The organism is aff. Roholtiella sp. LEGE 12411 (assembly GCF_015206995.1).
In the GTDB taxonomy this organism is placed as follows: domain Bacteria; phylum Cyanobacteriota; class Cyanobacteriia; order Cyanobacteriales; family Nostocaceae; genus Komarekiella.
This window is the reverse complement of record NZ_JADEXR010000013.1, coordinates 1-56,154: the sequence shown is the minus strand read 5'-3', so window position 1 is coordinate 56,154 and position 56,154 is coordinate 1. Positions and strand designations below refer to the sequence as shown.

At 42.6% G+C, this 56,154-nt stretch carries 61 protein-coding genes, 1 tRNA gene, 1 rRNA gene and 2 pseudogenes (1 of these 65 only partly in view); 37 read left to right on the top strand and 28 right to left on the bottom strand.

Annotated elements, in window-relative coordinates; all coding sequences use genetic code 11:
• From rplO to rpsK, 7 genes are all read left to right on the top strand, one after another.
• Window positions 1-365: the 3' portion of a 50S ribosomal protein L15 gene (rplO, locus tag IQ246_RS04935; RefSeq protein ID WP_194000671.1), read on the top strand. The gene continues 79 nt to the left of window position 1, outside the view; only the last 365 of its 444 coding nucleotides appear in the window; its start codon lies off the left edge, out of view; its stop codon occupies window positions 363-365.
• Between the two features lie 74 nt (window positions 366-439).
• Window positions 440-1,753: a preprotein translocase subunit SecY gene (gene secY, locus IQ246_RS04930; protein WP_194000669.1), complete on the top strand. Its 1,314-nt coding sequence runs from the start codon at window positions 440-442 to the stop codon at window positions 1,751-1,753.
• Window positions 1,753-2,307, top strand: a complete 555-nt coding sequence (locus IQ246_RS04925; RefSeq protein WP_194000667.1) for an adenylate kinase — start codon at window positions 1,753-1,755, stop codon at window positions 2,305-2,307. Before secY ends, IQ246_RS04925 begins: the two co-directional genes overlap by 1 nt.
• 317 nt (window positions 2,308-2,624) lie before the next feature.
• Window positions 2,625-2,849, top strand: a complete 225-nt coding sequence (gene infA / locus IQ246_RS04920) for a translation initiation factor IF-1 (protein ID WP_006276978.1) — start codon at window positions 2,625-2,627, stop codon at window positions 2,847-2,849.
• A 115-nt stretch (window positions 2,850-2,964) separates the two neighbouring features.
• Window positions 2,965-3,078 carry a 50S ribosomal protein L36 gene (gene rpmJ, locus IQ246_RS04915; RefSeq protein ID WP_015129703.1) on the top strand — a complete coding sequence of 38 codons (114 nt, stop codon included), beginning with the start codon at window positions 2,965-2,967 and terminating at the stop codon, window positions 3,076-3,078.
• Window positions 3,079-3,193: 115 nt separating this feature from the next.
• Window positions 3,194-3,574: a 30S ribosomal protein S13 gene (rpsM, locus tag IQ246_RS04910; protein WP_194000665.1), complete on the top strand. Its 381-nt coding sequence runs from the start codon at window positions 3,194-3,196 to the stop codon at window positions 3,572-3,574.
• Window positions 3,575-3,628: 54 nt separating this feature from the next.
• The gene (gene rpsK, locus IQ246_RS04905) at window positions 3,629-4,024 is read left to right on the top strand and encodes a 30S ribosomal protein S11 (RefSeq protein WP_010998331.1); all 396 of its coding nucleotides are present in this window, start codon (window positions 3,629-3,631) and stop codon (window positions 4,022-4,024) included.
• Between the two features lie 10 nt (window positions 4,025-4,034).
• Here the strand turns inward: rpsK and IQ246_RS04900 are convergent, their stop codons facing one another.
• On the bottom strand, window positions 4,035-4,247 hold the full coding sequence (locus tag IQ246_RS04900; RefSeq protein ID WP_194000663.1) for a hypothetical protein: 213 nt from the start codon (window positions 4,245-4,247) through the stop codon (window positions 4,035-4,037).
• Window positions 4,248-4,365: 118 nt separating this feature from the next.
• On the opposite strand from IQ246_RS04900, the gene IQ246_RS04895 reads away from it, so the two are divergent.
• The 7 genes from IQ246_RS04895 (at window position 4,366) to prfA (ending at window position 9,185) form a co-directional block, all read left to right on the top strand.
• Window positions 4,366-5,313, top strand: coding sequence for a DNA-directed RNA polymerase subunit alpha (locus IQ246_RS04895; protein ID WP_193198910.1), 948 nt, complete (start codon window positions 4,366-4,368; stop codon window positions 5,311-5,313).
• Between the two features lie 33 nt (window positions 5,314-5,346).
• Window positions 5,347-5,697, top strand: coding sequence for a 50S ribosomal protein L17 (gene rplQ / locus IQ246_RS04890; RefSeq protein WP_194000661.1), 351 nt, complete (start codon window positions 5,347-5,349; stop codon window positions 5,695-5,697).
• A gap of 92 nt (window positions 5,698-5,789) precedes the next feature.
• The gene (gene truA, locus IQ246_RS04885) at window positions 5,790-6,617 is read left to right on the top strand and encodes a tRNA pseudouridine(38-40) synthase TruA (protein WP_194000703.1); all 828 of its coding nucleotides are present in this window, start codon (window positions 5,790-5,792) and stop codon (window positions 6,615-6,617) included.
• Window positions 6,618-6,717: 100 nt separating this feature from the next.
• The gene (rplM, locus tag IQ246_RS04880) at window positions 6,718-7,173 is read left to right on the top strand and encodes a 50S ribosomal protein L13 (protein ID WP_194000659.1); all 456 of its coding nucleotides are present in this window, start codon (window positions 6,718-6,720) and stop codon (window positions 7,171-7,173) included.
• Window positions 7,173-7,589 carry a 30S ribosomal protein S9 gene (gene rpsI, locus IQ246_RS04875; RefSeq protein ID WP_194000657.1) on the top strand — a complete coding sequence of 139 codons (417 nt, stop codon included), beginning with the start codon at window positions 7,173-7,175 and terminating at the stop codon, window positions 7,587-7,589. The genes rplM and rpsI overlap by 1 nt, the downstream gene beginning before the upstream one ends.
• A gap of 152 nt (window positions 7,590-7,741) precedes the next feature.
• Window positions 7,742-7,984, top strand: coding sequence for a 50S ribosomal protein L31 (gene rpmE, locus IQ246_RS04870; RefSeq protein WP_194000655.1), 243 nt, complete (start codon window positions 7,742-7,744; stop codon window positions 7,982-7,984).
• 100 nt (window positions 7,985-8,084) lie between these two features.
• Window positions 8,085-9,185 (top strand): peptide chain release factor 1, encoded by a 1,101-nt coding sequence (gene prfA, locus IQ246_RS04865; RefSeq protein ID WP_194000653.1) that lies wholly within the window; start codon window positions 8,085-8,087, stop codon window positions 9,183-9,185.
• A 9-nt stretch (window positions 9,186-9,194) separates the two neighbouring features.
• On the opposite strand, the gene IQ246_RS04860 is transcribed toward prfA, so the two are convergent.
• A complete protein-coding gene (locus IQ246_RS04860; protein ID WP_194000651.1) occupies window positions 9,195-9,641 on the bottom strand; it encodes a hypothetical protein in 447 nt (148 codons plus the stop codon).
• 234 nt (window positions 9,642-9,875) lie between these two features.
• Here IQ246_RS04860 and IQ246_RS04855 point away from each other — a divergent pair, with 234 nt between their 5' ends.
• The 7 genes and pseudogenes from IQ246_RS04855 to IQ246_RS04825 all read left to right on the top strand — a co-directional run bounded on the left by IQ246_RS04855 (window position 9,876) and on the right by IQ246_RS04825 (window position 16,453).
• Entirely contained in the window at window positions 9,876-10,238 is a 363-nt protein-coding gene (locus tag IQ246_RS04855) for a helix-turn-helix transcriptional regulator (protein ID WP_194000649.1), read from the top strand.
• 97 nt (window positions 10,239-10,335) lie between these two features.
• Window positions 10,336-10,500: pseudogene (locus tag IQ246_RS04850) on the top strand (DUF29 domain-containing protein); the annotation flags it as partial.
• Window positions 10,501-10,608: 108 nt separating this feature from the next.
• Window positions 10,609-11,319 carry a DUF4336 domain-containing protein gene (locus tag IQ246_RS04845; RefSeq protein WP_194000646.1) on the top strand — a complete coding sequence of 237 codons (711 nt, stop codon included), beginning with the start codon at window positions 10,609-10,611 and terminating at the stop codon, window positions 11,317-11,319.
• Window positions 11,320-11,568: 249 nt separating this feature from the next.
• On the top strand, window positions 11,569-13,263 hold the full coding sequence (locus IQ246_RS04840) for an ABC-F family ATP-binding cassette domain-containing protein (protein WP_194000644.1): 1,695 nt from the start codon (window positions 11,569-11,571) through the stop codon (window positions 13,261-13,263).
• A 222-nt stretch (window positions 13,264-13,485) separates the two neighbouring features.
• A complete protein-coding gene (gpmI, locus tag IQ246_RS04835) occupies window positions 13,486-15,084 on the top strand; it encodes a 2,3-bisphosphoglycerate-independent phosphoglycerate mutase (RefSeq protein WP_194000642.1) in 1,599 nt (532 codons plus the stop codon).
• Window positions 15,085-15,376: 292 nt separating this feature from the next.
• Entirely contained in the window at window positions 15,377-15,610 is a 234-nt protein-coding gene (gene secG / locus IQ246_RS04830) for a preprotein translocase subunit SecG (RefSeq protein ID WP_073641976.1), read from the top strand.
• Window positions 15,611-15,628: 18 nt separating this feature from the next.
• The gene (locus IQ246_RS04825; protein WP_194000640.1) at window positions 15,629-16,453 is read left to right on the top strand and encodes a peptidase; all 825 of its coding nucleotides are present in this window, start codon (window positions 15,629-15,631) and stop codon (window positions 16,451-16,453) included.
• Between the two features lie 48 nt (window positions 16,454-16,501).
• Here IQ246_RS04825 and IQ246_RS04820 read toward each other — a convergent pair whose 3' ends face one another.
• The 12 genes from IQ246_RS04820 to IQ246_RS04765 form a co-directional block, all read right to left on the bottom strand.
• Window positions 16,502-17,650 carry a glycosyltransferase family 4 protein gene (locus IQ246_RS04820; protein ID WP_194000638.1) on the bottom strand — a complete coding sequence of 383 codons (1,149 nt, stop codon included), beginning with the start codon at window positions 17,648-17,650 and terminating at the stop codon, window positions 16,502-16,504.
• Window positions 17,651-17,974: 324 nt separating this feature from the next.
• Entirely contained in the window at window positions 17,975-19,612 is a 1,638-nt protein-coding gene (locus IQ246_RS04815) for an MFS transporter (RefSeq protein ID WP_194000699.1), read from the bottom strand.
• Window positions 19,599-20,525: a DNA repair protein RecO gene (gene recO / locus IQ246_RS04810; protein WP_194000636.1), complete on the bottom strand. Its 927-nt coding sequence runs from the start codon at window positions 20,523-20,525 to the stop codon at window positions 19,599-19,601. The genes IQ246_RS04815 and recO overlap by 14 nt, the downstream gene beginning before the upstream one ends.
• 171 nt (window positions 20,526-20,696) lie before the next feature.
• Window positions 20,697-21,377, bottom strand: a complete 681-nt coding sequence (gene deoC / locus IQ246_RS04805; protein ID WP_194000634.1) for a deoxyribose-phosphate aldolase — start codon at window positions 21,375-21,377, stop codon at window positions 20,697-20,699.
• Window positions 21,378-21,548: 171 nt separating this feature from the next.
• Complete coding sequence (locus IQ246_RS04800; RefSeq protein WP_194000632.1) at window positions 21,549-22,727, bottom strand: DNA cytosine methyltransferase; 1,179 nt, start codon at window positions 22,725-22,727, stop codon at window positions 21,549-21,551.
• Window positions 22,728-22,863: 136 nt separating this feature from the next.
• Window positions 22,864-24,306, bottom strand: coding sequence for a YcjF family protein (locus IQ246_RS04795; RefSeq protein WP_194000630.1), 1,443 nt, complete (start codon window positions 24,304-24,306; stop codon window positions 22,864-22,866).
• Window positions 24,307-24,409: 103 nt separating this feature from the next.
• Window positions 24,410-24,486, bottom strand: a tRNA-Met gene (locus IQ246_RS04790).
• 47 nt (window positions 24,487-24,533) lie between these two features.
• On the bottom strand, window positions 24,534-25,487 hold the full coding sequence (locus tag IQ246_RS04785; RefSeq protein WP_194000628.1) for an asparaginase: 954 nt from the start codon (window positions 25,485-25,487) through the stop codon (window positions 24,534-24,536).
• 122 nt (window positions 25,488-25,609) lie between these two features.
• Complete coding sequence (locus IQ246_RS04780) at window positions 25,610-26,110, bottom strand: CGLD27 family protein (RefSeq protein ID WP_194000626.1); 501 nt, start codon at window positions 26,108-26,110, stop codon at window positions 25,610-25,612.
• Complete coding sequence (gene rsfS, locus IQ246_RS04775) at window positions 26,107-26,565, bottom strand: ribosome silencing factor (RefSeq protein ID WP_194000624.1); 459 nt, start codon at window positions 26,563-26,565, stop codon at window positions 26,107-26,109. Before rsfS ends, IQ246_RS04780 begins: the two co-directional genes overlap by 4 nt.
• A 695-nt stretch (window positions 26,566-27,260) precedes the next feature.
• Window positions 27,261-28,532: a glycosyltransferase family 4 protein gene (locus IQ246_RS04770; RefSeq protein ID WP_194000622.1), complete on the bottom strand. Its 1,272-nt coding sequence runs from the start codon at window positions 28,530-28,532 to the stop codon at window positions 27,261-27,263.
• An 825-nt stretch (window positions 28,533-29,357) separates the two neighbouring features.
• Complete coding sequence (locus IQ246_RS04765; protein ID WP_194000620.1) at window positions 29,358-30,407, bottom strand: sugar transferase; 1,050 nt, start codon at window positions 30,405-30,407, stop codon at window positions 29,358-29,360.
• Between the two features lie 233 nt (window positions 30,408-30,640).
• On the opposite strand from IQ246_RS04765, the gene IQ246_RS04760 reads away from it, so the two are divergent.
• Window positions 30,641-31,438 (top strand): 7-carboxy-7-deazaguanine synthase QueE, encoded by a 798-nt coding sequence (locus IQ246_RS04760; protein ID WP_194000618.1) that lies wholly within the window; start codon window positions 30,641-30,643, stop codon window positions 31,436-31,438.
• Window positions 31,439-31,686: 248 nt separating this feature from the next.
• Here the strand turns inward: IQ246_RS04760 and IQ246_RS04755 are convergent, their stop codons facing one another.
• Complete coding sequence (locus IQ246_RS04755; RefSeq protein WP_194000616.1) at window positions 31,687-32,331, bottom strand: DUF3318 domain-containing protein; 645 nt, start codon at window positions 32,329-32,331, stop codon at window positions 31,687-31,689.
• Window positions 32,332-32,408: 77 nt separating this feature from the next.
• Window positions 32,409-32,966 carry a hypothetical protein gene (locus IQ246_RS04750; RefSeq protein ID WP_194000614.1) on the bottom strand — a complete coding sequence of 186 codons (558 nt, stop codon included), beginning with the start codon at window positions 32,964-32,966 and terminating at the stop codon, window positions 32,409-32,411.
• A 557-nt stretch (window positions 32,967-33,523) separates the two neighbouring features.
• Between IQ246_RS04750 and IQ246_RS04745 the strand changes: the two genes are divergently transcribed.
• The 5 genes and pseudogenes from IQ246_RS04745 to IQ246_RS04725 form a co-directional block, all read left to right on the top strand.
• Complete coding sequence (locus IQ246_RS04745) at window positions 33,524-34,591, top strand: amino acid ABC transporter substrate-binding protein (protein WP_194000612.1); 1,068 nt, start codon at window positions 33,524-33,526, stop codon at window positions 34,589-34,591.
• A gap of 68 nt (window positions 34,592-34,659) precedes the next feature.
• Window positions 34,660-35,586 (top strand): amino acid ABC transporter permease, encoded by a 927-nt coding sequence (locus tag IQ246_RS04740; protein WP_194000610.1) that lies wholly within the window; start codon window positions 34,660-34,662, stop codon window positions 35,584-35,586.
• 31 nt (window positions 35,587-35,617) lie between these two features.
• Entirely contained in the window at window positions 35,618-36,763 is a 1,146-nt protein-coding gene (locus IQ246_RS04735; RefSeq protein WP_194000608.1) for an amino acid ABC transporter permease, read from the top strand.
• Between the two features lie 94 nt (window positions 36,764-36,857).
• Complete coding sequence (locus IQ246_RS04730) at window positions 36,858-37,598, top strand: amino acid ABC transporter ATP-binding protein (RefSeq protein ID WP_194000606.1); 741 nt, start codon at window positions 36,858-36,860, stop codon at window positions 37,596-37,598.
• A 101-nt stretch (window positions 37,599-37,699) separates the two neighbouring features.
• A pseudogene (locus IQ246_RS04725) lies at window positions 37,700-37,921 on the top strand (LysR family substrate-binding domain-containing protein); the annotation flags it as partial.
• A 172-nt stretch (window positions 37,922-38,093) separates the two neighbouring features.
• On the opposite strand, the gene IQ246_RS04720 reads toward IQ246_RS04725, so the two are convergent.
• The 8 genes from IQ246_RS04720 to IQ246_RS04685 form a co-directional block, all read right to left on the bottom strand.
• Window positions 38,094-38,489, bottom strand: a complete 396-nt coding sequence (locus IQ246_RS04720) for a type II toxin-antitoxin system VapC family toxin (RefSeq protein WP_194000604.1) — start codon at window positions 38,487-38,489, stop codon at window positions 38,094-38,096.
• The gene (locus tag IQ246_RS04715; RefSeq protein ID WP_194000601.1) at window positions 38,476-38,739 is read right to left on the bottom strand and encodes an AbrB/MazE/SpoVT family DNA-binding domain-containing protein; all 264 of its coding nucleotides are present in this window, start codon (window positions 38,737-38,739) and stop codon (window positions 38,476-38,478) included. The genes IQ246_RS04720 and IQ246_RS04715 overlap by 14 nt, the downstream gene beginning before the upstream one ends.
• Window positions 38,740-38,906: 167 nt before the next feature.
• Window positions 38,907-40,310 (bottom strand): ferredoxin:protochlorophyllide reductase (ATP-dependent) subunit N, encoded by a 1,404-nt coding sequence (locus IQ246_RS04710; protein ID WP_194000599.1) that lies wholly within the window; start codon window positions 40,308-40,310, stop codon window positions 38,907-38,909.
• 122 nt (window positions 40,311-40,432) lie between these two features.
• Window positions 40,433-41,221: a DUF5331 domain-containing protein gene (locus IQ246_RS04705; protein ID WP_194000596.1), complete on the bottom strand. Its 789-nt coding sequence runs from the start codon at window positions 41,219-41,221 to the stop codon at window positions 40,433-40,435.
• 32 nt (window positions 41,222-41,253) lie between these two features.
• Window positions 41,254-42,120, bottom strand: a complete 867-nt coding sequence (bchL, locus tag IQ246_RS04700) for a ferredoxin:protochlorophyllide reductase (ATP-dependent) iron-sulfur ATP-binding protein (protein ID WP_339379151.1) — start codon at window positions 42,118-42,120, stop codon at window positions 41,254-41,256.
• A 549-nt stretch (window positions 42,121-42,669) separates the two neighbouring features.
• On the bottom strand, window positions 42,670-42,924 hold the full coding sequence (locus tag IQ246_RS04695; protein ID WP_194000591.1) for a TIGR02450 family Trp-rich protein: 255 nt from the start codon (window positions 42,922-42,924) through the stop codon (window positions 42,670-42,672).
• Between the two features lie 242 nt (window positions 42,925-43,166).
• Complete coding sequence (locus tag IQ246_RS04690; protein ID WP_208492007.1) at window positions 43,167-43,823, bottom strand: GDYXXLXY domain-containing protein; 657 nt, start codon at window positions 43,821-43,823, stop codon at window positions 43,167-43,169.
• A 55-nt stretch (window positions 43,824-43,878) separates the two neighbouring features.
• Window positions 43,879-45,327 carry a DUF2157 domain-containing protein gene (locus IQ246_RS04685; RefSeq protein ID WP_194000589.1) on the bottom strand — a complete coding sequence of 483 codons (1,449 nt, stop codon included), beginning with the start codon at window positions 45,325-45,327 and terminating at the stop codon, window positions 43,879-43,881.
• A gap of 524 nt (window positions 45,328-45,851) precedes the next feature.
• Here IQ246_RS04685 and clpB point away from each other — a divergent pair.
• The 3 genes from clpB to IQ246_RS04670 all read left to right on the top strand — a co-directional run bounded on the left by clpB (window position 45,852) and on the right by IQ246_RS04670 (window position 49,461).
• The gene (gene clpB / locus IQ246_RS04680) at window positions 45,852-48,491 is read left to right on the top strand and encodes an ATP-dependent chaperone ClpB (RefSeq protein WP_194000587.1); all 2,640 of its coding nucleotides are present in this window, start codon (window positions 45,852-45,854) and stop codon (window positions 48,489-48,491) included.
• A 227-nt stretch (window positions 48,492-48,718) separates the two neighbouring features.
• Complete coding sequence (locus IQ246_RS04675; RefSeq protein WP_208492006.1) at window positions 48,719-49,117, top strand: hypothetical protein; 399 nt, start codon at window positions 48,719-48,721, stop codon at window positions 49,115-49,117.
• Window positions 49,118-49,125: 8 nt separating this feature from the next.
• Window positions 49,126-49,461, top strand: a complete 336-nt coding sequence (locus IQ246_RS04670; protein WP_194000585.1) for a hypothetical protein — start codon at window positions 49,126-49,128, stop codon at window positions 49,459-49,461.
• A 230-nt stretch (window positions 49,462-49,691) separates the two neighbouring features.
• On the opposite strand, the gene IQ246_RS04665 is transcribed toward IQ246_RS04670, so the two are convergent.
• Window positions 49,692-50,267: a DUF924 family protein gene (locus IQ246_RS04665; RefSeq protein WP_194000583.1), complete on the bottom strand. Its 576-nt coding sequence runs from the start codon at window positions 50,265-50,267 to the stop codon at window positions 49,692-49,694.
• A 5-nt stretch (window positions 50,268-50,272) separates the two neighbouring features.
• Window positions 50,273-50,830: an SRPBCC family protein gene (locus tag IQ246_RS04660; RefSeq protein ID WP_194000581.1), complete on the bottom strand. Its 558-nt coding sequence runs from the start codon at window positions 50,828-50,830 to the stop codon at window positions 50,273-50,275.
• A 657-nt stretch (window positions 50,831-51,487) separates the two neighbouring features.
• On the opposite strand from IQ246_RS04660, the gene IQ246_RS04655 reads away from it, so the two are divergent.
• From IQ246_RS04655 to IQ246_RS04625, 7 genes are read left to right on the top strand one after another with little or no spacing between them, the layout of a single operon-like run.
• Entirely contained in the window at window positions 51,488-51,823 is a 336-nt protein-coding gene (locus tag IQ246_RS04655; RefSeq protein WP_194000693.1) for a cation:proton antiporter subunit C, read from the top strand.
• On the top strand, window positions 51,820-53,259 hold the full coding sequence (locus IQ246_RS04650) for a cation:proton antiporter (protein WP_194000579.1): 1,440 nt from the start codon (window positions 51,820-51,822) through the stop codon (window positions 53,257-53,259). Before IQ246_RS04655 ends, IQ246_RS04650 begins: the two co-directional genes overlap by 4 nt.
• The gene (locus IQ246_RS04645; protein ID WP_194000577.1) at window positions 53,244-53,633 is read left to right on the top strand and encodes a Na+/H+ antiporter subunit E; all 390 of its coding nucleotides are present in this window, start codon (window positions 53,244-53,246) and stop codon (window positions 53,631-53,633) included. Before IQ246_RS04650 ends, IQ246_RS04645 begins: the two co-directional genes overlap by 16 nt.
• Window positions 53,630-53,887, top strand: coding sequence for a hypothetical protein (locus tag IQ246_RS04640; RefSeq protein WP_194000575.1), 258 nt, complete (start codon window positions 53,630-53,632; stop codon window positions 53,885-53,887). The genes IQ246_RS04645 and IQ246_RS04640 overlap by 4 nt, the downstream gene beginning before the upstream one ends.
• The gene (locus tag IQ246_RS04635) at window positions 53,884-54,162 is read left to right on the top strand and encodes a monovalent cation/H(+) antiporter subunit G (RefSeq protein WP_194000573.1); all 279 of its coding nucleotides are present in this window, start codon (window positions 53,884-53,886) and stop codon (window positions 54,160-54,162) included. Before IQ246_RS04640 ends, IQ246_RS04635 begins: the two co-directional genes overlap by 4 nt.
• The gene (locus tag IQ246_RS04630) at window positions 54,155-54,727 is read left to right on the top strand and encodes a DUF4040 domain-containing protein (RefSeq protein WP_194000571.1); all 573 of its coding nucleotides are present in this window, start codon (window positions 54,155-54,157) and stop codon (window positions 54,725-54,727) included. Before IQ246_RS04635 ends, IQ246_RS04630 begins: the two co-directional genes overlap by 8 nt.
• Window positions 54,728-55,390: a Na(+)/H(+) antiporter subunit B gene (locus tag IQ246_RS04625; RefSeq protein ID WP_194000569.1), complete on the top strand. Its 663-nt coding sequence runs from the start codon at window positions 54,728-54,730 to the stop codon at window positions 55,388-55,390. It begins immediately after the preceding gene.
• A gap of 157 nt (window positions 55,391-55,547) precedes the next feature.
• On the opposite strand, the gene IQ246_RS04620 is transcribed toward IQ246_RS04625, so the two are convergent.
• Entirely contained in the window at window positions 55,548-55,742 is a 195-nt protein-coding gene (locus IQ246_RS04620) for a hypothetical protein (RefSeq protein WP_194000567.1), read from the bottom strand.
• A gap of 130 nt (window positions 55,743-55,872) precedes the next feature.
• Window positions 55,873-55,990: ribosomal RNA gene (gene rrf / locus IQ246_RS04615) — 5S ribosomal RNA — on the bottom strand.
• Window positions 55,991-56,154 lie beyond the last annotated feature (164 nt).

Here is a 56,154-nt window from a genome sequence, read left to right as displayed (position 1 = left end):
AAGGTGCCAGTGCTGGTTTAGGTATGCGAGGTCAAAAGTCTCGCTCTGGTAGCGGTACTCGACCAGGTTTTGAAGGTGGTCAACAGCCACTATATCGTCGTCTGCCTAAGTTGAAAGGCTTTCCAATTGTTAATCGGAAAAATTACACTACGATTAATGTAGAGAAGCTAGCTTCCCTTCCTGCCAATACAGAAGTAACTTTGACTTCCTTAAAAGCATCAGGTATTCTTACTGCTGTCAAGGGGCCATTGAAAATTTTAGGTAATGGAGAATTGAGCATTCCGCTCAAGGTGCAAGCGGCAGCTTTCACAGGTACAGCTCGTAGCAAAATTGAGGCAGCTGGTGGGAGTTGTGAAGTCTTATGAGTGAGCCAGAACAGCGCACTTAAATGTAAGCCAACTCGCTACCAGTGCCTGGTTCACTATAAAGGTAGCACTCTATGATCAGTCGAGACAAAGCCCCAACGGCTCAAGAAACTTTTATGCAGATGGCGCAAGCAGCTGGGCTTAGAGGTAGGCTGCTTGTCACTGTTGGTATTTTAATTTTGGTTCGTCTGGGTATCTTTTTGCCAGTCCCAGGGATTAATCGACAGAGGTTTGCCGAAGCAATTTCGGGCAATAACTCCATATTTGGTCTATTGGATATATTTTCCGGGCGGGGACTTTCGACTTTGGGAGTTTTCGCCTTGGGGATTTTGCCCTTCATTAATGCATCCATTATTATTCAATTGCTCACTGCGGCAATTCCTTCTTTAGAAAATTTACAGAAAAATGAAGGAGAAGCTGGTCGGCGGAAAATTGCACAAATTACACGCTATGTATCTTTAGGTTGGGCAATTATTCAAAGTGTGGCTTTTTCGACATTATTCCTCCAGCAATTTGCTTTAAACCCAGGGCCAATCTTCGTAGCTGAAACTGCGATCGCTCTGACTGCTGGTTCCATGTTTGTCATGTGGGCATCAGAACTGATCACAGAACGTGGTATTGGCAATGGCGCATCATTGTTGATTTTTGTCAACATTGTCGCTTCATTACCAAAGTCCTTAGGTGACACCATTGACTTAGTACAAGTTGGCGGCAGGGAAATAGTTGGTCGCGTGATTGTGCTAGTGTTGGTATTCCTGGCAACTATTGTTGGTATTGTGTTTGTTCAGGAAGGCATCCGCCGCATTCCAATCATTTCAGCCCGTCGCCAAGTTGGTCGGCGCGTATTGGCAGAGCAACGCAGTTATTTACCCCTACGGTTAATTGCTGGTGGCGTTATGCCAATTATCTTTGCAGCTGCCATCCTGAGTTTGCCACTTCTGATCGCTAATTTTACCAAAAACCCAGAATTGGCGAATATTGTTAACACTTATCTAAGTCCAAGCGGTTCTGGCTCTTGGATATATGCCTTGGTCTACATGATTTCTATCATTTTCTTTAGCTACTTCTATTCTTCGTTGATACTCAATCCAGTAGATGTAGCACAAAACCTGAAGAAGATGGGTTCTAGTATTCCTGGCATTCGTCCGGGTAAGGCAACTAGTGAGTATATCGAGCGTGTGACAAACCGACTCACTTTTTTAGGCGCGATCTTTTTGGGCTTGGTTGCTATTATCCCAACTGGTGTGGAAAGTGCTTTAGGAGTGCCAACCTTTAAGGGACTGGGTGCAACCTCTTTATTAATTTTGGTTGGTGTGGCAATTGAGACAGCTAAACAAGTCCAAACTTACGTCATCTCTCAGCGCTATGAAGGAATGGTGAAACAATAGTGACGCGATTAATCTTCTTGGGGCCACCTGGGGCTGGTAAAGGAACTCAAGCTCAAACTTTGGCTGGAAAGTTGAATATTCCCCATATTTCTACGGGCGATATTTTAAGGAAAGCCATGAAAGAGCAAACTTCTTTAGGGATTAAGGCTCAAAGTTATGTTGATAGCGGCGAATTAGTCCCTGACCAGCTAGTACAGGAAATGGTGCAGGAGCGGCTAGAAGAGCCAGATATTAAATCCGGTTGGATTCTTGATGGCTTTCCCCGCAAAGTGACTCAAGCAGTTTTTTTGCAGGAGTTACTGAAAAAAACGCATCAGGATGGTGAAAGGGTAGTTAACTTGGATGCATCAGATGAAGTAGTGGTAACACGTTTACTAGGCAGAGGACGAAAAGATGATACTGAAGAGGTAATTCGTCGCCGCTTAGAAGTTTATCGCGCTGAAACTGCACCCTTGATTGACTATTACCGCGATCGCCAAAAACTCCTTACGGTCAATGGTAATCAGTCCCAAGAAGAGGTCACTACCGAACTTCAAAAGCTAATAGCCTCATGAAATAGTAGGGGGGAGAGGAGCCAGTGCGTTGCACAGAGAAGTTGGAGTTGAGGCTTCCTCCGCTCCAAACTTCTCCCAAGGGGAGACGCCAAGGGCGAACGGAGGGTTCCCTCCGTTGTAACAAGTGGCGTGGGGACAGAGGAAGACAATAATAAAGTATGTAGTTACCTCCTGCTTTCTTCCAGTCTCAGCAGGGAGTAGGTCGATTTTAGCTAAGATATATTAATAAACTGTTGATATATTTCTCAAAGTATGTTCTCTTGCAGATGAAGCTGGTGCAACAGAATAGGAGATTGTTGAGTTGAGGAAAAAACAAATTGTCTAAGCAAGATTTAATTGAAATGGAAGGCACGGTTACTGAGTCCTTGCCCAATGCGATGTTTCGCGTTGACTTGGATAATGGCTTTAACGTGTTAGCACACATTTCCGGCAAGATTCGCCGCAATTACATTAAAATTTTACCTGGCGATCGCGTCAAAGTTGAGTTAACTCCCTATGACCTAACAAAGGGTAGAATCACCTATCGATTACGAAAGAAGTAAATCTATGTAGAGAATCTTACCATAAAACCACCTTTTTGGTGTTTTCTAGTTGCTTAACTGAAATTAATTCCCTAAAAATGCTATAATTCACTATTTGGAGTCAATTAAAAAAGGCATGAAAGTCAGAGCCTCAGTCAAGAAAATTTGTGAAAAGTGTAACGTGATCAAACGTCGTGGTCGCGTCATGGTGATTTGTGTCAATCCTAAGCACAAGCAACGTCAAGGATAGTGCTCTTACCACCATCAAATTTAGGTACGACACACATATCATCATTAAAACGAAAAGACGCGATTAATCACGTTTTTCCAACAGTAATTGCGAGAACAATAGGGAGAGATTAATTGTGGCACGTATTGCCGGAGTAGACCTTCCACGCGATAAGCGCATCGAGATTGGTCTGACTTACATCTACGGAATTGGTTTATCACGGTCGCAAGAAATCTTAGCGGCTACAGGTGTAAACCCAGACATCCGTGTTAAAGAGTTAAGTGATGCCGATGTCGCAGCCCTGCGAGGAGAAGTAGAAAGCAACTATCAAGTTGAAGGGGACTTACGGCGCTTGGAGTCTATGAACATCAAGCGCTTAGTTGATATTGGCACCTACAGAGGGCGTCGTCATCGCATGGGCTTGCCAGTAAGAGGACAAAGAACTCGCACTAATGCTAGAACCCGTCGTGGAAGAAGGCAGACAGTGGCTGGGAAGAAGAAGGCACCAGGGAAATAATTTTGCAACGCTTGCTAATGAGAGCAAGTTTTACCTGAAATTAACTAAACAAATATGGCGAGACAACCAACTAAAAAATCCGGGAGCAAAAAGCAAAAACGGAACGTCCCCAACGGGATGGCCTATATCCAGTCTACTTTCAACAATAGCATTGTCACCATTACCGATCAAAATGGAGATGTCATCTCTTGGGCTAGTGCTGGTTCTAGCGGTTTCAAGGGAGCAAAAAAGGGAACTCCCTTTGCAGCACAAACCGCCGCTGAAAGCGCAGCACGTCGAGCTATCGATCAAGGGATGCGCCAAATTGAGGTGATGGTCAGTGGGCCAGGAGCAGGTAGAGAGACTGCTATCCGGGCACTCCAAGGAGCAGGACTGGAAATTACACTAATTCGGGATATTACCCCGATTCCTCACAATGGTTGCCGTCCGCCTAAGCGTCGTCGAGTTTAATCGTTAAAAATTAGACATTAAAGGCGAAAAGTTTCAGCAAAGGTAAGTCACCTATAGTCAATGGTTGTGCTAATAGAAGTGCAAACTGCCATTGAGTGAGAGCTTGTAACTGTCGGACGGCTAGGGCGACTAAAGAGATATTAGTTCTTTCAGTAAGAAGGGCTACTAAACTTTGGACAACCCAAAATATTATCAACACCTGGGGATTAAATAGAAGCGTCAAACTCTATTGTCATTGGATGTTGTGAGTTTGATAAATCTAAACCTACAGGGCATAAAGTGAATTCGGGAGGCAATTGATTTGCCTGCTAGCAGCACCTTAAAAGAAGGGAGGCTAATCCGTGGCGCAGTTTCAAATTGAATGTGTAGAGTCTAGTACAGAAGAAAGTCGGAGCCATTACAGTAAGTTTATTCTGGAACCTCTGGAGCGTGGTCAAGGAACAACTGTTGGCAACGCGCTGCGGCGGGTTTTACTATCTAATTTAGAGGGTACAGCAGTCACAGCAGTGCGGATTGCAGGCGTTTCCCATGAGTTTGCCACAGTTCCGGGCGTACGGGAAGATGTGCTGGAAATCCTCATGAAAATGAAGGAAGTAATCCTTAAGAGCTATTCTTCTCAGCCTCAGATTGGTCGGTTGCTCGTTAACGGCCCAGCAACAGTTACTGCGGCACATTTTGATTTGCCCAGTGAAGTAGAAGTCATTGATCCGACCCAGTACATAGCCACCTTAGCTGAAGGAGGCAAGCTGGAAATGGAGTTTCGGATTGAGAAAGGCAAAGGGTATCGCACTGTAGAGCGAGGACGTGAAGAAGCCACATCACTGGACTTCCTCCAAATCGACTCAGTGTTTATGCCTGTGCGAAAAGTCAACTATAGTGTCGAAGAAGCCCGTTTAGATGGCTCGATCACAAAAGATCGACTGCTGTTAGAAGTTTGGACAAATGGTAGTCTCTCTCCCCAAGAAGCACTATCCTCTGCAGCTGGCATTTTGGTAGATTTATTCAATCCGTTGAAAGATATCTCCCTAGAACCAACAGACACAGGTTCAGACATTCCAGACGATCCAACCGCTCAGATTCCCATCGAAGAGTTGCAGCTTTCTGTGCGGGCTTATAACTGTCTCAAACGGGCACAAGTTAATTCTGTAGCAGACTTGTTGGATTACACCCAAGAAGATCTTCTAGAAATTAAGAACTTTGGTCAGAAGTCAGCGGAAGAAGTAGTTGAAGCTTTACAGCGACGCTTGGGCATTACCTTGCCGCAGGAAAGAGGCTCTAAACACCCCTAATTAAAAACCGTTCGTAATTCATAGTGGATAATTATGCGTCACCGTTGTCGCGTCAAGAAACTAAGTAAACCAACCGATCAACGTCGTGCTTTATTGCGATCGCTTGCTACCGAGCTGATCCGTCATGGTCGGATCACTACTACTTTAGTTCGAGCTAAAGTTCTGCGAAGTGAAGTAGACAAAATGATTACCCTAGCTAAAAACGGCTCTTTGTCAGCACGCCGGGAAGCGCTGGGCTATATCTTTGATAAACAACTAGTTCACGCTTTGTTTGAGCAAGCTCCGACTCGGTATGGTACTCGCCAAGGAGGTTATACCCGCATCCTGCATACCGTACCGCGTCGAGGCGATAATGCCCAGATGGCAATTATTGAACTGGTCTAATCATAGTTTTGGATTTTAGTCATTATTCATTGGTCAATGGTCAAGAATCTACGACTAATGACAAATGACTAATGACAAAAGACGAAATCTGTATGTTAGAAAGTCTCCAGCCTCCACCAACTCACCGAGTAGCCCTGGTAATCCAATACCTGGGCACTCACTTTCATGGCTGGCAACGGCAAAAGCAGCAGCGCACTGTCCAGGAAGAGATTGAAGCAGCGATCGCTAAAATTCTTGGATACCATGTGGCACTACACGGTGCTGGGCGAACCGATGCCGGAGTTCACGCCGCTGCTCAAGTAGCCCATTTTGACGCAACAGGTTTAATCCCATCTCACAAGTGGGCAACAATCCTTAATAGCTATCTGCCTCAAGATATATTAATAAGGGCTTCAGCAAGTGTAAGTAACCGTTGGCACGCTCGTTTTAATGCAGCCTATCGACGGTATCGCTACACCATATACACTGAAGATCGACCGAACTTGTTCGTAGACCCCTTCAGTTGGCATTATTATTATGCTCCTCTGGATGAATCCTTAATCCAAGACGCTCTGAAACCATTAATGGGAAAACATCATTTGGCTGCTTTTCACCGCGCAGGATCAAAGCGATCGCATTCCTGGGTAGAAGTGCAAGCAGCAGAATGTTGTCGCAGTGGGCCGTTTATCCATATTGAAATACAGGCAGATGGATTTTTGTATGGCATGGTGCGGCTATTGGTAGGGATGCTGGCACAAGTAGGTTCTGGCAAGCGATCGCTTATGAGCTTCACCGAACTCTGGAAAGAACAACGCCGGGAAGAAGTGAAACATGCTGCACCTCCCCAAGGCTTATGCTTATTACGCGTCGGCTATCCAGATTTTCCCTTTCCAAAAGAGATTTGGTACGAAACCATGCCAAAGTTGGTCATTAGTCATTAAGTGAAGACAAATGACTAATGACAAATAACAAACAGAGAAGTCTGATCGCCGTAACTCGACCATCAAAACTTCAAAGACAAATGACAAAGGACAAACAACAATGAGTAAAACCTACCTTCCTCCTCAAGAATCCCTTGAGCATGAATGGTACGTAGTAGACGCTACTGACCAACGCCTCGGTCGCCTCGCCACTGAAATCGCCCAGATTCTCAGAGGAAAAAAGAAACCTGAATATACTCCTCACCTAGACACAGGTGACTTCGTGATTGTCGTCAATGCTGAAAAAGTAGCAGTTACCGGCAAAAAGCGTACCCAAAAGATTTATCGTCGCCATTCTGGTCGTCCCGGTGGTATGAAGACGGAAACCTTTGCCAAATTGCAACAGCGCCTACCAGAAAGGATATTAGAACATGCTGTTAAAGGTATGCTACCCAAAAATAGCCTGGGTAGGCAGCTATTCACCAAGTTGAAAGTTTATGCTGGGCCCACTCATCCCCATGAAGCCCAAAAACCTAAAGAACTAAAAGTTAATACAATTCCTGGAGCAGAAAATTAATGGTAGTAGCAGACGCTAATAGCGGTCGTGCCGTGTATTGGGGTACAGGTCGTCGCAAGTGCTCAGTTGCACGGGTACGCTTGATTCCCGGTAACGGTCAACTGACTGTGAATGGTAAAGATGGAACCTTATATTTCCAATTCAATGCCAATTACCTTGGAGTCATCAAAGCACCTCTAGAAACTCTGGGACTGGAAAACGAATATGACATTTTAGTTAAAGCTGAAGGCGGCGGTTTGACCGGACAGGCTGACTCCATTCGCTTGGGAGTTGCCCGTGCTTTATGTCAACTAGACCCAGAAAACCGCTCACCTTTGAAAACTGAAGGCTACTTAACTCGTGATCCCCGGGCAAAAGAGCGGAAAAAATATGGTTTGCACAAAGCCCGCAAAGCACCTCAGTACTCCAAGCGATAAGCGATTGGGGATCAGAATTGGGTATTGGGGATTGGAAAAAAGTTTGCAGAGTTTCAATCTTTGTTCCTAGCACCCAGTCACTAATACCTAGTCCCTAGTCCTGATTGAAGGCTAAAAGTTATAATTTATATAGATTCACCACAAAACAGACAATGGCTAAATCCGATATTCATCCTAAGTGGTATCCAGAAGCTAAAGTTTACTGCAACGGTCAAGTTGTTATGACCATTGGCTCTACCAAGCCAGAATTGCACGTAGATGTTTGGTCTGGAAATCACCCCTTTTACACTGGCACTCAGAAGATTATTGATACTGAGGGTCGAGTAGAGCGCTTCCTCCGCAAATATGGTATGAGCAGCACTCAAACATCTGGCGACGATCAAAACAAAAAGTAGCGGGTTGGCTCTGCTGTTAACGACGACCCTGCATCGGCTGGGTCGATTGTCATTTAATGCTCGAGCCAACTTGTTATTTTAAGGAGCGATCGCACTTGTCATGGCTGAAACATACCTGCTGGAGAAACTCAAATCCGTTGAACAAACCTTTAACGAATTAACCCGTCGCCTTGGCGACCCTGATACTGCTAAAAATCCTGATGAGTATCAACAGATAGCTAAGTCTCGTTCTTCTTTGGAAGAAGTAGTAAATACCTACGAAATTTGGAAAACTGCCCAGGAAGACTTGATAGGAGCGCGTCAGGTTTATAAAGAAGCTGCTAGCGACCCAGAGTTACAAGAACTGGCAGCGTTGGAAGTAGATGAACTTGAGCAAAAACTGGAATATCTAGAGACTCACTTGAAGGTATTGCTGTTACCCCGTGACCCCAACGATGAGAAGAATATCATGTTGGAAATTCGCGCTGGCACTGGTGGAGATGAAGCCAGTATTTGGGCTGGCGATTTGATGCGGATGTACACTCGTTATGCTCAGACTCAAGGTTGGAAAGTTTCCTTGGTGAGCGAGTCTCTAGGTGAAATGGGCGGTTGGAAAGAGGTCATACTTGAAATTAAAGGTGACAACGTATACAGCCAACTAAAGTTTGAAGCTGGAGTACATCGCGTGCAGCGCGTGCCAACAACTGAAGCTGGAGGACGGGTTCACACTTCTACTGCCACAGTGGCGATTATGCCAGAGGTAGATGATGTGGAAATCCACATTGATGCCAAGGACATTGAAATGACCACAGCTCGTTCTGGCGGCGCTGGTGGACAAAACGTCAATAAGGTAGAAACAGCCGTTGACTTGATGCACAAACCGACAGGAATACGCATTTTCTGTACTGAAGAACGCAGCCAGTTGCAGAACAAAGAACGGGCGATGCAAATTCTACGGGCGAAATTGTACGAAATCAAGTTAAGCGAACAACAAGAAGCTGTAACTTCCATGCGGCGATCGCAAGTTGGTACAGGCTCGCGATCCGAAAAAATCCGCACATACAATTATAAAGATAACCGCGTTACTGACCACCGTTTAGGTCAAAATTATTCTCTTAACCCTGTCTTGGAAGGCGACTTAGAAACGGTTATCCAATCTTGTATATCTCAAGATCAGCAGGAGCGTTTAGCAGAGTTAGCTACTTCCGGTGGTGCCAACTAATTATCGCTATTAAACAACGTGGAAAACCGCTAGTCGTTCTGTTGTATTTAACACACACAAGTGGTTTTTTAATTCAGCGTTAATTATATATTCTATTTCACTGGGATAATTGTAGTAAGCGAATTCGTACTGCATGAGGTAATTTAACTTCGTCCATTGTTTGAGGTTTTGGCAACAATAAATTAACTTTTCTACTTCTATTTGCCAACGCGCAAAAATCCGGTAGCTGAAAAAACTGCTGCACACGTTGTATTTACCATCCCAGTAGGAAATACATACCTGATGCTTCAGGTGGTAAATTTTTTTAATTTGCTTGACATCATAACCTTTAGCTTTCAGGGCTTGTTTGGCTTCTGCTTTAGAAATGTTCCACTGCTCCGGTTTAATTTTATTAGCGGCTATGAGATTTCGACCTTTGCGGCGGTACTGATTAATTTTATGTAGCTTGCGAAACATGATGCACCATCGATGATTATTTGTTCGCAGTAATATCTAGCTACTAGCTCAGCTCCGTAGCAAACTAATAGGCTAAAGATGGCTGCGATCGCCTACTTATAAGTTTATTACTATAGTTGTCATATTAAAACTTAGGATATTTAGTGTAGTACTAAAACATCATGCTGTCAATATAAAAGTAAACTTGTAGTATTGAAAGTGAACTTGTAAATACGTTGGCTAGCTAAACAAGCAGTGAATATCGAAAGCAGACAAAAACTGATTGAAATCATTAAACTGGCTCGTGGTTCAATGAGTCAGCGATCGTTTGGTAAGCTTTTAGGAGTTTCTGCTACTGCTGTTCAGATGTGGGAAAAAGGTGTAAAGGTTCCAGATACAGAAAATTTGGCTCAAATCGCATCGAGAGCAGGCTACACGATGGAAGAGTTACTTAGTTGCTTAGATGGCAAACCAATTCCAGAAACCTCAGACTTGAGTTTGATTCTAAGACAAATTCAGCACATGCCTCTAAGCCAAGTGGCTCAAATCGTTCAAGCAGCAGCAGATAGGTTAGCCGCTGTTGCTGAAGCGTCTGGGGAGGAAGCGAAGGCTAGTTGAATATTAAAATAATTCAATTCGTAATTTGTAATTAAGGTTTTTAAGGGCGATTTAGCGCAAAATCGGATCAAACTAGCTCGTCGTCTCTTTAAAGTCTCGAATCGAAGAAGCCTTGTTAGATGGCTTGGAAGCGGGAGTTGATTTGGCGTTACGAGAAACTAACTTACCATTACGAATTTTTCCAGAACATTGCCCCTATTTATTTGATGAGGCGATAGCAGACAATTTTCTGTGCGATACTCGTCAAGACTGGGAAGGATAATTACTACAATTTTTCTGGATTATAAGTTTTTAGTTTAATACATAATCGACTATTGAGCCTTGTCAGTTCGCCATACATAACCGCTCAAAGCTGCTGCTGGAATTAGTTATGCTCATAAAAATTGATCAGAATATTTGGATCGCCGAGCAACCGTTAAAGTATTTTGGATTGAGTGTCGGTACAAAAATGACGGTAATTAGTTTAAATAATGGTGAATTAGCTGTTATTTCTCCGATCCAAGTTGATGACGAAACTACTGAGCAACTCAATGAGCTTGGAAATGTTAAGTATATTGTTGCCCCAAATCTTTTTCACTATCTGTTCTTATCTAACTTTAAGGCTCTCTATCCTCAAGCAAAGGTCTATGCTGTATCGGGATTGAAGGCAAAAAGACCTGAGATATCTATTGATCAAGAATTAGAGGATAATGGCGAAAATTTTTTAGGGGAACTTGAATGTTTATTATTTGAAGGGTTTAAAACTTTTCTTCCAAGTGGAGCATTACCTTTAAATGAGTATATTTTTTTTCATGCTGAAAGTCAAACTTTGATTTTGACAGACACAGCTTTTTACTTCGATGAAAGTTTCCCAATGACAACAAAATTAGTATCCAAAATAATGGGAGGGTACAAGAAACTTAGACCATCATTGTTAGAACAGTTGGCTACTCAAGAAAAAGAGAAGGTTAAACAATCAGTTCAAAAGGTACTGCGATGGGACTTTAGAAGAGTTATTGTGGCTCATGGCAGCATTGTAGAGCATAATGCGAAGAAGCAGTTTAAAGAAGGGTACGAGTGGTTTTTAGGAGAATCTCTTTAAAACCAACCACCACCGCAGCTTTGAGCGTCCCAAGCATGGAACCAGAGCGATCGCAGTTTTACTTCAAGATAGACAAAAAGAGCTTGACTTGAGTAACCAATAGTTCACTAAATTCTCTGATACCTTCAAAAGATCCCCCACTAAACTGAATAATATTGATGCTAGTTTGCTAAGTTAATTTTTGTTAATATTAGAGGCGGTGTTAGTAGTTCGTCCTCAACCACCCACTCCCTACCTGAGAGAAACTTAATGCTGCGATTAGAACATATAAGTAAAATTTATCCCACAGGCGAAGTTCTCAAAGATATCAACTGGGAAGTTAAGCCAGGCGATCGCATCGGCTTAGTCGGTGTCAACGGTGCTGGAAAATCTACTCAGCTAAAAATTATCTCTGGGGAAATGGAACCCACCTCAGGCGAAATAATTCGTCCTAATAGCTTACACATAGCCTACCTCAACCAAGAGTTTGAAGTAGACCCCACCCGCACCGTTAGAGAAGAATTTTGGACTGTCTTCAAAGAAGCCAACGAAGTACAGTTATCTCTAGCGCACGTACCACAAGAGATGGAAACCGCTAACCCAGACGAACTGGATCGACTGATCGATAAGTTGGATCGTTTGCAGCGTAAATTTGAAGCCTTAGATGGCTACAACTTAGATGCACGCATCGGAAAAATCTTACCAGAGATGGGGTTTGGGCTAGAAGATGGCGATCGCCTCGTCAGTGCCTTCAGTGGTGGTTGGCAAATGCGGATGAGTTTGGGTAAAATCCTCCTGCAAAAACCTGATTTATTGCTGCTGGATGAGCCTACTAACCACCTAGATTTAGAAACCATTGAGTGGTTAGAAAATTACCTCAAAGGGCTGATTACTCCAATGGTAATAGTCTCCCATGACCGGGAGTTTCTAGACCGCCTCTGCACGCAAATTGTGGAAACTGAACGTGGTGTTTCTGCCACCTACCTTGGCAATTACTCGGCGTATTTACAACAAAAAGCTGAAAATCAATCAGCACAACTTAGCGCCTACGAACGCCAGCAAAAAGAATTAGAAAAACAACAAACTTTTGTTGACAGATTCCGCGCCAGTGCTACCCGCAGTACCCAAGCCAAAAGCCGGGAAAAGCAACTGGAAAAAATTGAGCGCATCGAAGCACCCATAGCTGGGGTAAGAACTTTACACTTCCGCTTTCCCCCTGCACCCCGCAGTGGACGCGAAGTAGTAGAAATTAAAGACTTAACTCATGTCTATGGTGATAAGATTTTGTTTTTGGGTGCTAATCTCCTAATTGAAAGAGGCGATCGCATTGCTTTTCTTGGCCCCAATGGTGCAGGAAAATCTACACTTTTGCGCGTAATCATGGGTATGGAAAAACCCACAGAAGGTATCGTTAAATTAGGCGATCACAACGTTATTCCCGGTTATTTTGAGCAAAATCAAGCTGAAGCGTTGGATTTAAAGAGAACTGTTATGGAAACTATCCATGATGAAGTTCCCGATTGGGATAATCAAGAAGTCCGCACACTTTTGGGACGCTTCTTATTCACTGGTGATACTGTATTTAAGGCAGTTGGGGCATTGAGTGGAGGAGAAAAAGCTCGTCTAGCATTGGCAAAAATGCTCTTACGTCCTGCGAACTTACTAATTTTAGATGAGCCGACAAATCACTTGGATATTCCAGCTAAAGAAATGCTGGAAGAAGCTCTACAGAACTATGATGGTACGGCAATTGTAGTTTCCCATGACCGCTATTTTATCTCTCAGGTAGCTAACAAAATCGTAGAAGTTCGTGATGGCGAATTCCGTGTCTACTTGGGAGATTATCATTACTATCTCCAGAAAATTGCCGAAGAAAAAGAACAAGCAAAGTTAGCGGCGATGGATGCTGAAAAAGCAGCTAAGAAAGCTGCTAAAGCGGCGAAATCGGGCACAAAACGGAAATAAGTAACTAGGAAATGAGTAAGTAGTGGCGCTGAAGAGCTACTACTTAGTAATTACTGAATTATTTGCGATCGCAAATAATATAAAAAAATTACTAAATTTTAAAAAATATCTAAAAGAACTGCAAGCCTTTCATAAAACAAGTTAATAAGCAGAAATTCACTTGCGGCAGGGATTAGCAATGGTATCATTCGGGTATTACAAAAAGTAAAGGGCAATTTTACTATGACCAAAGCACCTGTTGCTCCTGTGGTGCTAGTCATTTTAGACGGATGGGGCTACTGCGAAAAGACGCGAGGAAACGCTATTATCGCGGCTAAAACTCCGATCGTGGAAAGCTTATGGGCAGCTTACCCACATACCCTCATCTGCACATCAGGAAAAGCCGTAGGGTTGCCAGAAGGACAAATGGGCAACTCGGAAGTTGGTCATTTGAACATTGGCGCTGGGCGAGTAGTACCGCAAGAATTGGTACGCATCTCAGATGCGGTCGAAGACGGTTCTATTGCCTCAAACCCAGCTATTCTCAAAATTTGTCAGGAAGTTCGCTCTCGAAATAGCAAGCTACATTTAGTAGGACTTTGTTCTGAAGGTGGAGTACATTCGCACATCACCCATCTATTCGGACTACTAGATTTAGCCAAAAATCAGCGAATTTCAGAAGTATGTATCCACGCCATTACTGATGGTCGTGACACCGCCCCAAAAGATGCTGTAAAAGCGATAACGCTCCTGCAAAACTATATAGACTGCACGAAAATTGGGCGCATAGTTACCCTCAGCGGTCGCTACTACGCGATGGATCGCGATCACCGCTGGGATCGGGTAAAACGTGCCTATGACGTGATGATACAAGATGGTGTAGGTGATGGCCGAAAGGCTTTGGAAGTCTTGCAAGCATCTTACGCCGAAGGAGTAAATGATGAGTTTGTCCTCCCAGTCAGAATTGCTCCCGGTGCAATAGAACCAGGAGACGGGGTGATATTTTTCAACTTCCGTCCCGATCGCGCCAGACAACTGACTCAAGCTTTGGTCAGCCCCAACTTTAACGGCTTTGAAAGACAGCAAATCACGCCGCTGTCGTTTGTGACTTTTACTCAGTACGATTCCGACTTACCTGTGGCTGTGGCCTTTGAACCTCAAAATCTGAGTAATATTCTGGGGGAAGTCATAGCCAATCACGATCTCAAGCAGTTACGCACCGCCGAAACCGAAAAATACGCCCATGTCACCTATTTCTTCAATGGTGGCCTAGAGGAACCTTTTGTTGGAGAAGACCGGGAACTGGTAAGCAGTCCGATGGTAGCGACTTACGACAAAGCCCCAGCAATGTCAGCAGCAGCAGTTACAGATGTAGCGATCGCCGCAATTCAAAAAGGTATCTACTCCTTAGTTGTGATTAACTATGCCAACCCAGACATGGTAGGGCATACTGGTCAGATCGAAGCTACAATTACCGCAATTGAAACAGTAGATCGCTGTTTGGGTCGCCTTATCGAGAGCATTGGCAAAGTCGGCGGTACAGCAATTATTACTGCTGACCACGGCAACGCAGAGTATATGCTAGATGATAAGGGTAATCCTTGGACAGCTCACACCACCAACCCAGTTCCCTTAATCCTGGTGGAGGGCGAGAAAGTCAAAATCCCTGGACATGCTACAAATGTAGAACTACGAAGCGATGGTAAGCTATCCGACATTGCTCCCACGATTCTGGAGATTTTACAACTACCTCAGCCACCAGAAATGACAGGGCGATCGCTGCTTTCAGCAGCAGAATATGACTTGCAACGTACTCGCACTCCCGTGCAAGCCGGGCTGTAAAATAGTGTTAAACAGTTAGGAGTTAAAAGTCATAAATCAAGACTTTTCTAACTCCTGACTGCTGACTGTTTTACAAACGCGATTCATCGCGTCTCTAAGCTAATGTGCGTCTAAGTTGCACATTCACTGGCTAAAACCGTTATTAATCATTTGTCATACGTCCTTTGTAAATACTTTCGACTAATGACTAATGACGTACGACAGCCCTCATGAATGATTGTGCAATTCAAATGTGTTTTAGCTTACTGCTAACTTCTGCGTTTTTAAACTTTTTATAAATGAGATTGCTACCATGACAGTTACTAATATCGTGCAAGGCATTTGGGCATTTTCCGCCACAGGTTTAATTATCTTGGTGTTGCTACATAGCCCCAAAGGTGATGGTATTGGAGCTATTGGCGGACAAGCCCAACTATTTAGCAGCACTAAGAGCGCAGAAAATACATTGAACCGAGTTACTTGGGCACTAACAGTTATTTTCCTTGGTTTAACAGTCGTTTTGAGTGCCGGTTGGCTACCTAAATAAGAAAAGGGAAATAGGAAAATGGGAAACAAAACTCAATCCCCAATACCTAACACCCTCAAAAACTTAATTAAGCAGCGCTTACTAGCAGCTCTTGCCTTAGCTATTGGCACAGGGCTGCTACTCGTTTTAATTAACCTCCAACTGACTAACGCCTTAACAAAATCATCTTTTTTAGATGATGGCGATCTTATAATTTCTCTCTCCATCTCCCCATCTCCCCCTCTCTCACCACCAAAACCTCATCGCCTACCGCCCACACTAGCGCAGTGGCAAGATAAGACTAACAGCGGTGACTACTTTTCTAAAGTCATAAAAACCCAAGTAGGTTATTTAGTTTGGTCGCAATTTCCTATTAGAGTTTACGTAGAATCACCAAAAATAGTTAGTGAAAAACAGGCTCAAGCATGGGTTAACAATGTCTTGCAGGCTGTGCAAGAGTGGAGTTCTTATTTGCCTTTGACAGTAGTTGAACAACCACAACTTGCTGATATTAAGATTTTACGAAAAGCACCACCTCTTCAGATTTCCCGTGGCAACAATTTTCCCCGTGCGCGTTCTGCACAAACTACTTACGAGTTATACACTAGCAACAAAGTTTTATCGCATCGCTTCACTATATTGTTGAGTCCTAGCCAGACTGGTAATTATCTCACTGCTGCTATCCGCCACGAATTTGGCCATGCACTGGGAATTTGGGGCCATAGTCCGCTACAAACTGATGCTTTATATTTTTCCCAAGTTCGTAACCCGCCACCTATTTCTCCCAGAGATATAAATACTCTGAAGCGAGTTTATGAACAGCCAACAAGTTTGGGATGGTCTTTACAAAGTCCTGAGTCTTGACTTCTAATCTGTGAGTAGAAATAGCTAGCAAGTAGTTCTTACTTTTTTCTATGCTCTACGACTTATTGGTAGAGGTCGCTGTGTTAAAACTTCTCTATAAAGTTCTTCCAAGTGAGTAACATTCTTACTGAGGGTATAGCGGTCTAATACACGCTGTCTTGCTTTTTGCCCCAGTAGAGTTGTTAATTCAGGATGGTCTTGGCAGACTGGTAAGAGGGTTCTTAATTGCGATCGCACTGTCTTAGTATTAAGAACTATGCCTGCTCCTTTTTCCAATACTTCTCCATCTGCACCCACATCTGTTGCTAAACAAGCCAAACCAGATGCCATTGCCTCTAACAAAGACAGGGACAAACCCTCTACCAATGAAGGTAAAATAAATACATCTGCTCCACGCAAAAGTTCGATGCGTCGGTCTTCGTTAGCAATAAATCCTAACCAGATAATACCGTATTCCCAACCATAAAATGGTTCTAAAGAAGGTTTTAAAGGGCCATCACCAACAATTAGCAACTTACTACCAGTCTCCATTTCTGACTGCTTCCAAGCCCGAAGGAGGGCTTCGATATTTTTCTCTGGCGCTATTCGACCTTGATAAACAAATAAGCGTTCGGCTTTAAATTCTGCTTTGACTTTAGAAGGCCCAGGAGAATACTTACTGGTATCAACACCGTTGGGAATTACGGCGATATTCTCTTCCCGCACCCCCATACGTGCCAATAATTCTCGCTGAATTTGGGAAAATACAATCACGCGATCGTAGTTAACCAAAAAAGGCGCGTAGAGTTGATAAGCTAAAAGTTGTGTTCCCGAAATCAGTTTTGCTCCCTTGCCAGCAAATGGTGTATGAAAAGTTGCAATTAGGGGCAAATTCAGTTGTTCGCATATTTCTGGTAGAACAAAATCAAGAGGAGATAGGGTCAAGGAAGCATGAACTACATCCGGCTTGATTTGTCGTAGCGACTGAGTTAAAAGTTTGGTCGCTTTAAAAGTAGGGATTGTGTAAACCTGAGACTTATAAATGAAGGGTAGGGAAACTTCCTGGAAGTTTGGCCAGTTGTCTGGTTCGGATTCTTCTTGAGCGAAGTGAAGAAAGCTGACTTGGTGTCCCCGGTCTAGTAAGGCATTTGTAATTTCTCGACTGTAGGTGACATTACCGCAAAAGGGTGATTTTTTTCCAATCCAGGCTATACGCATTCTTTATTAGCTATAAGAAAAGCGGGTTTTATCTATTCAGTTTTGTATCTTTTATCATTTGTACTTGCTAGTTTGGTAGTTATGATAAATTAATGCCACACAATAGTTAAAAAGCTGATTTCTCAGATGTTTAAACTAATGGATTTACGCTTTTATCTACTTTACTTATAAGTTGTTCATTCTATATATTTAAACAACTTATTCTGGCTAATGTCAGATTTATTTCCAGCAAGTATGCGATAAATTATTACTGCCCTTAGTTTACCATGAACACCAAATCTTTAAGTAAAAAGGTAATGAATAACAACTCTTGTTAGCTGATAACTACTCTTGTGAGTTATACCAGGTTAATATACCTCCTGAAAAGACGATCGCAGCTAATCCCAAAAAAACTATCTGTAAACCCACAAAAGTTTCTGCTATACCTGCTAATGCCAAGGGTAAGGATAAGGCAATATTAATCACATTATTTTGCAGGCCAAAGACTTTGCCACGCATTTCTGCCGGGGTTTCTGTTTGGATAGCAGTCTGCATCGGAATACCTATTAATGCTCCAAAGATACCTAATAGAGCGACCAATAGCAGGACTACCCAAAGATGCGTTGTAAATATTGATAGACCAATCAGGGATGCTGCCATACCTAAACAACCACACAAACTTAATTGGCTATAGGAGAAGCGTTGTCCAAATTGACCAAGAATTGCGGCTCCAGCAGCAATTCCGACGCCGCCAGCTGCTAACAAAAATCCAAACTGGGAAGCTTTTAAGTTAGGAATTATTTCTGCCATCCTAACGGCTAGAACAGTCAATGCTGCAAAGACAGAAAATAAGATAATTAGCTGAAGCAAGGCATTCCGAACGCGCTGATTTGCTTTGAGGTAGGCGAAACCATCCCGCAAGTCAGAGAATACGTGAGGAAATTCTGTTTCGGGAGGGTGAGGTTTTTCTTTGGTTGCCAACAGGGACAAAATTAGTCCCGCGATCGCATAACTTCCACCTACCAAAAGTTCTTTACCCAGTCCACCACTACCAACGAGTTGCAGCCAAATTTGATCGGCGATCGCCAACAGCGGTTCTCCTACAGCAAAGCCGACAATCACCGATGCCATCATTGTCGTTGTGTAAAGAGAGTTAGCAGAGAGTAGATGCTGTTCTTCTACCACTAAGGGAATTGCTGCCTGTTCTGCTGGTGCAAAAAACTGTGTAAGTGTGGAAACCAAAAAAGTCACACCCAAGATGATGGCAAAACTAACTGGTAACATTCCTATGGGTTGCCAATCATGAGTCACCCACAGTAGGAAAGGAATTGCTAAAACCAGAATGCCACGCCAAGCATTTGTTGCCACTAACACAGCTTTTTTCGACCAACGATCTACAAACACACCGGCTACTGAACCAAAGAGCACAGCTGGAATGGTAAAGGCCATCATCAACGCTGATACCCAACCACTAATACTCTGATTGCCTGTTTGAAACTGACTATGAATCAAACCAATCATCAGCACCAAATACACTTTATCAGCAAGTTGGCAGAAAACTTGACCACCCCAAAGAGCCAGGAAATTGGGATTTTTCAATACAGGTAAAAACCCCAGATGTTTTACATTTCCTGATGCGGCTTCTTTGCCGGAACCAGATCCATCTAATTTCGGTGAATTTTTTTCTGGGGTAGTTGCTACTGGCATTTGCCCATTGCTATCTGCTTCAGCAGTAGTGAATTGGTCGTCAGATTGTTTTTCTGATTGACTATGAACATCAGTTTTTGGTATTTCCGCCGTCAAGTTTTGATCGTTTTTAGAAACGTCTTTTGGAGACATTCCTTGGCTATCGATTTGACTGGGTGTTGACTTGGGAACAGCACTCAGGTGATTGGTTACGGTAGGATCTGATGCTCTATTCTGTTTTTTGGCGTAGCTTGGCGACAAAGGCAGGATTTCTTTATCCAAATCAGACGGTTGCATCATGGTTGGCAGCAAAATAAGAGTCAATTAAGGTAGCAGAGCGAATAGGTCGACCTAAATGATACTGAGTATATTGGCGCAAGATTTGCTCAACAGATAACCAGCCATAATCTTTGGCTGCATCAATTTGCATTATCTCTGGTTGCGATAGATGCTGGAGCATTGCTAGTTGTGTAGCATTCAAACGAAAAGAAATCACAGGTATTTCTTGCCGATGGACAACAACTGTTTGGTAACTAGGTTTTGGAAGTGATGGGATAATGGAATGATTTAGTGATTGAGAAAAAGATGAATTTCTATTTCTCTGTGTGTCCTCCTCCTCTGTTCGCGAGCGTTCCCAGTTCTCTAAGCAAACTGTTCCACCCGCAGGGATGCTAAATCCTACCTGCCAGGTAGGGTCTGTCAAGTCTGGTATTAAAGGGCGCTGAGTTAGGCAACAGACTTGTACTTGAGGCGTCAGTCCTGCCAAGGCTAAAAGATGAAATATCCCATGAGCCAGGTAAGCCAAGATGCTAGATATCTCTGTCTTGGGCAATGCCTCCAAGCGACTGAGATGTTCGTTGAGTATCTCATAAAGTTCTTCTTGGGGTTGTTCGCTCAAAGCCTGACACAAGACTATTTCTGCTAAATACTGGCTAGCAGCGAGTTTTCCTAAATCTTTAGCCAGACCTGGATAAGCTTTTAACGTCTGTGCTTGAGTAATTTTATCAAGCGATCGCCCCTTAGCAATCAATAGTTCATTCACCACGAACATCCCACTCCTGCCACCAAGGCTAGAGTTGTGCTTGCGTGCCCCAGGAGCAACTGCTCGAATCAGACCGAATTCCCTTGTCAAAATCGTCACTATTTTATCTGATTCTCCCAGCGCCTGGGCTTTGAGATTAATTCCAGTTGCTTTGTAGGTTCTACTCATTAGTCATTAGTCATTAGTCATTGGTGAGAGTCTTCTCCCAAAGGCACACTGTAGCGGTGGTAGCAAGGTGGGAGCCTCAAAAGCCCCGAAGAGTGACTTGCCGTTCCCCGTTAGCGATAGCGTCTCTGACAAGAGAAGACTAGGGTATGACAGAGAACAAAAGACAAATGACTATTCACTCTTTTCCAGAGTATCGCGCTGGCGGATCAAATCGACACCACGAGATGTGCCTAATCTAGTAGCGCCCGCTAATATTAAGTCTAGGGCTTGATTGATAGTGCGAATCCCACCTGATGCTTTGATACCCACCCTTTCTTTTGCTACTTCCTTCAAAAGTTTTACATCTGCTACTGTAGCTCCACCATTCCAACCTGTACTGGTTTTTAAGAATACGGCCCCTGCTTCCATAGATATTTCGGCTGCCAGTTTTTTCTCCGCATCCGTCAGCAGATTGGTTTCTAAAATTACCTTTACAGTCTGCCCAGTCGCTTCGCATATTTCGGCAATCTCCCGGTGGACTTCTTCAATTTTGCCAGCTTTCAACCAGCCTAGGTTGATTACCACATCCAACTCAGTGGCTCCACTGTCCGCAGCTTCTTGAGCTTCATACAGCTTGACGGCTGAAGTCGTTGCACCAGCAGGAAAGCCAACAACTGTGCATACTTTCGGATTTTTGCCGTGGAGGAGTTCGACTGCTTGCTTTACATAGGCGGGGTACAGGCAAACCGCCGCAAAATTAAATCTGTATGCTTCTTCACACCATTGCTCAACTTGCTCTGGGGTAGCTGTTGGCGTTAACAGGGCGTGATCGATAAATGGCGCAATATCAATATCAGGATAGTCTGCTGCCATCGTGTCTTCTGCCAGTGATTGATTATTAAACTATATAAAAAATTAAAACATTTTTTATATATATATTAAACCACGTTTATTACGAGTTTATTCTGAAAAGATTCTGCTGGCTTGGTCTTGTATGACGGCTTTCTAGATGTTAACGAATAACTGTGAGTATTTGAGTTAATATCAGGCGATCGCAACCTGAGGAAGCCCAACAATTTTTATTTCACCAAGCCCTAAGAAATTAAGAATAGTTTTAGCCAATGCTACTGATGCCAGATATGGCACGCCATTACCAATAGTTTTAAACATATTTGTAAGTGACATATTCTCTGGAAGTACAAAATTTGCAGGTAAAGATTGTATGGCTAAAGCTTCTGCTACAGAAATTCGGCGGATTTTGTAGGGATGTAAATGTACTTCATTATTTCCATAACAAGCTGTTGGAGAATAGCGCCATCTGTGCAGACGTTTAAAAGATTTCTTAGAATTATCTCCTTCATCAATCACAGCAAATTTGGTGATACCTGACCTTGGTTGAAAATAGTGTTTAGCATTATTATGTTTCAGTACATCATTTTTTCTAAACCAGTATTCAACAGTTAGTTCTTGGGGAATGCCATTAGGACAAGGTACTATCGAATCTTCCTTAAAAGGGTCGCACTTATGCCAAGGGTAGGAAAAAACTTTTTCTTGGGGATATAAAATCTGATTTTTCCATGGAAAAACGCCTTCAGATAGTAACTGGTAATTACCAATTTCTAGTTTTATATCTTGGATGAAATTATTTCGGAACCCAATAATAATAATTCTTTCTCTATCCTGGGGTACACCATATTCAATAGCATTAATTAATCGCTCTGTTAATATATAGCCTGCTTGCTGTAACTGTTGCTTAAGAGATTCAAAAAACAGACGATGTTTTCTCGTCCTCCATAAACCCTTGACATTTTCAAATAAAAAGAAATCTGGAAGATTACGACAAATTAATTCAATGTACGCAGATGAAAGCTTCCCATTATCTCCTAAACTTCCTCTATTTTTTCCACCAATAGAAAAATCAGGACAGGGAGGGCCACCAATAAAGCCCACAATATTATTAGACTTACGGCAGTCTTGTACTAATTCCCAGAGACGTTGTGCTTGTAATCCTTCGCTAAGTTTGGTTACGTCTGCTGCTTCTCCGTCATAATATCCGTATTCTGGCAATGGTAAATTGAGAACCTGCCGTGAGTAACGGTATGCTGCCATGAATGGGGAGAAAATTTCATTGACATAAACAATGTTAAAGCCGCTGGTTTCAAAACCTAAATCTAGGAAACCTGAGCCAGCGAAAAAGGAGAAGATACAGGGGTGATTGTTCATTCAATGACTCTATTCTTGACAAAAACCAATACAAAATAAAACTGGTGATTAGAAATCGCCCCTATACAGACAAAACCCGCGCAGGCGGGTTTAAGCGGACTTTGTTAGTTTAGCCGCGACTTACAGCAACCTAGGATTATGCAACTACTTCTGTCTGCTGCGCTTCTGGTAATAAACGCTTCACGCCTTGCTTAACAAATCCTTGCATAAAAGCCATCTGCTGATTTTGCTGAAACACTTTTTGCAAAGTTAGTCGCAATTTGTCCAAATTCAAAGCATTTTCCGAATCCATAGCTATTTCCTGTTGTTGGAAATACTCGATTAAACTTAACCCTGCGACTCTGGTTAGATAAGCAGCACTTACTCCCTGCACCGCGCCACCAGCAACAAAGGTGACAGCGTTGCTTTTTAAGACAGTACTAATAGCCTTTGTAGAAAGTTCTACTAAACCGAGTTTCAACATCAAACTTCCCATTGTTCCAGCTACAGTTTGCGCCTGTTCTAAGGAAAATTTCTGCTGATATATATTACCTAAATCCATTACCATCTGGGCATTAATTGCCGCAGTTGCCAAGATGTCAAGTGCTGGGACTGGATTAGCAAAAGCAGCAGCAGCAGCTATCCATTGATATTGTTCTATAACTGGGGTAGCGCGATCGCGTCTTGTTCCATTCAGCCAGCTTTTCGCCTCAGCTTTTAGCAATCTGGCTTTTCTCATGGTTGTTAACCACACCAGGCGTTGTCCTTGCTGTGCTAAAACTTCGCCTAATTGCTGCGTCAACTGTTGGATATCTGGCGTTGGTTGTTCTATCCACTCTTGCACAGAACCATCAGCTTCATGCTTCCGTACTTTAATGGGAATGGGAGAGGCCGCAATTGCAACTACATTTTCCTGTACTCGCTGTTTTAATGACAGCAAGATGCTAGGGCGTTCATCTACTAAATACTGATCTTGTTTATTAAAAACTAAGATTGTGGGCTGATTTGCTGCCTTTATCTGCTGTAGACTTTGAAATTCTGAGTCTGTCAAATCACCGGTTGTCAAAAACAGAACAAAATCAGATTTTGCCACTTCTGTCAAAACATCTGCATCTGACTTGTCACCCACTTCTGTAAACAAAGATACTGTCTCTTGGAATTTGATTCTTGGCTGATTTTCTTGCCAGTTAGACTCTAGCACCTGAATCAAAGTGCTTTTACCTACGGATTTTCCGCCAGTAACAGCTAGTTTAATTTCTTGCCTGTCTAACTCCAAAACTAAATGGGCAACTTGTTCTCGGAGTGTCTCTAAAGCTGTGTGGTTTTCTGCTTCCTGTGCCAGTTGGTTAATTACAGCTTCAGCTTTAGCGATCGCATTTTCCACGGTTGACCGATCTACAAGCATACTATCTGGCTGTTCTAAACTGCCTTTCGGGCGATTTTGCTGTAATAACCACAAACCACCGCCAACAGCTAAGGTGCTCAATAAACTAAACTCACCCAGCTGCACTATTGAATGATGCCAACTCTCTAACATCCACAGGAAAAAGGACAGTCCCAGTCCTCCTACTAAAATTGGTCGCTGCAACTTCACAACCATGTTTCTCCGCGCTTTTTGGAAGGTTCCTATTTTCAGAATAGATCAAAATAAAACAAATCCCCACAACCTTTACAGATTGCAGGGATTTGTTTTATCTTTTAGTTGGTGGCGGGAAGTGGATTTGAACCACTGACCTTCGGGTTATGAGCCCGACGAGCTACCAGGCTGCTCTATCCCGCGTCGTCTCTTGACTTTTCTAGTATAACCCAAAGTCAAAAGTTTGGCAACTACAAAAATGATAATTCACCAATAACTTCCAAACGCTTGTATTTTCCCAAAGTCATAAACTTTTCTGACAAGCTTTCTGCCGCACTAGGACTAATCCAGCCCATCTGCTGGAGCAAGTGGATAGCAACGGCATATTTTGCCCTTTTTGATCCATCCATGACTTTAATTGCCAATCCCATGCCCTCGCCAAGTCTACCAATGCACTGCACTCCTTCGGCACCAGCTTTACTTACTAGTTCTCCTGGAGTTAAGCGCATCAATTCCGTATCAAATTCCCCATCTCCTGCCACCATCGCTGGGTGATGAGTCATGGCACGGACAATACGCTCCATATCTAAATTGGTGCTAGAAGCTAAAAGAGCATACAAAGAGGCCATTTGACCGAGTTGCATCAGATAAGTTGGTGCGCCACAATCGTCATGAGCGCTGATAAATTCTTCTGCTGGCATTCGCAGTAACTCTGATACTTTGCCCAAAATCAGCTGTTGTATTGGGTGCTTGCGTTCCAAGTAGTTATTCAAAGGCCAATGGCGTTGCTGACAAACGGCTAACATTCCCGCATGTTTACCAGAGCAATTGTATTCTAGAGAACTTCGCTTACCTTCAGGAACCGGACATTGGAGTGCCGAAGGGTCAAGATCGGCTCGCCAAAGGATGTTAAATACCTGTCGGACTTGCTCTATTGTTCCTTTATGGGAACTCGTAATAATTGCCAAGTCGCGATCGCTAAGGTCGTAGCGTTCCAGTGTACCTGTGGCAGTGACGGCAAGTGCCTGAAATGGTTTGAGTGCTGAACGGACAAACGCAGCAGTTTCCGAGTTGCCGGCAACAGTCAGAACCCGTCCCCGTTCGTCGCATACAACAGCCTGGACTATATGCCTCGATTCAATAATACCTTCCCGCAGTAACCGGACTTCCAGTGCTGTGGCTTGAGTTCGTTTTCCCATTGTCATGGGTTAAAAATCACTATTTTATTATTTGTTATTAGCCATTTGTCCTACCCTGCGGCAAGCCGCTAAGGCGTCTACGTCATTTGTTTTTTACTAATGACCAGGGACAAATGATTAATGACTATTTACAACAAATGCCAAACTATAGTACCAATAAGCAACAATCCAGCCAAGCCAGCAGAGGTAAATTGTAACCGTCGGAGAATGGGTTTGATTCCGTATGTGACAATCAAGCGATCGCGGTTGAGGATTTCCTGGGGCTTTGTCCAAGTTTGACCATCGTACCAGCCTGACTCTTCATAAAATACTGTGGGACTGAAGAGGCGATCGCGCACATAGAACCAGCCTAAATACAATCGTACCAGTGCTAGCACTACCCCTACACTCGCTCCTGCTGCCCCACAAAGGATAAAATGAGAAATATACTTATGTGGGGGAAAACTTGCCGCCGCCACTGGCCCTGCTACCAGCCACGATAAACTCCAAATCCAGACTATTTTCGTAATGTATTCACGCCAATTTAAGGTGCTATCACGAAATAGCCAAGAAGTTTTTAACTCTTCGTACTCATTTAGTGGTTGTTGTTCTATGGGAACAGGACAATTGGAAACCGAGGACTTAATCACGTTGGCTTACCCCCACCGTCATCGGATTTTGGCAGCGAAATGCGTTCTGCATGAATCCAGAACGCTTCTAAATTGTAAAACTCCCGCTCCTTGGGCATCATAATGTGAACTATCACATCGCCATAATCTTGTAAAACCCAACTTCCATCGGCTTTTCCTTCTGTCCTCAAGGGACGCCTTTGCCACTCATTTTCGACTTTTTCTTCAATTGCTTCGGCGATCGCTCTTACTTGTACCCGAGAATAGCCAGTCATCATCACAAAGTAATCTGCCAGGTAGGATACATCTGCCATTCTGAGCAATAAAATATCACCCGCTTTGCGATCTGACGCGGCTTCAGCAATGGTTACAGCTAATTTTCCACTCGAATCTTCGATTTCAGATGGACTTCGCACCGCACTCTTCATCACTGAGACAGATTGTAATTGGAAATCTCCTTGGAAATAATCAGACATTAAACCTCAGGTGCTTTTTTCTTTTGTAACAATTCTTGACAACTACTTACAAACAACAAACAATTGAACTGCAACTGTGTAAATAGGTTTTTTTGAATACTAACAAAAAAACAGGTGTCTATGTGGCTGGTTATCTAATTGAATTGATTGTTGGGATTTTGACATCACCAAGCATCAATTGTGAGTGGACATTATCCAGAAATCAATCACGTAAGAGTTTTCCAGTAATAATTTTTGGGATGCTACACACTCAAACAGTCTGATATCTAAAGCTTTTGATTCGTAGGTATAACTGTATTCAGAATTCAGACTTTAGATCATCTGTTAAAAATAACGATACAACACAGCAAACTCATACGTAGCCTGTCGAAAGTGTGATTAGTACCGGAGTTCTGAGTTGGCGGCTAGATTGTTATACTTCTTAACTTCAACTTATAAGCCAAACAAACATCTTTGTATTAGATATCACCTAATCAATACTGTTACAAGACACCTTGCTTAAGTCCATTTGAAGAGTTTAGCCATCGTCTGCTTGGAGTAGGCTAGGACACTAAAGCACCCTTGGTGTATGAGTAAAATAATGTTCCCACAGCCTCAATGAAGTCGAGCCGTGGGATTGTTGGTCTAGTTTGCGACTTTTAAGACTGTGAATCCTATCAGAGGGCAGGTAAGCAGTCTAACTTAACCAGGGTAGATTAAACTTCCTGTTTGGTTACTATTGTGGACTGAATTGCTCCACCATCTGCCAACAGTGAGTAACATAATGTCTCATACTGATTTAATGCTTGCTCAAAAGCATAATGTTCAACGGCATATTGACGACTTTTATAACCTAGAGTCTTGACTTTTTCTGGGTTTTTGTACAAGTCTAAAACTGCCATTGCTAAAGCTTGGGGGTCTTCTGGAGGAACGATAACTCCACCACCACTTTGCCTGATAGCCCTGGCTGCCGTACCATTGTCGGGCACGGATGCAATCAATACTCGACCACTGGCTAGTAGCACTTGAATTTTCGATGGCATATTAAAGGATACAACATTTTTCTTTTGCACCACCAAACCGACATCCGCAGCTGCTAACATCTGTGGTAAATATTTGCGTGGTTGAAACGGCAATAGCAAAACGTTATCAGCGCCGCAGTCTAGACATTCTTGTTGTAGTCGCTGCAAACCTTTTGCCTCTCCAACGATTACAAATACAACATCTGGGATATGGCGCAACACAGAAGCCGCTTTAATAACACTTTCTAAGCCTTGAGTCAGAGCAATGTTCCCAGAATATAGCACTACAAATTTGCCATTCAGATTATGTGCTGCACGGAAAGGGTTATTTTCTTTGGACAAGGGGCGGATGAAATTTACATCAACCCAGTTGGGAATTTGTACAATTTTGTTAGCTTCAACGCCCTTGGACAGCAAATTATCCACAAACCCATCAGCGATGACGCTAATTTTGCTAGCGGTATGGTAAGCAAATTTTTCTAATACTGTAAACAATTGGATGAGCAATTGATGTTTCAGCAGACCGACGTGTACGGCTGCTTCCGGTAATATATCTTGTAAATTTAAGATTACAGGGCAGGCACGCAACCATCCTAAAAAAGCAGCTGGTACGCACACGGGTAGGGATGGCGATGTCGAGAGGATAACATCTGGACGCCAGCCGATGAGGGCGGGCACAAAACTGCTAACAACGAAACTAGCATCTAGCAATACCCTGTCTAGCAAGTTGGGCTGCGGGCGAATCCAAACATAACTGCGTTGTATTTGAACACCATTTTTGTATTCTGTGAGATACCACTTGCCCCGATAGCTTTGGTAAATTTGACGCTCAGGGTAATTAGGCATAGCAGTTACTACGCGCACTTGGTGTCCGCGCCTAACTAATCCTTCTGCTAATTCAGTCATTAGCGGGGCAATACCAATTGGTTCTGGATAGTAGTTGTAGGAGTAAATCAAAATCCTCATAAATAATAAGTCGGAAGTACCTCGATTTTTTATTCAATGACAATATTTTTTTAAATATCGTTTGGCGCTTGGAAGCTCCTATATTTAATTGTGTCTTCAGACTCTTTTAATGTCAGGGATTTTAGTTGAAGATTGAGTAAAATTTGATATTAAGTATTTCAGTAGCGGTAATATTTTTTTACTATCTAAGTAATGGCTTAAGTGTTTATTTATAATTTATTTTTAAGTATAAACACTATGTTTATTAGTTAAATAAATTTTCAGCAGTAATGAATTTAGTAGAAACGTTGCAATGTAATATCTCTATCTGTCACATTCTTTTTTTAATTGGGATAAATTCAAAATCAAGAATTTTCTAAATTTATTTAGGAACTTCAGAGAAAAATATATTGTATTTCGTGCTTACTCTTGCAGAGCTTGATGATAAGGCAACACAGTTCAATTAATAAAAGTTTTATGTTTAGTAAAGTATAAACAAAACTCAATAGATGTTTGAGTAAGGTTGGGTTTGCTGCCTCAATTAAACCTACTTTAGTTAGGTTTTTAGCTTTTAATTGAACCCTATTACATAATGAGAGGCTAATTGAAGAAAATCAAAAATTAAATAATTACACAAATAAATAGTTAAAGCCTAATCAACAAATACAGGAAGTGGTAAAGTTTTATCTTGGTAAATTTTTAAATAAGCAGAAATTGAAAAAATATCTTTATAAAATTGTTGTAATAAAGTTTGATGTTTACCCAAGCCCCTTGTGGGCTTGGGCGTACCCAATAATTATTATGGGTGTTAGGAGTTAGCAATCAATTGCAAACAAGCTTAATAAGCTAAACAGCGCCGCTATTTCTGTGAAATAAGATAGCTACTGTTTTGAAGATCAGCTTTAAATCGTACATTAAACTCCAATTTTGTTGATACTGTAAATCCAGCCGAATTACATCCTCAAAACTACGTACTGTAGATCGACCATTCACTTGCCATTCGCCAGTCATACCGGGTTTAACATCTAAACGTTGCCACTCCGGTACTTCATAGCGTTCCACTTCATCAGGTGTGGGTGGTCTAGTGCCTACTAAACTCATTTCTCCTTTCAGGACGTTCCAAAATTGAGGCAATTCATCCAGGCTAGTTCGCCGTAAAAAACGCCCTACCTGCGTAATTCTGGGATCGTTCTCGTTTTTGAAAAAGGCGCCTTGCACTTGGTTTTTGACTTGAGATTTCTTCGCTTCTGCATCTACACACATGGAGCGGAATTTCCAAATCTCAAAACGTTTCCCCATCCAACCACAGCGGGTTTGACAAAAGAAAAGTGGGCCAGGATCATCTATTTGAATAGCGATCGCAATTGGAATCAACAAGACTCCAGTAATAACTAAGCCTACTAGTGACCCAATAATGTCTATAAACCGTTTCATCCATGAACCCACAGAAGGATGAGTAGTGGGTAACTGCTCTACTTGACGCGAAGATGTTTTCCGTACATCTACGATATTTTCTTGTTTTACTAGAGACACATCGCCAATAGACTCAATAGAAAAAACCTGATCCAATCCTGTGAGTTTTAAGACTGACATTACCTGAGGGGTAACATTCCGCAGTATTAATACAATTCCTTTTTCCTGAGCGTATTTAAAATTACTTACCAGAGCACCTAAACCACTACTATCCATAAAAGTAGTTTGGTGAAAGTCAATAATGATGTACTTAGGATGTGAATTGGATTGGGTTAAGCCTTGGCAGGTTTGCTTAAAGCCTACAGCCTCCAGCACGCTCAACCGTGCGGGCACCTGCACAATAGCCGTGTCGTTTAGGGAACTAACTGGAAAATCTACCTCAATGGGTTGGCTAGTCATGAAGCTCTGCACTTTCGTTGCCATGTATAATGTAAGCTGCCAAACATTATTTTGTCCTAAAACATTGCCTAACCTGATGTTAAATCAGTAGGAATAAGGACTAAACGCTAGTTGCTTGGGGTGGGATTGGATATCGCTAGCGACGATTCACAATAGAACAAGAAGCCAAAAAAAGAACAGAAGCCAAAAAAAGAACAGAAGCCAAAAAATATACTTGCTGTTGTGCCGACGCAACGCGATCGCGTTGCTCTCCTCAAATGATTTCTAAAACTACGATTACACCCACTGCACGCCTGGTAGAGGTATTTTCTGCCATTCAAGGGGAAGGACTGAATGTAGGGACGCGTCAGATTTTTATTCGTTTTGCTCTTTGTGACTTGCGCTGTCACTTTTGTGACAGTGCCAACACTTGGAATGCACCCGCTACCTGTAGGATAGAGCGATCGCCTGGATCGCGCGACTTTGAAATTTACTCTAATCCTGTCCCACTACCCATATTAATAGAATTCGTTGAAAGGCAAAATTTACCTTGTCTACACGATAGCATTAGCTTAACTGGGGGCGAACCACTTCTTCATGCTCCATTCTTGAGGCAATTTCTACCCCAAATCCGAGCCACAACTGGTCTACCTATATACCTAGAAACCGGCGGACATCGCCCAGAACAACTGGCTATGATTCTTCCCTACTTAGACTCTGTAGGTATGGATTTGAAACTGCCTAGTGTCAGCGGTGAAAGTCATTGGCAAGAACATACAAAATTTCTTCAATTATGTCATGAATCACATTTAAACTTTTTTGTAAAGATAATTGTGTCTCACCAGACAGATCCAGTTGAATTGGAACGCTCAGCTTTGTTGGTAGCAGCCGTAAGTCAAGACGTTCCAGTATTTCTACAACCTGTTACGCCTTTGGCAGCCTCTGAACAATTTACTCCAATACCTGTACTTGCCCCTTCTCCTGAGCAAGTTTTGATGTGGCAGGCTTTAATGAAGCGATTTGTCAAGCAAGTACGTGTGATCCCTCAGACACATAAAATGCTCAACCAGCTATAAAAGTCTCGCTTAAGTTTCAGTTTGACAAAGATGGAATCAAGGAAAAACCAAAAAAACCAAGTTTTATTGATCACGGTTGTCCTTTAGGACAAGCTTTGATCTCTACATACCTTTCTCTTTTAAAGCCACCAGTGAGGAGTTAAAGGGATTCGTACCGCCAGCAAAGATGTCTGAAGCGGCAGTTAAGGCTATTGAGGAGTAATCAAATATTTTGTCGGGTGAGCATTGCCCACCCTAGTTTCTGATTTCTACAGACCGCCCTCAGATGTAGTCCTGGATTTAGCTTTTACCTTATTGGCACTACGTTTGAGGGCAGATAGTCTGGCTTCGTATTTAGACCGCTGGCGCTTGCTAGGAGTGTCATCGATCAGGGTTTTCAAGGCGCTACCCAGACTTTTGTAGGCATTGGGAAGGCTATAACCAAAACGAGTTGCTAAGGCGATCGCTTTTTCATCAGCATCGACCAATTCTGTGAGCTGCTTGCCCCCATTATTCTTTTGATAGAGTCGCCAGCCTGACACACCACACAGCGCCAAAGCTAACACCAGTAGCAATCCATCTTGTACCCACAACTCACCGACAGCACCACCTAAACCGATCGCTAGTGCTGCCATTTCCCAACCATCTTTAGGAATCGTGTCATTTTGCACGCGGGCGACTTCATGCCAGAACAGCAGATTACGCTGATCCATTGCGAGGGCATCCCATTTCACCAGGTCAATTTGAATTTCTACCTGGTCTTTACCAATTTCTTCGCTACGGATCAGGGGTGGATTGACCTCAGTTGTGCCTTCAACCGTGACCCAGCTCTGCAATTCTGGCGGTAGTAAGCCTTTCAACCGCCGGAGTTCACTCATTTCCGCTTTGGCAGAGGAGGTTGCATAGGATGTCATAAAATCCAGCCCTAGAAAAATTCAGTATATAGTGAGGGTATCACTTTGGAGTATAGCTATTTCAGTGATGATCTGCCTCACTCGCTAGGAAAACTTCCTCGCTTTTTCCGCGCTTCCATTGCTTTTTCCAGAAGATCTAGTAATCCTGGAGCTTCTTCCTGAATACTGAGTAATAATCTTTCCCCAAGTTCTAGATTTCCCGGATCTTCACCTGTTTCCATCACCTCTTTCAGCCGAGGTATCGCTATGCTGTCAACAATCTGAATTAACCCACTCAGACAACGGTGAAATTGTCTTTCTGTGAGAATCGAGTCTTCTAAAGGAAACTCAATAATGGCCCGGATTTCGCCATCAGATGGGTCATATTCCCATTGCAGCATTTTAGTTTCCCAAGAAATGGCCAGCATTGTCTGTAGGATAGCTCCCTTGTAAGGATGGTCTTGAATTCCTGACAGAACTTGAGGGGCAAATACCCGGAAAAATTTCCCCTCTTCGTCTAACTGGACAACTATTAGGAAGTCTTCTAGGTTATCAGCTTCCACCCCTGTTACAATACGGTCTTCTTCATCATCAAAACGGTAGTCCCAACCAAGGTTATCTAAGTACTTGGCAATCTGTTTCAGATTAGCTCCCATAAAAGCCTCATAAGGAACGGTGGAGCAACTGTTACCAGACCTAGTTTAACCTGCTAGTGGCAGTTGCTTAGGTTGGTGTCGCTACTTCTCTTGTTTTGGAAATATGCAATGGATCTGATGCTTATTTAATGATTCGTTTGGAGGAGCAAACCAGATTTTGCATTGTCTGTCTCAACTCTTGGAAAGTTATGTGATGTAACCAGCAAAAAAATACTGTAATTATATTTAGAGTTATCAAGACTTGATTATTAGTCAAATACAATTCTATAACTAACCTAATTTTTAATATTAATTAATCAGCTAAATTCACATATTACTATATCAAGCTTAGAGAGAATATTTAAAATTCTCCTTATAAACTAAAGCAAGTTTAAGGTAAGTTCCATATACCATATAAGACTTTTGAAGAAAATAACTGAAAACCTCAATCGCCTCTTAAGCAAAGATTAATAGAGCACAGAGGCTGAAAAAGTTTTATATTACAAGCATCAAACTGTTTTCACTAAATGATTGTAGTGACTAACAAATTTTCTATTGTTGAGTATCCATGACAGTTTATGCGTAAATCAGCTTTAATTTTAGCGATCGCACCCCTAATCTTTGTCATTACTGCCTGTAGTGGCGAGTCAGGACAAACAGCAAATACAGCCAGCACTCCTGGAACACAAGCAACTCGAAATCGCTGGGATACTATTAAAAGTCGTGGTCAGGTCATTTGTGGTGTCAGTGGCGAAGTACCAGGGTTTAGCTTTGTGGGAAATGACGGTAAATATAGCGGTATTGATGTAGATGTTTGCCGTGCGATCGCAGCAGCTTTGTTTGATAATCCAGATGCTGTAGAATTTCGCAATCTTAATGCCAAAGAGCGGTTTACAGCTTTGCAAACTGGAGAAGTAGATATTCTTAGCCGTAATACTACCTGGACACTGAGTCGTGATACCTCAGTAGGTATAGAATTTGCGCCTGTAGTTTTTTACGATGGACAAGCCATAATGGTTCGCAAAAGTAGCAGCATTAAGTCACTAACAGACTTAAAAGATAAAGCTATCTGCGTTCAAACGGGTACTACTACTGAACAGAACTTAGCAGACCAAATGCGAAAACGGGGCATCACCTACAAACCCGTTGTTTTTGAAGACGTTAATATCACTTTTGCCACTTATGCTGAAGGTCGTTGTGACGGCATTACAGCCGACCGTTCCGCTTTAGTTTCACGGAGTTCGATTTTACCCAAACCAGAAGAGAACGTAATTCTCAATGAAGTCATTTCTTCAGAACCCCTTGCACCAGCAGTTGCTAAAGGGGACACTAGGTGGGGTGATATTGTTAAGTGGGTGGTTTATTCCCTAGTCAAAGCCGAAGAGTTAGGGATTAATTCCCAGAATCTAGGACAGTTTACCACTAATAATGACCCAGATATTAAGCGTTTTTTAGGAACAGAAGGCAACCTTGGTGAGGGACTTGGCTTAACAAACGACTTTGCAGCAAGAATAGTTAAGCATGTCGGTAACTACGCCGAGATTTACGATCGCAACCTCGGCCCAAAAACAAAACTCAATCTAGCTCGCGGTCAAAATCAACTCTGGACTAAAGGCGGACTGCTCTATTCTCCGCCGTTCCGGTAAAGAGGAGTGGGGGAGTGGAAAAATGGGGGAGTGGAAGAGAATAATTAATAGCAAATGACCAATGACAAATGACTAATTCAAAACCGCCTATATGGCGTGATAAACGTTTTTGGAATATTGCTGGGCAACTCATTGCTGTATTTATAGTAGCGGTTGTAGTCACAATATTGTGGGGCAATCTCAACCGTAATTTGCAGCAATTAGGAATTCAGTTTGGATTTGATTTTCTTAAACAGCAAGCGTCTTTTGATATTGGCGAAACGCTGATTAGCTACAAACCAACTGACAGTTACAGTCGCGCTTTGTGGGTGGGACTAATTAATTCTTTGCGGATAGCGGTGGCAGGAATTTTCCTAACGACAATTGTGGGTATAAGTGCTGGTATCGCTCGGCTTTCTGACAACTGGCTAGTGCGGAATATTGCTATAGTTTACGTGGAAATTTTCCGCAATACACCGTTACTGCTGCAATTGCTATTTTGGTATTTTGCCGTTTTCCTTGGTTTTCCCAAAACAGAAAATAAAATTTCCCTCTGGAGGTTAATTGATCTTAGTCAAAATGGTTTAGAACTCCCTTGGTTTACTTTGTCTCCAGAGTTTTCAGCCTTGCTGCTGGGGTTAACTTTTTACACAGGTGCATTTATTGCCGAAATTGTTCGAGGCGGGATTCAGTCAGTACCTAAAGGACAATGGGAAGCAGGGCGATCGCTAGGGTTAAAACCAGGATTAGTGATGCGGTTGGTGATTTTCCCCCAAGCCTTGCGGGTGATCATTCCACCACTAACAAGTCAGTATCTTAATTTGACCAAAAATTCCAGTTTAGCGATCGCGATCGGCTACCCCGATGTTTATTTTGTCGCCTCTACCACCTTTAATCAAACTGGTAGAGCTGTAGAAGTCATGTTAATGATTATTCTCACCTATCTTACTCTCAGTTTGACTATTTCTTTAATTATGAATTTGTTCAATCGTACTGTACAAATTCAGGAGAGATAAATAGGGAATGAGGCATTACGAATAATAACTAATGATTAATTATCAATTTTCGTGGCTGCGTAAAAATCTGTTCAGTACTTGGTATAACAGCGTTTTAACTGTTGTTTGCTTGGTGTTGCTATTTTGGGTAGTACAGGGAATTTTAATTTGGGCAACAACTCAAGCACAATGGGCAGTAATTCAAGTTAATTTACGCTTATTTTTAGTTGGGAGATTTCCTCAAGCACTGTATTGGCGAGTTTGGATTGTACTAGCGATCGCTTCAACTTTAAGTGCATTAACTTGGGGTGTGTTTTTTGGAAAGCAACAATTAACAAGGCGTAGAGTTAGTTTATTTGCTTTGATGATCGGTGTGCTGTTGGTTGTTTTACCGTTGGATTTGACATCTCGCCTCTGTTTGCTATTAATTGCACTTTTGCTATTAGCAGCTTTTTGGTTTGGGGGAAAGTTCGCTAAGGTAATAAACCCTTGTCTTTCCCTAGTCTGGTTGTTATCTTTTCCAGTAATTTTGTGGCTAATTGGTGGTGGATTTGGCTTGCAATCTGTATCTACCAATTTGTGGAATGGTTTGCTACTTACTCTGTTAATGGCAGCAGTTAGTATAGTACTTTCCTTTCCTATTGGTGTTTTACTAGCTTTAGGACGCACGAGCAATCTGCCCGTAGTACGTTGGTTTAGTATCCTGTATATAGAAATCGTCCGGGGAGTACCACTGATTGGAATTCTGTTTCTTGCTCAAGTAATGTTACCGTTAGTTTTATCAGCAGATGTGCGTTTAGATCGAGTAGTGCGAGCAATTGCTGGACTAGTTTTGTTTAGCGCCGCTTACATGGCAGAAAATGTGCGTGGCGGACTCCAAGCAATCCCGCGCGGACAGATTGAAGCCGCCAAAGCGCTGGGACTCAACAGTCCTTTAGTTGTTATATTTGTTGTGCTACCTCAAGCGTTACGTGCAGTTATTCCCGCGATCGTGGGTCAGTTTATCGGCTTATTTAAAGATACTTCACTATTATCTCTAGTAGGATTGGTGGAACTCACGGGTATTGCCCGTTCTATCTTGGCACAACCACAATTTATTGGTCGTTATGCAGAAGTTTATCTGTTTATTGGATTAATTTACTGGGTATTTTGTTACTCGATGTCATTGGCTTCTCGGCGGTTAGAAAGACAGGAGTAAAGATGCGATTATACTCTTACGAGAAGTCGCTCTCGGAGCGTCTACACGTCTCTACAATATACAAATAGTATTAATTATTCAGACTTTAAATACTATGTCAGAACTACAACCGATAATTATTGCTGAAGATGTTCATAAATGGTATGGCAAATTCCACGTTCTTCAAGGAGTGACTTTGACAGTCAATCGTGGAGAAGTAGTAGTATTGATGGGCCCATCTGGTTCAGGTAAATCTACCTTTATCCGCACATTTAACGCTTTAGAAGAATACCAAAAAGGAAAAATTGAAATTGACGGTATTACCCTCGGACATGACTTGCGAAATATTGAAGCAATTCGGCGGGAAGTGGGAATGGTATTTCAACAGTTCAATTTATTTCCTCATCTCACAGTGCTGCAAAATATTTCATTAGCACCAATTTGGGTTAGGCGATCGCCAAAAGCAAAAGCCGAAGAATTAGCAATGCAACTATTAGAAAGAGTAGGAATTTTAGAACAGGCGCATAAATATCCAGGACAGTTGTCTGGTGGACAGCAACAACGGGTGGCGATCGCTCGTGCTTTAGCTATGCAACCTAAAATCATGCTATTTGACGAACCCACCTCAGCCTTAGATCCAGAAATGGTACGAGAAGTTTTGGATGTAATGAGAAGTTTAGCCCGTGATGGGATGACAATGGTAGTCGTCACCCACGAAGTTGGATTTGCCCGTGAAGTCGCCGACCGAGTTATTTTAATGGATAGTGGTTATCTTGTCGAGTCAGCCACCCCTAACGCCTTTTTCAACAATCCTAAAGAAGAAAGAACACGCAAGTTTTTATCGCAAATTCTCTAAAAAATATTTGATTTTTGCCCCACAACCTCACACCAAGTAGTAGCAAGAAATCCATCTGGGTGCTGACTCTATTCTCGTAAAGTACGGCTCATGGCTTTAAGCGATCGCTCTCAGACGAAAATTTCATCATGTTCCCCCGCCATTTGGGATCCGGACTTTACGATCAAATTATCAGTCTTTGTCAGCAAGGAAATTTCAGCCCAAAAGTGACTCAAGAAGCGATCCAAATGCAGACAATCATTGGGTTAGTTTCAGCAGGAATGGGGATTGCGATCGTGCCTTCTTCTTTGCAAAATCTTCAAAGGACAAGTGTAGTTTATCGCAACCAACATTATTTTTCAACTTAATTTCATAAGATTATCTTAGTGTTTTCTTAACATAAATAATTTGAATATTCTCCATATACGATACTCAAGGTACGACGTAGTAGAAAAATTACCACCTCTTCAACATTTCTAATTTGAAAATTGGTCGATTATTGTAGGTTATTCCTACCTAAGCAAAGGGCTTTTGAACTTCGCATTGCGTCAGCCCCTTGGCTCTTTTGATAAACTTTTCATCAAATGTATAAAACTTAGAACAGTGTTGACTTTGAGCTAGATGAAAAGCATCAGCAAAATCTAAGCCATTTTCATACCATTGAATTACTTGATCAATTAAGGTGAGATTACTAGTGTGAACATTAGGCAAACCAAACAGGTTTTTCAAAGCCGTGCATATCTCATTTGATTTAAATTTGTATGCAAACCTTAAGACCCATTCAGTTTCAAGGATTACTGTATCTGAAATAAAAATATCTTGAGTCTGAAAAATTTTTCTACTTTTTTGGAACTGTAATTCATCATCTTGAGTCAAAAATCTAACAACTATATTTGTATCAACCGCAATCATGCCACAATTCCTCTACACCTTGACGAATTGCGTTATCCATATCCTCAAGAGTTTTGGCTTTTCCTTGATATTTTAAGCAACCGGCTACATCTTCTAATGTAGTTTCTGGAAAAGGTTTCTTAGGCTTTAATAAAATTCCATCACCCATATCGATAACAATAAATTCTTGACCTACTCCCCATTGATGAGCTTCTCGCAAAGATTGGGGAATAATTACTTGTCCTTGAGGAGACAATTTTGTAATGTCCATTAAGTTAAGAAGTAAAAAACTAAGACTAATATACAAATTTTAGCATTTTGAATTATTTCAAATTCTACTCTGCGTTCTCTGCGCCTCTGCGATTCGTAAAAAAAAGGACGAACCCAAAAGTTCGCCCCTAACATGGTGTTATGCTGTTGCTCGATTAAACCCAAATCTTAAATCTTCGCTTCTTCTCTCACCAACTTATCCCAACCCAAATCTTTCAAATTATTATTCCGACGCAGCGGACGTGTAACTAATTCCAGAACATCACGCGCATTGGTAAAACCGTGAATTTGAGCAAAAGTGAACTCCACAGACCACTTAGTATTAATACCGCGTGCTTCCAGTGGGTTAGCATGAGCCATACCAGTAATCACCAAATCTGGTTTCAGCTCATAAATCCGCTGAAGCTGGTTGTAATTATCCGGCTTCTCAACAATCTTTGGCAGGGGTGAACCCATTTCGTGGCAGGTTTTCTCCAGGAATGCCAACTCAGCCGCTTGATAGCGCTTATCCATGTAGGGGATGCCGATTTCTTGAACCGTCATGCCACAGCGCACCAAGAACCGAGCTAGGGAGACTTCCAGCAAGTTATCACCCATGAAGAATACAGACTTGCCGCGAATCAGCTTGACGTACTCTTCCAAGCCTTCCCAAATTTGTGCTTCCCGTTCATCCAAACCTGTGGGAGTAATGCCAAACACCGAGCAGATTTTCTCAATCCAAGCGCGGGTTCCATCGGGGCCAATGGGAAAAGGTGAACCAATGAGTTTACACTTGCGGCGACGCATTAAGGTGGTAGCTGTGCGGCTGAGGAAGGGGTTGACACCAGAGACGTAATATCCTTCTTCCAGTACTGGCAGTTCAGTGAAGCGCTTCGCAGGTAGCCAGCCGGAAACTTTAACGCCTTGCTTTTTGAGTTCCAAGGTTAACTGAGTAACCACGGGGTCAGGAAGGGAGCCGAAGAGAACCAGAGGTGGGTGATCTACATACTCAGATTCTTCTTGAGCGACATCTTCTTTCTTCTTACCGAAGTTGAGCAGCTTTTGAATGGCGTTACGTTCGTTTTTGTCTGTTTCCGCCACAGGAGACTTATCAGGACAACGGTTAGCCATTGCTGCTAATACGGTGTCTTCCCCTTGGGTGAAGGCGTAATCTAGACCGTTAGCGCGAGCCACAACGATGGGAATGCCAATTTCGCCTTCTAGCTTGGGTGCTAAGCCTTCCAAGTCTGTTTTGATAATTTCGGTAGTGCAAGTGCCAATCCAGACAATTACGCTAGGATTGCGATCGCGTTTAATCTGCAAACACAACCGCTTTAACTCTTCGTAATCATTCAGCTGTGCTGAAATATCCCCCTCTTCCAACTCTGCCATTGCATAGCGGGGTTCAGCGAAAATCATCACCCCCATCGCGTTTTGCAGGAAGTAGCCACAAGTTTTTGTCCCAATCACCAAAAAGAAGCTATCTTCAATCTTTTGGTATAACCACGCCACGCAGCTAATTGGGCAAAAGGTATGGTAATTCCCAGTTTCACACTCAAAGTTTAAAGCTTCTGGTTGTTGAGCGACAGTCATTTTGGTTTTTCTCCCCTTGATATTTAAAGCGAACAAGGCAGGTGAAAGTAGGGGGTGTTATGAGTTGTGATTACTAACTCCTAACTAAGTTTTTCCCCTAAATTCAACAGGAACGGCAGTAATTAAGCGTTGGGGAAGAGACGGGCAATTTCTGATTCGTCAAAAACGCCAGATGGCAGTTCTTCCCCTAAAAAATCGTTATTTTCTTCAGCCTTTTGCAAAGCTGTTTCATCACCCCAGACATCTGACAACACGTCTTTAAACGCATTCTCATCTAGTGGACTATCCTCAAGTGCCTGGTCGTCATCCAGCTTTACTTCCATTGCAGTTGCTGTATCGAAGGTAATACCCCCAAGCTCATCTGCTTCTAAACTGGCTGTCTGGCGAGACTCATCTTCTGAGTTGTGTCCGTTGAATAACGAAATATCGCCAAGCCCATTTTGGGTTTCCTTTGACTCGCTGAACCCCAAGCTTTGCTGATTGGAATCCACGGCTGTGAACTCTTGAGCTATCGCCACTGACCTAAAGCCATTTATATGAGGATGCGCCAATGTTTCGTCTTCAGGGTTGTCATCCATAATAACCGCTGAGTAATCTTGGTATTTCTCTGGTTCTGCTTTGGGAAGGATGCGATGACCCAGAGCGATATCTGGGTCAAAATGCAAATCCAGCACCTGAATCAGAGTATCGGCATCAGGATTTAGTTTGGCAAAGGGTAGCATTAATTGCGCTAGCTTAGGTTCTAGCGCATTAACCACTCCCAGGATGAGGTAAGAAGGTGGTCGCTTCCCTCCATCAGGGGTGTACACTGATTCCACTTCCATGTGTAGGGTAATCCAGTCACGATTTGTCTGGAAAAATTGCAACCATTTTTGCTTTAATGAATCTGTAAAGCTGTGAAAGAAAGCCATGTTATTGTCCCCCATCCTGAGAGCTTGGTGATTTATACAATCATCAAGTCTAGTTCCTCTTCTGAATTAGGAACCTGGGGTTTACCCGGATTTAGATAAAAATCGGACAACAAAGAGAACAATTCGCGGTCTGGGGAATCGTTAGGCACAACACCTTCGGGACGCGCCAAAATTTGGTCGGCAATATTGAGATAATAGTCGCAAACGTAGTTCAGAGAAGGATCAGACTCTGCCATCTCAAATAAAGTTTTACCTTTGACACGAGAAACGCGGATATCTTCAATCAAAGGTAAAACTTCTAGAACGGGCATTGGCACGGCTTCTATATATTTTTCAATCAAGTCGCGCTTGGAGGTGCGGTTGCCAATTAACCCAGCTAGACGCAATGGATGAGTCCGGGCTTTCTCGCGTACTGAAGCTGCAATCCGATTAGCAGCAAACAAAGCATCAAAGCCGTTGTCGGTAACAATCAAGCAGTAATCTGCATAGTTGAGTGGTGCTGCAAACCCCCCGCAAACAACATCACCCAGAACGTCAAACAAAATTATGTCGTATACATCAAAGGCGTTAAGTTCTTTAAGTAATTTTACGGTTTCGCCGACGACGTAGCCACCGCATCCAGCACCCGCAGGCGGGCCACCTGCTTCAACGCAATCAACACCACCGTAGCCCTTGTAAATCACATCCTCAGGCCAGACATCTTCGTAGTGATAGTCCTTTTCCTGGAGAGTATCAATGATTGTGGGAATCAAAAACCCAGTGAGGGTGAAGGTACTGTCATGTTTGGGGTCGCAGCCAATTTGCAACACTTTCTTGCCGCGTTTGGCTAGGGCAACGGATATGTTACAGCTAGTTGTGGATTTACCAATACCACCTTTTCCATAAACTGCTAGTTTCACTGTCGTTTGCCTCTTATAGTTTCTTGTCAAACTTGTGACTTAAACATTTGCCTTCGCCTAGCCTAAGATGGCGATGCGTTAGGTCTCGTGAGTGTCATTATTGTCCAAATCAGATGGAAAATAAAGTAGCTCTTAAGATGTAAAGCTGTCTTATCTGCTGAATTGTAGCCCAATTAGATGCTATTGGATTTACATCACCATTAAAAAGATACATAGCTTTAAAAACAGACAATTGAAAGTTTTTGTTGTTTACTTAGCTAAAAAAAGTTACAAAAGACAAAAAGCTGTAATCGTCTTTATTGAATGGTTTCCATAGAATTAGCTGATTGTGGAATATCGTATTTTCGGTGAATATAGGTAGTGGGGTAGAGGCGAAGAGAGTTATGGGTAGCCTGGTGCTGGAAATACCATTGGCACTTTAAATAGTGGTAAATTGGCAGATTTCAGATAACTGCCAAGATCATTTAATTGTCGATTGTGAGCCAGCGATCGCAAATTTGTAAAAAATGATTAACTTTTACAATCTTTGGGCTGCGGCACTTCAAACAATCAAGAGACATCGCCTTTGAGTTGCTCTATTTCTTGTAATGTTTGCCAGCCAGCTTGCCACTGGGAGTTATCTTGCAATAATTTGGCGTTAATCCAGAAGCGGACTTTAGGATCACAAGCAGCGACCATTTCGGCATACACCCACTTACTCTGATTTTTACGGTTGACGACTTGGAAGTGTCGCCAGCCATCAACTTTTTGCTGTGCTGTCCATTTAGAACCAACGAGGTAAGGGAATTTTTGCTTTTTTGTCATTAGTCATTAGTCATTAGTCATTAGTCATTAGTCATTAGTCATTAGTCAAGAGTTAAGAGTCCAGAGTTAATAGGCAGAGGGGTAGTGTTTCGACTACGCTTAACAATCGGTGCGGAGGGGCGGAGGGTAAAGACTTACTGCAACTTCCCCCCTGCTCCCACTCCCCTACTCCTCCACTCCCCCTAAAAAAGGCGTAATTTTACAGGATATGGGGGGATCTCTTCTGTGTAAGTCCTGGACTATTAAAAATAGTATTTGCGATCGCGTACCCACATATTTATAGGTACAGCTTGACCTTGTGCATTCACTTTTACTTCTACTACTATCGGTTGCGGCTGTCCTGGTTTGATTGGTCGGGCTGTTGAAATATCTTTGTTAATATCGTTCCGTTGATCCTCTGGGATGTAGTAAGTTTCCAAGCCATAAGTAATCGAATTATAGCCACTGTAGCGACCTTTTAAGGTTATCTGATTTGCAGCTAGAGAAGTTGGAAGCTGTCCACTTACCTGCACGGGTTTCCAAGCTTGAGGAATCCCACCAGAGGCTTTTTGTTCTTCCAAAATGATGTATAAACTGGTTCCTTGGGCCAAAGGATCATATTGTTGATTTTTACCAGGATATTGCTTTACCAGATCTGCCCAACCAGGAAGTTTTTTTAAATTGTCTGTGCGAGAAATTTCATAATTTAGTGTTACAGAATAACCCCGCAGCAAATCGTAAGGGTCTACAGGTAAAGTTTGCAATACAGCAGTTTTGCCTGTAACCAACGTGTAAACTGATTGGGCTGGTACTGCCAAGATTATCCCTGTTTGAATTAACAGGGGAACCACAAATCGCCAAAGATTTATGGGTTTTTCTGAAGGTTCATTTTGCTGCATTAATACTTCGTTAGTTTCCATAAGGGATAATCCTAAAAATGAGTGTTTAATTACTAATTTTTTTCAACTCATAATCTTATGAGCGATGGACTGAAGAATTGGATGAAGCTGGTAAAGATGACAAATAGCGTTCAAACCACAATCCAGCAAAAATTACAGCAACACCGCACAAAACAAAAACAAAGGATTTGAATAGTAAAGCGGTGTCGTACTCTAGCATTCGGCTGATAATTTGTAGTGTTATTAACACTATGCCACCCCAAAAAGCTTCTCGTTGTCCTAACTCTAGTGCTTCACGAATTAGTCCAAACCCTAGCACTGCTAAAAGAGCATTAAAAGCAAATATGGGAATTACTGGAATTGGGGTGATAGCTTGATTAACGAAGATTAATAAAGCAGTTATGACAATCATGGAGCCAATAAATATTGTCTTGAGATCCATTCTGTGGCGTTCCTGGTTACGTGTTGGGCGTAGCAAATGCCACCACTGCCACAGTGCTAAAACGGTGAAAATTGCCACATCAATAAAGGGTAGCCAGGTTGCTAGGGAAGTGTTCTTAAATTGAGTTTGATAACCAACAGTTCGAGTTTCCCATAGCGAACGGAAAGACAATACGTAAAACATGATACTGAAAAAGCCTAGGGTTAGAGTCCGCGCAAAGGGCTGAAATAGTCTGGAGGAGACTCGCCCAAACAGCAAATCATCATAACTCCACAATAATGCTGGCGGCAGAGCAAAGGCGGTGACAGCAATCCAAGGCGGAGCATCTCTGTATGTTAAAACTTCTAGTGATTTAAGATGGAATTGCCAGGATATAACAAATGCGATCGCAGTAATTCGGAAAATCCAACGAGAACGACACCACCAAGCTAGAGGTACAAACGCTACACCGAAAACTAGGGGTATATGTTCTATTACCAGCCGTCCCAATGTCAACTCATTTCGTGCAAAGTACCAATCGAATAATCCTGTTGAATACCCAATTAGCACTAAAATCAGGGCAAGCATCCCCAAGGAAGTCAAATGCAGGCTGTAAGCCATGAGCAAAACAGCCAATCCCCAAATTAAGAACAGTTCATAACTTGAACCGTTAATGTGGAACATCTGCGCCAACAGTGCTATGTTTGCGCCTATTGTCAACGCACCTAAAAGTAGCAAGCCTTCTCCGAAGATCTGTTGGCGGCGTTTTCGGTCTCTTGGTGAAATATTATTGCTTGCGGGTTGTCTCCACAAGCTAAAACCAGCAATATTAGTTGTCAGGAATAAACCTAACAGTAGTATTAACCTGGCTTCTCTGCTCAAAGCTTGCCAGTTTGCTGCGACAAAAGTAATTACACCCAAGCCTAACAATGTTGAGCCTACAGCGATCAAGATAAAAACGAAGCGATCGCGAGCAGCAGTTTCTAAATTATTAAATTGATACCTTTGTGCGATTATCTGGTAAAAATCTGCATCAATAAGTCCTTCATCCCGCCATAGTTGCGCTTCTTGACGCAGCTGGCGGCGAAAATTATCAAATATCATGACCTTCTCCGGTGCTCAGGGCAAATACAATGTGAGACGAGAATTACGCTCCTCGTGACAACGTGATTGATTATACTTTCAATATCAATAGAGTATTTTACGAAAATTCTATTTTTGAAATCCTCGTATTTCAACTGAATTTTCATATTACTCGCCAGTTTACAAAAGCCTATTAGCTGGCTCGTTAATAATTAAATTTGGCAAAATGCGTTAGCGTATCTTCAACAAAGGTAGAAGGCATCTTGCTGTCCTTGGCAGTTTGACCAGCACAAAACCCCGGAATTACTGACGTAATCAGGTAAATAAAATAACGGTTGTAGTTCCTTTTTTGTTTATCAGGTAATTGCAGATCAGGAACTCGGAATTTACTCTGGGGACAATGGAAAATGGAAGCTACGGGAAAATACCACTTTTACAAGACGTAAACACCGATCTAGGCGATCGCCTCCCTCTTCTTACAATATCCATTGAGAACAAAAATTTGATTTCCTTGATCTCTTGGTGGTTCCTTATTCCAAAAGCCTATGCAACCAACTAATCCCAACCAATTTACAGAAAAAGCCTGGGAAGCGATCGCCCACACCCAGGATATTGTCAAACAATATCAACAACAGCAGATAGAAAGCGAACACTTAATGAAAGCGCTGCTGGAGCAAGATGGACTTGCCGGCGTTATTTTGACCAAAGCGGGTGTTAATCTTCAGAAACTGCGCGATCGCACTGAACAATTTATTCAACGTCAGCCGAAAGTATCTGGTAGCAGTAGTTCTGTATACTTGGGACGGAGTTTAGATCAACTTCTCGACCGAGCGGATACCTATCGTCAGGAATTTAAGGACGAATATATCTCAGTTGAACATTTATTGCTGGCTTACCCCAAAGATGACCGCCTTGGCAAAGCTTTATTCCAAGAATTCGGTTTAGACGAAGGCAAGCTTAAAAATATTATTAAACAAGTTCGTGGGAGCCAGAAAGTGACCGACCAAAATCCAGAAGGCAAATACGAAGCACTGGAAAAATATGGGCGTGACCTCACAGAAGCTGCTCGTAAAGGTCAACTTGATCCAGTGATTGGGCGCGATGATGAGATTCGCCGCACTGTGCAAATTTTGTCACGCCGCACCAAGAATAATCCTGTACTAATTGGTGAACCAGGTGTTGGTAAAACTGCGATCGCCGAAGGACTAGCACAGCGCATCGTCGCTGGTGATGTACCCCAGTCACTCAAAGACCGTAAGCTCATCGCTTTAGATATGGGTGCTTTAATTGCGGGGGCAAAATTCCGGGGTGAATTTGAAGAACGCCTGAAAGCAGTATTGAAAGAAGTGACTGAATCCGGTGGTAATGTTGTTTTATTTATCGATGAAATTCATACCGTTGTCGGTGCTGGTGCGACTCAAGGCGCGATGGATGCTGGTAACTTATTAAAACCAATGTTAGCGCGGGGCGAATTACGCTGTATCGGGGCGACAACCCTGGATGAATACCGCAAATATATCGAAAAAGATGCTGCATTGGAAAGACGTTTCCAGCAAGTTTATGTGGATCAACCCAGTGTAGAAGATACTATTTCGATTTTGCGCGGGTTGAGAGAACGCTATGAAAATCACCACGGGGTGAAGATTTCTGATAGTGCTTTAGTTGCAGCGGCCATATTGTCGAGTCGATATATTAGCGATCGCTTTTTACCAGATAAAGCCATTGATTTGGTAGACGAAGCCGCTGCTAGGCTGAAAATGGAGATTACTTCCAAGCCAGAAGAACTCGACGAAATTGATCGCAAGATTCTGCAATTGGAAATGGAGAAGCTATCACTGCAAAAAGAAAGCGATGCAGCTTCTCGTGAACGTCTCGAAAGGCTAGAAAAAGAAATTGCTGATCTCAAAGAAGAACAAAGAACACTCAATACTCAATGGCAATCAGAAAAAGATATTATCGACAAAATTCAGTCGGTAAAAAAAGAGATTGAGCGAGTTAACCTAGAGATTCAGCAATCAGAACGTGACTACGACCTCAACCGTGCTGCGGAGTTAAAGTTTGGCAAGTTAACTAGTTTGTATCGCCAATTAGAAGCAGTAGAAAATGAACTAGCCAACACCCAAAAAACTGGAAAATCGCTGTTGCGAGAGGAAGTAACAGAGGCAGATATTGCCGAAATTATTTCTAAGTGGACAGGAATTCCTATTAGTAAGTTGGTAGAATCTGAGAAGGAGAAACTGCTGCACTTAGAAGATGAATTACATCACCGAGTCATTGGACAAGATGAAGCAGTTACAGCTGTAGCGGATGCAATTCAGCGATCGCGTGCTGGACTAGCTGATCCCAATCGTCCCATTGCTAGTTTTATTTTCCTTGGGCCGACAGGTGTGGGTAAAACCGAGTTGGCGAAAGCGCTGGCGGCGTATATGTTCGACACCGAAGACTCGCTAGTGCGGATTGATATGTCAGAGTATATGGAGAAACATGCTGTTTCTCGATTAATTGGTGCGCCTCCAGGATACGTCGGTTACGAAGAAGGCGGACAACTAACAGAAGCGATTCGGCGTCGTCCCTATTCGGTGATTCTTTTTGACGAAATCGAGAAAGCACATCCCGATGTATTCAATATCTTCTTGCAAATTCTCGATGATGGTCGCGTCACTGATGCCCAAGGTCATAAGGTGGACTTCAAAAACGCTATTATCATCATGACTAGCAACATCGGTTCACAGTACATTCTCGATGTCGCCGGGGATGATGCACATTATGACGAAATGCGCCGCCGGGTGATGGAAGCGATGCGAAATAGCTTCCGTCCAGAGTTCCTCAACCGGATTGACGAAATTATCATTTTCCACGGCTTGGATAAGAAGGAATTGCGGCAAATTGTGCTGTTACAAGTAGAGAGACTGCGACAAAGACTTGGCGATACCTCCGGTGGGCTTCGCCAACGCAAGATATCTCTAAGACTTACTGATACTGCTCTTGACTTTTTAGCAGAAGTAGGATATGATCCTGTATTTGGAGCGCGTCCCCTGAAGCGAGCAATTCAGCGAGAGTTAGAAACTCAAATTGCCAAGGCAATTTTGCGCGGCGAATTTAACGACGGCGACACCATATTTGTGGATGTGGAGAATGAACGCCTTTCTTTTAGTCGCTTACCTGTTGAGTTGTTTACTAGCTAATTCCAGATAATCTCACAAAAAAACGCAGAGGCGTTGAGAACGTCTTTGCGTTTTTTGTGTAACTTACCGCAAAGCCAACATTCTATCTATCGGATAAGCTGCTTTATCCCTTTGTAGGGAGGGTATTCTAAACTATCTGTCCAAGTTCGATGTTAAGTTCTTACGAGTTTATCCGGCAGACAAAATGTTGTTATGCTAAAAGTTGAGGACAAGTAGTTAAATTCAGATTGGCGGTTCGTAACGTGGATGTTTTAATTGAGTCAACAAGAGGCTTTGAGAAGGATATTGTTAGGCTGAGTGAAGATGAGAAAGTAACAGTTATTCAAAAAATTAACGATTGCGCCAGCCTTTTCCCAACTCAAAAAGCTGATGTTTATCTTAAGCTGCGCCGTCTCCCCTTAGCTTCAGATCTTAATGGTTACGAATCTTCACTTTACATACTACAGGTTTCTCAAAAATTAAGCGTGATTTTTGCAGTTGACGAAGATCCAATTTTTGGGCAAGTTATTTTGACTCTTTTTCGAGCAGTCAAACACGATGACATCGATAAAGTATATAAAGATGTAGCAGATTCTTTGTATCAAGAGCTGCTTCATGGCAATCGAGAAACTGCTCAGATCCTCTAAGTTTGTTTATGGCACAAACCCTTAGTCTCTGCGATGAATATGGCATTATTTACCAAGCCATGAAAATTTTGCCAGATGATGAGCTAAAGATTGCTTTTCTTGAAGCCTTAGCAGAGTTAGAAGATAACGAATGTCATAGAACAAGAAAATTTCCAAAAACGAGACTGCATAAAGTAAAGGGTGTGAAGCAGGCAATTTACCGTGCTGATATTGATAAAGTCTCAGGCTGGCGCATCCACGTTCAATACATTAATGGGCAGATTCATCTCAAGGATATTATTGAGGGGCAAAAGCACGATGATGTAATTGAGGTGATTAAATCTAAGAAGGTACGCTACGAGTAATCCTCAATCCTATCAATCGTTACGCCCTAACAAGAAGTCGCTGTACCATAACGCATTAATATGGTTTATCGAGTTCAGAGAAGCGCCTTTATTTTAGTCGTTTACCTGTTGAGTTGTTTAATAGCTAAACAAGTTTGTCTGGCGCAGAGGTGCAAAAAAGAGCGCTAATAAATATAGGTTGAAAAGACGCTTTTCTCAATAGCAAAAGCGTCTTTTCGCAATAAATTTCCCTAAAATATCGAACCTGGCTGCTGCAAAAACTCTTCTTCCTCTGGAGTTGAGAGGCGTCCCAAAATACTATTGCGATGAGGAAAGCGCCCAAAACGTTCAATTATTTCCCTGTGACGAAATGCGTACTCAATTGCACTAGCACTGTTAGTATCATCACTGAGTTTTTGAAAGAGTTTCACACACTGACGCTGATGATCAGGGTTTTCGCTGTGTTCAAAGGGCAAATAGATAAACCAACGTTGCACAGGCAATAATTCGCGATCGTAGCCTTGTTTAACAGCTTGTTGCGCGGCTGAGAGTGCTTCCCAGTCGGTTGCAAAGGCTTCAGGAGTATCACGAAACATATTTCGGGGGAATTGATCTAACAGCAGAATCAGTGCTAAACAAGTTTCTGGTAAATCTATCCACTCATCTAAATATCCTGCTGCTGCTTTTTGGTAATCTTTGAGAAACCGGGTTCGCAGTTCCTGATCACAATCGGGTTTTTTGCTAAACCAAAATTGTTGAGGTTTACCGTAACCCAGTTCATCAGGCTGACCAAACCAAAATTCCAAAATAGCTTTTGCCTGTGACATTGCTGTTATTGACTTTTACAAAGCACTTGTCGCATTTTACGCATATTCGTAGGTAACTCGAAGTTCATTGCTTGTTGAATGAAAACTGAGGGTATTGGAATTAAAGGCGTAGCTTGCACAGTATAAGCAAGTAGTGTGCCGTTACCGCAATCTTTTAGCTCTAAATTAGCGGTAAAATCCTCAAAAGTTCCTTTTTCCATGCGAAATTGAATTCGCTGACCAAGCACTTCTACCACGTTAAGGTAAATTTCGACTTGAGCTGTGAAAAAGAAAAAAGCTTTTTGTGCTGCTTGGTACAGATACTTGACTTCCCCTCTGGACATTACTTCACTTTTGGTAATATCGGGAAAATATTGTACCCAACGGGGGTAATCAGTTAATTGTTGCCATACTTGCGATCGCACCATCGGCAAATACATCCAGGCTGTCACCGCACCACCCCATGTCTTGTGCGATCGCGTCTGTACCAAAATTTCACCCTGCACCAGCAACTTTTGCTTGTCATGACTCCAAGCCATATCCGAACCTATAATGACTGATTCTGAGATATAAGACGCAGACATATTGATTTTAGTTACTCCTCAACCATCCACCTGAAAATGTTAAAGCAGCAAGCTATTAAAACTTGATCTACTCTAACCCCTTAAATTTTAATTCCAGTCCAGACATAATATTTTTCGGAAACTGTGATTTTTTGGTAATTATTCCGATAATTTACGTAAATTTCTGTACTTATTATTACATTTGTGCATAAATGTTTAAGTGAATTTAACACTAAGTAGGTACACGTAATTAAATGCCAATATAGAATTTTGGGAAATGTCGGCTTTCTCCTAGACTTTGCCACCAGTTGGAAACAAACTAAAACGTACCTCATCAGGTCGGGAACCGCTATAAGAAGTTTTCGAGAATTTATTGAGCAAAGTTATTTAACAACCATAGCCTTTTATCTATGAAAGCGATTTAATTTTTATTAAAAGTTAAGGTCTATGAATGAACAACATTGACGTATAAGGTTGTAAGCTATTGTTGGCTGTATCAAAGTTAGCGACAAATAAAACTTGTGCGCGTAATTCGTAATTCGTAATGGGCTACCCCTCGCTACGCAAACGTAATTACGAATTACGTTTTTGCAAGGGTTTTAGACATTTCAAATGGGTGGTTTATTTCCGCCGTGCTATACTAACTACTTTTATCCAACTACCCAACAGGCAATTTCCGTGTTAGAAGCATGCATATTCGCAACAATATTTTGCGGATTTTTCGGCATCATCCTTAAAAAGAACCTCGTGATGAAGATCATCTCTATGGATGTCATGAGTACCGGGGTTATCGCCTATTACGTGCTGATTGCATCACGAGATGGCTTGTTCACACCAATTATTTCCAACGCCAAAAATGTCAGATACGCCGATCCGGTTCCCCAGGCGGTAATATTGACGGCGATTGTGATCGGATTTTCGATTCAGGCGTTAATGCTGGTCGGTGTTATGAAGCTATCACGGGATAATCCGACCTTGGAAAGCAACGAAATCGAGAAGAACAATACGCCATGAGTAACATTACGATCGCCTGGATTGCACTACCGTTGTTTTTTGGGTTTGTCATTTATCTTCTCCCAAAACTTGACAAATATCTCGCACTGTGTGTGGCTTTGGCTTCCGCAGGATATGCATTGCAGCTATTTGCCACTCAGTCGCCACTGACACTACAGTTACTAGATAATTTTGGCGTTATCTTAACAGTTGATCAATTAAGCGGCTACTTCATATTAACTAATGCGCTGGTGACGGCAGCAGTCATCCTCTACTGTTGGCAGAGCGATAAGACAGCTTTTTTTTACGCACAACTCATCATCTTGCACGGCAGTGTAAATGCCGCGTTTGCCTGTGCGGATTTGATCAGTTTATACGTGGCGTTAGAGGTAAGTGGTATTGCCGCATTTCTATTGATTGCTTATCCCCGGACTGACCGATCGATTTGGGTTGCCTTACGCTATCTATTTATCAGCAACGTGGCAATGCTTTTTTATCTGGTTGGCGCGGTGCTGGTCTATCAGGCACATCATTCATTTAGTTTTGCAGGTTTGCGCGTAGCACCTCCAGAGGCCCTTGCTCTGATTTTTTTGGGACTCTTGACAAAAGGAGGAATTTTTGTATCAGGATTATGGTTGCCCTTGACCCACTCCGAATCGGAAACGCCAGTGTCGGCGATGCTGTCGGGAGTTGTGGTAAAAGCTGGTGTCTATCCATTAGTGCGGTGTGCGCTGATGGTGGAAGAGATTGACCCGATCGTGAGAATCTTCGGAGTTGCCACTGCGCTTCTGGGAGTATTCTATGCAGTCTTTGAAAAAGATACCAAGCGGATGCTGGCGTTTCACACGGTTTCGCAGTTAGGCTTTATCCTTGCTGCACCGTCCGTGGGTGGTTTTTATGCGCTGACGCACGGACTGGTCAAATCAGCGCTTTTTCTGATTGCGGGGGCTTTACCGAGTCGAAATTTCAAGGAACTGCAACATCAAGCGATCGCTACCCCGGTTTGGATTGCCTTGGTGATCGCTAGCTTCTCAATATCTGGCTTTCCTTTGTTGTCCGGCTTTGGGGCGAAGGTATTGACAACGAAGAATTTGCTACCTTGGCAAGCGATCGCCATGAATATTGCAGCCCTCGGAACAGCAATATCCTTTGCCAAATTCATATTTCTGCCGCGTGGGGGAAAAGCGGATTTAAAGCCTGGTTTCTGGGCAGCTATGATTTTATTGCTCGGTGGGCTAATTCTAGCTAATGTTGTGTATTACGAGGCGTACACCGTTGCGAATATCATCAAACCCCTCGCAACTATCGGCGTTGGATGGTTGGCGTACTTACTAATTTTTAAACATTCAATAATCAAGTTACCGCGTGTCCTTGAACAATTTGACCATTTGATCGGTGTCATGAGTCTGATTTTAATCCTGTTGTTCTGGAAGGGATTTGCATGGTTGGGTATTTAAATCTAATATTGCGACTAACTATCTGGTTTTTGCTCACTGCCGATTTGAGTGTGGCAAATATCATCATTGGCATCAGCATCGCACTTCTATTGCCCGGTGGTAAAACAGCTAGGGAATCATTAAAAGATTGGGTGCGTGTGCTGGGTGAAATCATGGTGGCAATTCCGCAGGCGTATATTGAGGCATTTCAAATCATCCTCCGCCCGCATCACCACGAAGATATAACAATGGAACGAGTTAAACCAGGACGCACACCAGGGCTGATATTTCTGGATATATTCTTAATTACCTTTACACCAAAGACTGTTGTTTTGAAATACCACGAAGAAGGCTGGTACGAGGTACATTGGGTGCGACGCAGGAGAAAACAATGAATCTGAATGTGGTATTGATTGCCATGATTTTGGCACTGCTCATCCCCATGTATGAGGCATGGCAAGATGATGATATTTGGCAAAAAATGCTCGCATTTGCCAGTGCTGCCACCAAAACTTCAATCATGATTCTGGTCGTATCCCTCTTGCGCGATGATTGGATGATTGGGGTTGTCGGGGTGATCATCCTCAGTGTGGGAAATGCTGGATTAATGTTGCTGGCTCATGTACTCAAACGAATGAATGAAGTATGATTGACTTTTTCAGTTATACCTGCATAGGTTTAGGACTTTTCTTCTGGTTTTGGGGAACCTTTCCCCTGTTGGGCAAGCGATCGCTATTGTTCAAACTCCATAGTCTTTCGGTTGCAGATACCCTTGGATCAATGAGTATCATCATCGGGCTACTCTTAAAAATACCCAGCAGATGGCCGCTACTCATCCTTGCTCTCATCTCCTTGGCCATCTGGAATACAGTACTGGGGTATGTGTTGGCTTACTGTTCTACTAACGAGGGTAGCCATGAATGATAGCTATCTCTATGTGATCATCGCCCTGTTACCGTTGGCTGCGTCTATGGTGGTATCTCAGGTTAATCCATACCATGCACTGGTAATTCGGGGCATCTTGGGAGCGGTGGCGGCAATGGTATATGCAGTTTTGGGAGCGCCAGATGTTGCTTTAACTGAAGCATTGGTGGGTACTATGCTGGCAATTACCCTTTACGCGATCGCCGTGCGTTCATCCCTGGTGATGCGTCTTGGCTTGGTTGAAAACGAGGCGATCGAGACAGATGACGAACACCATTTTGGGCAATTGATGGATGACTTACGCAAAATTTTTGGCAAACGCCAGATGCGTTTGGAACTTGTTCCCTACCCAAATACCCAAGCTTTGCAACGAGCGCTGATGGATAAAGAAGTCCATGCAACCTGTGTCAGACGAGAACAGGTAACAAGTGAGGACGAAAAACAGTTTTATCACACCGCCATCAGGGTAAAACGTATCTATGAAATTATGCAAACCGAACTTGCATCACCAGCGACAATCCTGAGTTATGTAAGTACACCAGATTCAAGGGAGGAGCATAAATAAATGAAATGGATCTACATTGCAGCAGGGATAGCGCTGTATGTAAAAATGCTCATCTTGCCGAATTCAGCGCCAGTCGTACCGGATTTCTCCATCGTTGAATCGATTGTCAAAGATGGAGGCATACCCAATGCAGTTACAGTGATCATTCTCAGGAATCGGTTATACGACACTATCTTCGAGGTGGTGGTATTTACGATCGCGATCATGGGAGCGAATTTTATGCTGGCGAATGAAAAGCCGTCCTGCGCCATCTATCGTTTCACCGATGAACCATCCATTGTCCTGGCGCGTCTGGGAGCAACTATTGCTGCGATGGTAAGTATCGAACTAGCTATTCGGGGACATCTTAGTCCTGGCGGTGGTTTTGCGTCCGGGGTGGCGGGTGGAACAGCGATCGGGTTGATTGCTATTACCTCTTCACCAGAGTGGATGCAAGAAATTTACCAGCGCTACCACGCCGCTATATGGGAAAAAGTTTCGGTTCTGGTTTTCATTGTACTCGCGGCTATAACTCTGGCTGGAATTGAGTTACCGCACGGAGAGATGGGCGCACTTTTCAGTGGGGGTGTTGTCCCCTTGCTGAATATCCTGGTTGCAGTGAAAGTTGCGTTGGGGTCATGGGCAGTGATTTTGGTTTTTATTCGTTATCGTGGATTGTTGTGAAAGATATCCCTCTTTCAAGAAACACATTCCGTGGAGTGAGAAATAGGGATAAGTTGCAAACCAAGAGCCTGAGCTTTTTTCCGAAGGTTTTTGAGAACTAGTTCCTGGTATTTTTGCTCATAGTAGTCCATACCAGGATCAGAATATCGCCCAGCAGTTATCCTTGCATTCGTTGTACATGAGTGCTAGGACTAACTGACCCGTGACGTAGTTCGTGGATAGCTTGGTATAGTCTTGTGTGGGTGAGGAGCAACGCGATTTGGTGAGGTTGGAAAAAAAAACCTGGGTTCCCTTCTGCCTTCTGAACCAAAACTGGCGAGGCAGACCATTGACTAGCTTGACTAGCTTGCAAGTTGTGATTAATTTAACAAACCTAAAAGGGCTACGCCTACACGCCTACGCAGGATTCATATTTGGATTGAGCAACGCCAAAACAAAAGCCCCCCGTCATGACTTGGGAGGCTTTGTGTCGTGTATTAAAAACCTGGCATCGAGCTATTTTTGCGTAGGGCTACCCCTAAACTATCGTTGCCGCAGCAGCGTTTCACCACTGAGTTCGGGAAGGGTTCAGCGTGGTTCCACCGCGCAATAGACACCAGGAAAGAGTGTAATTGCTAATTCGTAATTCGTAATTCGCAATTGAAGAATTAGAAATGACGAACTTAACAGCAACCCTGAAGACTGCACAGTAACGCGAAACCAAATGTTTTCATAACCAGTAATTCATAATTACGAATTACGAATTACGAATTACGAATTATGTA

What these genes read in the sequence shown, in the direction of transcription:
- secY (WP_194000669.1), top strand. Translation starts at nt 440, where the DNA reads ATGATCAGTCGAGACAAAGCCCCAACGGCTCAAGAAACTTTTATGCAG.
- rpmJ (WP_015129703.1), top strand. Translation starts at nt 2,965, where the DNA reads ATGAAAGTCAGAGCCTCAGTCAAGAAAATTTGTGAAAAGTGTAACGTG.
- rpsK (WP_010998331.1), top strand. Translation starts at nt 3,629, where the DNA reads ATGGCGAGACAACCAACTAAAAAATCCGGGAGCAAAAAGCAAAAACGG.
- rplQ (WP_194000661.1), top strand. Translation starts at nt 5,347, where the DNA reads ATGCGTCACCGTTGTCGCGTCAAGAAACTAAGTAAACCAACCGATCAA.
- truA (WP_194000703.1), top strand. Translation starts at nt 5,790, where the DNA reads ATGTTAGAAAGTCTCCAGCCTCCACCAACTCACCGAGTAGCCCTGGTA.
- rplM (WP_194000659.1), top strand. Translation starts at nt 6,718, where the DNA reads ATGAGTAAAACCTACCTTCCTCCTCAAGAATCCCTTGAGCATGAATGG.
- rpsI (WP_194000657.1), top strand. Translation starts at nt 7,173, where the DNA reads ATGGTAGTAGCAGACGCTAATAGCGGTCGTGCCGTGTATTGGGGTACA.
- rpmE (WP_194000655.1), top strand. Translation starts at nt 7,742, where the DNA reads ATGGCTAAATCCGATATTCATCCTAAGTGGTATCCAGAAGCTAAAGTT.
- prfA (WP_194000653.1), top strand. Translation starts at nt 8,085, where the DNA reads ATGGCTGAAACATACCTGCTGGAGAAACTCAAATCCGTTGAACAAACC.
- IQ246_RS04860 (WP_194000651.1), bottom strand. Translation starts at nt 9,641, where the DNA reads ATGTTTCGCAAGCTACATAAAATTAATCAGTACCGCCGCAAAGGTCGA.
- IQ246_RS04845 (WP_194000646.1), top strand. Translation starts at nt 10,609, where the DNA reads ATGCTCATAAAAATTGATCAGAATATTTGGATCGCCGAGCAACCGTTA.
- IQ246_RS04840 (WP_194000644.1), top strand. Translation starts at nt 11,569, where the DNA reads ATGCTGCGATTAGAACATATAAGTAAAATTTATCCCACAGGCGAAGTT.
- gpmI (WP_194000642.1), top strand. Translation starts at nt 13,486, where the DNA reads ATGACCAAAGCACCTGTTGCTCCTGTGGTGCTAGTCATTTTAGACGGA.
- secG (WP_073641976.1), top strand. Translation starts at nt 15,377, where the DNA reads ATGACAGTTACTAATATCGTGCAAGGCATTTGGGCATTTTCCGCCACA.
- IQ246_RS04825 (WP_194000640.1), top strand. Translation starts at nt 15,629, where the DNA reads ATGGGAAACAAAACTCAATCCCCAATACCTAACACCCTCAAAAACTTA.
- IQ246_RS04820 (WP_194000638.1), bottom strand. Translation starts at nt 17,650, where the DNA reads ATGCGTATAGCCTGGATTGGAAAAAAATCACCCTTTTGCGGTAATGTC.
- IQ246_RS04815 (WP_194000699.1), bottom strand. Translation starts at nt 19,612, where the DNA reads ATGCAACCGTCTGATTTGGATAAAGAAATCCTGCCTTTGTCGCCAAGC.
- recO (WP_194000636.1), bottom strand. Translation starts at nt 20,525, where the DNA reads ATGAGTAGAACCTACAAAGCAACTGGAATTAATCTCAAAGCCCAGGCG.
- deoC (WP_194000634.1), bottom strand. Translation starts at nt 21,377, where the DNA reads ATGGCAGCAGACTATCCTGATATTGATATTGCGCCATTTATCGATCAC.
- IQ246_RS04800 (WP_194000632.1), bottom strand. Translation starts at nt 22,727, where the DNA reads ATGAACAATCACCCCTGTATCTTCTCCTTTTTCGCTGGCTCAGGTTTC.
- IQ246_RS04795 (WP_194000630.1), bottom strand. Translation starts at nt 24,306, where the DNA reads ATGGTTGTGAAGTTGCAGCGACCAATTTTAGTAGGAGGACTGGGACTG.
- IQ246_RS04785 (WP_194000628.1), bottom strand. Translation starts at nt 25,487, where the DNA reads ATGACAATGGGAAAACGAACTCAAGCCACAGCACTGGAAGTCCGGTTA.
- rsfS (WP_194000624.1), bottom strand. Translation starts at nt 26,565, where the DNA reads ATGTCTGATTATTTCCAAGGAGATTTCCAATTACAATCTGTCTCAGTG.
- IQ246_RS04770 (WP_194000622.1), bottom strand. Translation starts at nt 28,532, where the DNA reads ATGAGGATTTTGATTTACTCCTACAACTACTATCCAGAACCAATTGGT.
- IQ246_RS04765 (WP_194000620.1), bottom strand. Translation starts at nt 30,407, where the DNA reads ATGGCAACGAAAGTGCAGAGCTTCATGACTAGCCAACCCATTGAGGTA.
- IQ246_RS04760 (WP_194000618.1), top strand. Translation starts at nt 30,641, where the DNA reads ATGATTTCTAAAACTACGATTACACCCACTGCACGCCTGGTAGAGGTA.
- IQ246_RS04755 (WP_194000616.1), bottom strand. Translation starts at nt 32,331, where the DNA reads ATGACATCCTATGCAACCTCCTCTGCCAAAGCGGAAATGAGTGAACTC.
- IQ246_RS04750 (WP_194000614.1), bottom strand. Translation starts at nt 32,966, where the DNA reads ATGGGAGCTAATCTGAAACAGATTGCCAAGTACTTAGATAACCTTGGT.
- IQ246_RS04745 (WP_194000612.1), top strand. Translation starts at nt 33,524, where the DNA reads ATGCGTAAATCAGCTTTAATTTTAGCGATCGCACCCCTAATCTTTGTC.
- IQ246_RS04740 (WP_194000610.1), top strand. Translation starts at nt 34,660, where the DNA reads ATGACTAATTCAAAACCGCCTATATGGCGTGATAAACGTTTTTGGAAT.
- IQ246_RS04735 (WP_194000608.1), top strand. Translation starts at nt 35,618, where the DNA reads ATGATTAATTATCAATTTTCGTGGCTGCGTAAAAATCTGTTCAGTACT.
- IQ246_RS04730 (WP_194000606.1), top strand. Translation starts at nt 36,858, where the DNA reads ATGTCAGAACTACAACCGATAATTATTGCTGAAGATGTTCATAAATGG.
- IQ246_RS04720 (WP_194000604.1), bottom strand. Translation starts at nt 38,489, where the DNA reads ATGATTGCGGTTGATACAAATATAGTTGTTAGATTTTTGACTCAAGAT.
- IQ246_RS04715 (WP_194000601.1), bottom strand. Translation starts at nt 38,739, where the DNA reads ATGGACATTACAAAATTGTCTCCTCAAGGACAAGTAATTATTCCCCAA.
- IQ246_RS04710 (WP_194000599.1), bottom strand. Translation starts at nt 40,310, where the DNA reads ATGACTGTCGCTCAACAACCAGAAGCTTTAAACTTTGAGTGTGAAACT.
- IQ246_RS04705 (WP_194000596.1), bottom strand. Translation starts at nt 41,221, where the DNA reads ATGGCTTTCTTTCACAGCTTTACAGATTCATTAAAGCAAAAATGGTTG.
- IQ246_RS04695 (WP_194000591.1), bottom strand. Translation starts at nt 42,924, where the DNA reads ATGACAAAAAAGCAAAAATTCCCTTACCTCGTTGGTTCTAAATGGACA.
- IQ246_RS04690 (WP_208492007.1), bottom strand. Translation starts at nt 43,823, where the DNA reads ATGGAAACTAACGAAGTATTAATGCAGCAAAATGAACCTTCAGAAAAA.
- IQ246_RS04685 (WP_194000589.1), bottom strand. Translation starts at nt 45,327, where the DNA reads ATGATATTTGATAATTTTCGCCGCCAGCTGCGTCAAGAAGCGCAACTA.
- clpB (WP_194000587.1), top strand. Translation starts at nt 45,852, where the DNA reads ATGCAACCAACTAATCCCAACCAATTTACAGAAAAAGCCTGGGAAGCG.
- IQ246_RS04670 (WP_194000585.1), top strand. Translation starts at nt 49,126, where the DNA reads ATGGCACAAACCCTTAGTCTCTGCGATGAATATGGCATTATTTACCAA.
- IQ246_RS04665 (WP_194000583.1), bottom strand. Translation starts at nt 50,267, where the DNA reads ATGTCACAGGCAAAAGCTATTTTGGAATTTTGGTTTGGTCAGCCTGAT.
- IQ246_RS04660 (WP_194000581.1), bottom strand. Translation starts at nt 50,830, where the DNA reads ATGTCTGCGTCTTATATCTCAGAATCAGTCATTATAGGTTCGGATATG.
- IQ246_RS04650 (WP_194000579.1), top strand. Translation starts at nt 51,820, where the DNA reads ATGAGTAACATTACGATCGCCTGGATTGCACTACCGTTGTTTTTTGGG.
- IQ246_RS04645 (WP_194000577.1), top strand. Translation starts at nt 53,244, where the DNA reads ATGGTTGGGTATTTAAATCTAATATTGCGACTAACTATCTGGTTTTTG.
- IQ246_RS04640 (WP_194000575.1), top strand. Translation starts at nt 53,630, where the DNA reads ATGAATCTGAATGTGGTATTGATTGCCATGATTTTGGCACTGCTCATC.
- IQ246_RS04635 (WP_194000573.1), top strand. Translation starts at nt 53,884, where the DNA reads ATGATTGACTTTTTCAGTTATACCTGCATAGGTTTAGGACTTTTCTTC.
- IQ246_RS04630 (WP_194000571.1), top strand. Translation starts at nt 54,155, where the DNA reads ATGAATGATAGCTATCTCTATGTGATCATCGCCCTGTTACCGTTGGCT.
- IQ246_RS04625 (WP_194000569.1), top strand. Translation starts at nt 54,728, where the DNA reads ATGAAATGGATCTACATTGCAGCAGGGATAGCGCTGTATGTAAAAATG.